Raw genomic sequence first — 57,671 nt, 5'->3', positions numbered from 1 at the left:
AAAGTGATAACTGGCTAGGTTTACCCTTTGTGCGAGTGTAACCTGTTTTGTGCTTGCTTAAGGTCTTCTTTCAGCAAGATTTCTGTACAGCGTACCGCTTCATCGATGGCACTTTCAATGGCTGCTTTTTCTTCTGCTGGTGGCTTTCCAAGAACATGGCCGGTAACGCGGCTTTTATGACCTGGATGACCAATACCTATGCGCAAACGCAAAAAATTCTTGTTGTTACCCATTTTAGCCACAATGTCACGTACGCCATTTTGACTAGAGCTTCCGCCCACTTTGTATTTTGCGATACCTGGGGGTAAATCTAATTCGTCAAACGCTACTAATATTTGTTCTGGTTCTATGCGGTAAAAATTAGCCAGTGCTGCTACAGCTTGTCCACTTTTATTCATGAACGTAGTGGGGTAGAGCAAACGGATATCTTTGCCTGCAATGGTAATGCGAGCAGTTTTACCGAAGAATTTGGTTTCTGGTTTTAGCGGGGCGTTGTAGGTGTCGGCTAGTTGGTTGAGAAACCATTCACCGGCATTGTGTCGGGTATTTTCATATTCGGGGCCTGGATTACCCAGACCCACGATAAGGCGGATATCAGCCAAGAGGATTATTCCTCAGAAGCTGCTTCTTCGCCGTCTTCTTCTGCGTCAGCCGCTTTAGGAGCAGGCTTAACAGTTACAACCGCTAGGTCGTGAGCTTCGTCGTTCTTCGCAAGTTCTACTGAAGAAACGCCAGCTGGAAGAGTTAGGTCAGAAAGGTGTAGCGTTTGACCCATTTCAACACCAGCCATGTCTACTTCGATGAACTCAGGAAGGTTCTTAGGTAGACAAGTAACTTCGATTTCAGTTACGTGATGCTCAGCAATACCGCCAGCTTTAACTGCAGCAGATTTCTCTTCATTTACGAAGTGAAGTGGTACGTTAGTGTGAACGTCTTGACCAGCGATTACACGTTGGAAGTCAATGTGTGTGATCTTTGGCTTGAACGGGTGACGTTGCATATCTTTAACTAGAACTTCAACAACTTTACCTTCAAGGTTAATCTCAAGAACGTGAGAATAAAACGCTTCAAAGTCAGCAGAGTTGTTTACTTTGTTATGATCTAGTGTGATAGAAACTGGCGCTTCTTCACCACCGTAGATGATACCAGGAAGCTTATCTTCGCGACGTAGGCGGCGGCTCGCACCTTTCCCTAGGTCTGTACGAACAGAAGCGTCTAGTTTGAAATTTGCTTCAGACATTGTCTGTCTCCAAAAATATAAGTCTAATGATGTGGACTTTTGCGACCAAAACCCACTGTAAAATGATGTGAATTGCGTTAAAAAATAACTTTTTATGCGCAATAAAACACCAGCCCAAAATTCAAGGGCGGCGAATTCTAACACCACCTACTAAAACATACAATTATAAAGGCAGATAAAATATTCAAGTAAGCAAATGTGAGCATTCGCGTTGTTCACAATATAAGCGCACTTTAGCGCGCTTATATTGTGTTTGTATTAAATAGCCTGGTGTGGAGACCAACTTGACCGTTAATTGTCTCTTTCCTAGGACCTTTATAAGGTAAACAGACCCTAGGCACATAGCAACTTTTTACACAAGCGATTATTTCGTCAGCACCACGCGGTAGTGGGCTTTGCCTTCTCTTAGCCGCGCAATTGCGTCATTTACGTCATCAAACTTGAACGTTTCGGTAACAGGTTCAATATTGTGGTGAGCTGCAAAATCTAGCATAGTTTTAATGGTCGCAGGGCTCCCCACTGGCGAGCCTGACACACTTTTCTGACCGCCAATTAAGTTAAATGCGCCAATATCAAGAGGTTCAAGCGTAGCACCTACAAAGTGAAGTCGGCCTTTAGGTGCCAGTGTAGATAGGTACAAGTTCCAGTCTAGCTTTACGTTGACGGTTGAAATAATTAAGTCAAATCGACCACGCGCTTTTTTAATTTCATCTTCATCACGGCTATTAACTGTATCTGACGCACCTAGCTCTAACGCTTCTTTCTTTTTAGAGTCGCTTGAAGTGAAAGCGACCACTTTGCATCCCCATGCATTTAAAAACTGCAAGGCGAGATGGCCTAGACCGCCAATGCCGACCACGCCCACTTCACAGGTTGGACTAATTCCAAACTGGACTAGCGGGTTGAATACGGTAATACCGCCGCAAAACAAAGGGCCTGCTTTTGTGCTGTCGATAGCTTCAGGAAGGGGAATAACGGCACGTGCTTGGGCGCGCACTTTATCTGCAAACCCACCGTGGCGACCACCAATGGTCATCGTAGCATCGGCACACAAATTATGATCGCCTTCTTCGCAGGTTCTACAGCTATTGCAATAGCCTGAATGCCAGCCCAATCCTACACGCTGACCAACTTTCAAAGATGTTACATGTTCCCCTACTTGGCTAATTGTGCCTACAACCTCATGGCCTGGAACAAAAGGGTATTCTGTCATGCCCCATTCATTATCTAGCATGCTTAGGTCGCTGTGGCAGATACCGCAGCTTTCAACGTCTATTTCAACATCATGTGACCCAAGCTTACCGGGGTCGTATTGAAACTTTTCCAGTTTTCCGCCTGCTTCTTTAGCGGCAAACGCATTTATCATCAATAATCCTCCTTCTTAGTGCTTAATTGCACTAGTAGCACGAAAGCAAAATGTTTTATTTGCTACATTCCACACCAAAATCTTGATCATTGTGTTTGTAAATTATCAATCACCTTACTGGTATCAAGTACCTTAACGTTTGTCACCTGAAGCACAGTGCCGAACTGAGTAAACGTCATCATGTCAGGTTTGGGCGTACCTTTTACTTCAACGACAAGTCCGTTCTTTTGATAAGTTTCGTCTAGGCCATGTAGCGTATAGCGGTCGCCGTTTTCAGAAATAAATGCGTAAAAACCGCCTTCGAGGTCTTTATAAATAATACTGCCCTTCATGGTCACTTCGCCTTTTGCATTATCTTCTATTGCTTCGGCTTGAGTAACAGGCTCAGCGACCAGTTCTTTTGGCATAGACTCTGTCTCAGAATGTATTTGCTTTTCTTTATCTACCATTGTGACGTCCTGACTCTCTTCTTCTGAAGAGCAAGCGATAAGTGTAAGTGCAGAAGTGAATATAAGTACTCGTTTTAGTCGATTGTTTTTCATTCTTTTATTCCTCTTTCGAATGAGTATAGGGTCATAACATTAGCGCTGAAAAAACGGTAAATCACAATTTAAAAGTGTTGCTGCCCATTAACTCTTTTCCCAAAAGCAGTCTTCCACGCCGTTTAAGTAATTTCTACAAAAAACACAGAATCGTATACATTTTTTTTACACTACAATAGAAAATCGCGCTTATTTAAGATAGAAGTAAAGTTTGCGAATTTTCTTAATGAGACAAGGATACGCTTGAAGAAAGCCGCATGTATGTACCACTATGAAAAGGCGTTCTACTAACTGATTCTAAAAATACGTTTAACTATTCCTTTAATAAGTAACTGAAATTGCGATTTTTTTTCAACTTATTGTTCGCTGCATTATTTTTCATATTTTCTCAATTAATTACACTGAGCCAAGCGGTATAACACTTTTTACTATTTTGCGGCATTTGAATTCGGGAAAGGAGTTGGCATAGACCCTGCTACATTCACGATGGTTTATGTAATGACACCGATAGGGTTACCTACGATTAATTCAAGGTCGATGTCTTACATATCAAATATACCTTTAACTAGGGTTATCCATAGCAACGTTTTTAAGGAGAGAAAATGAAGCATTTAACTAAAATTTTTGCAGTATCGAGCCTAGCACTAGCGGCAAGTGCATGCGACGTGAATAAAACTGAAGATGGCGAAATGCCTGATGTCGACGTGGAGTCTGGTGAACTACCCGAATATGAGGTAAAGAAAACCGATGACGGCAAAATGCCAGATATTGACGTTGAGGGCGGCGAATTGCCTGAGTACGACGTGGATACGGTAGATGTTGATGTAAGAACAGAAACTAAAGAAGTTGAAGTGCCTGTTGTAGACGTAGACATGCCCGAAGACGATGAAGAAGATGACATTGATAATTAATCAATGCTTTGTATAAAAGAAGCGAGTGAAACAGTGCTATCAAAAGACATTGTCTCACTCGCTTTTTAGTGCGAGTTAGTACTCAAACATTGCTGAAATAGACTCTTCGTTGCTGATGCGACGAATGGTTTCAGCAAGCATTTCAGATAAAGTAAGCTGTTTTACTTTTCCAATTTGCTTCATCTCTGCACTTAATGGGATAGAGTCGGTAACGATAATTTCGTCAATAACAGACTCTTTAAGATTATTTGCAGCGTTACCTGAAAAGATAGCGTGAGTCGCGTAAGCATAAACACGGCGCGCACCATGCGCTTTAAGCGCTTCTGCTGCTTTTGCAAGTGTACCGCCTGTGTCAATCATATCATCGACAATGATGCAGTCTCTGTCTTTCACGTCACCAATGATGTTCATTACCTGAGCCACGTTCGCTTTAGGGCGGCGCTTATCGATAATGGCAAGATCGGTGTCGTTAAGTAGTTTCGCAGTAGCACGTGCACGTACAACACCGCCAATATCAGGAGAAACGACTACAGGATCGGCAAAGTCACGTCTTACCATGTCAGCAAGAAGGATAGGAGTACCGAATGCGTTATCTACCGGAACATCAAAGAAACCTTGAATCTGTTCGGCATGTAGGTCGATAGTAAGTACGCGGTCAACACCAACGTTAGACAGGAAGTCAGCCACTACTTTCGCAGTAATTGGCACCCTAGCTGAACGAACACGACGGTCTTGACGTGCATAACCAAAGTAAGGAATTACTGCTGTAATACGACCAGCTGATGCGCGACGTAGAGCGTCGATCATCACAATAAGTTCCATAAGGTTATCGTTAGTAGGCGCACACGTAGACTGGATAATAAAAACGTCCGAGCCACGGACGTTTTCATGAATTTCTACGCTGATTTCACCGTCACTGAAACGGCCAACTTTGGCATTTCCAAGTTTGGTGTAGAGGCGATCGGCAACTTTCTGGGCAAGTTCTGGTACGGCATTACCTGCAAAGAGCTTCATATCTGGCACAAGTGGTTCCTCAGTGCGTTGATAAAAGAGGTTTGGCTGGGGTAGCAGGACTCGAACCTACGAATGGCGGGATCAAAACCCGCTGCCTTACCAACTTGGCTATACCCCAATTTTTAAGTTCTTGTCCGATGTGGCGTACACGCTATTTTTGTTGTTCTAATTTGTCTAATAGTGGTGAGCGATTCACACCTTTTGCGACAAAACTCTGCCAAGATCCAGGCATTTGAGCCCTAACTTGTTCGGCTAAAGTGTAGTCAGAAAAAGTGGCAAACACGCATGCACCTGTGCCCGTCATTCGCGACGGTGCGTAGTGTACCAACCACTGTAATAATTTTGCAACTTCGGGATAGCGATTCGCGACTAATTGTTGGCAATCATTCCAAGTTTTTTCAAATTTGTAGTCTTTCCAACGTATCGCTGGTGTATTTCTGGGCAAATCTGGCGAATTAAATACTTCGGCTGTGCTGACTTGAACGTTTGGGTTCGCCACAAGAAAATACTGTTCTTGCTGAGGTGCTGGCGTTATATCTTCTCCAACGCCTCCTGCAAATGCCGTTAGACCTCGCACAAAAATAGGTACGTCAGCGCCTAAAGCTAACCCAAGCTCGGCCAGTTCATCTTCACTTAGCCCTGTGTTCCATAAATGATTAAGCGCCACTAACGTGGTTGCTGCATTCGATGATCCCCCGCCAATGCCGCCACCCAAGGGAAGGCGCTTGTCTAATGAAATAACGGTACCTTTATTACATTTTGTTTTTGTTGCCAGCAGTCGCGCTGCTTTTACAATTAAATTGTCATCGTCTGGTACGCCATCCAGTGGGGTTTCCATGCGAATACTTGTATCGCCTGTGCTTATGTCAAAGGCGAGCGCATCGCCATAATCTAGCATTTGAAAAAGGCTTTGAAGCTGGTGATAGCCGTTGTCGTAGCGGCCAAGAATATGTAAGAAAAGATTTAGTTTGGCGGGAGAAGGCCACCAATCTTTTTGTTTAGAAACAGATGCGTTCACTACAGAGTCCAATGATAAATTTTAATTTTAAGCTGAGTTTGAGGCATTTCCGGCGTTTCGTTTTGAGTAAGCGTTATGCTGTGAGGCAACCATACAGATGTGCCATCATCTAGATCAACACTGCCGTAGTTACCGTAAGCGACTTGCCAATTGCGGCAACCTTGGCAATAGCTCTCTAGGGTATTAACCAACCCTTTTTCAGTTAGGGTGAATTTGTCACCGTCCAGCGGTAGTCCTTTTACCCAAGACAACAGTGATTCCACCGGAATTACCATTCCCGTAATCTGATAAATAAGTGGTCCCGGTAGGGCATCAACGTACGTTTCCCCATCAGCTTCTAATACTGACTGCTGCTGGGTAACATTGAGGTTCACCAGACTTACCCCTAAAAAATTGGTTAATCGAAAATCAAAATCACCGGAATCGTTTTTCCAGACTAAATTAAGGCTGGCCGCTTCCTTTCCTTGGCGAAATGCAATTTTTCCGCGTATTTGCCACTGATGTACTTCAGCAATTTTTTCAAGTTGAGCCGTGAGGTTTACCGTGTTTTCTGGGCCTTGGGGAGCGGTTGTGCATGCACTCAATACGAAGCAGAGAAACAACAGTAGGGAAATAAAGCGAATCATTAAGGCGCGTTACCTGTATAAAAATAAAACACATTTAATTGTGACATTATGGGAACACAGTTTCACCAACACTTTCAATCATTTTGGGTTTTTCGTACAATGCCGCTCCGACGTTGCCAGCACAGATTTTAATGACTTTACTCGCCCTCGGTATTAACCACAAAACAGCACCAGTAGCACTTCGTGAAAAAGTGGCCTTTACACCAGACTCTCTGGTGGAAGCGCTTGCGAGTTTAAAAAAGCTGGAAGGCGTAGATGAGTCAGTCATTGTATCGACCTGTAACCGCACCGAGCTTTACGTCAATACTCAAGACGACACAGGCCAAAAGCTTCTACAATGGTTAAGTGACTTCCATCATTTAGATGTAGAAGAAATTGCCAATAACAGCTATGTGCTCGCGCAAGATGAAGCGGTAAAGCATATAATGCGCGTAGCCAGCGGGCTTGATTCACTGATTTTAGGTGAGCCTCAAATATTAGGGCAGGTGAAGCAGGCATTTGGCGATGCGAAACACTCAGGTATGGTGAGCAGCGAATTCGATAAGCTGTTTCAACATACGTTTTCAGTGGCGAAGCGAGTTCGCAGTGAAACAGATATAGGTGCAAACGCGGTAAGCGTAGCTTATGCAGCCGTGCAGTTGGCAAAACATATCTTTGCAGAGCTACCTAAGCGTTCAGTATTGCTCGTGGGTGCGGGTGAAACGATAGAGCTCGTAGCCCAACACTTAAAAGAACAGGGCGTGAGTTGTTTGGCCGTGGCGAATAGAACCGTAGCGCGTGCTGAGGCGCTAGCCGAAACACTAGACGCGAGTGTATACACTTTGTCGCAAGTGCCAGAGCACTTAAAAGACTTTGATATCGTGATAAGCTCTACCGCTAGCCAACTGCCCTTAATTGGCAAGGGTATGGTGGAGAAAGCCCTTAAACAGCGCAAAAACATGCCGATGTTTTTGGTCGACTTGGCGGTACCACGAGATATCGAGTCAGAGGTTAACGAGCTAGGCGATGCCTATCTTTATACCGTTGATGATTTGCAGCATATTGTTCAGAAGAATTTAGAAAACCGCGAGCAAGCTGCAAAAGAAGCAGAAAAGCTCATCGACAAACAAGCTGGCGACTACATGACGTGGAAGCAGTCGCAGCAATCGATAGATTTAGTAAGACAGTATCGCCAAAAAGGCATGGCACAGCGTGACGATATTGTGGAAAAAGCCAAAGCGCAATTAGCGGAAGGTAAAAATGCCGAAACGGTATTAGAAGAAATGGCGTATAAATTAACCAATACGCTATTGCACCCAACAACCTTAGCGTTACGCGAGGCTGCCATGCACGATGACCCGGCGTTGAGCCGTTGGATGGGACAGGCATTAGATTTATCTGACGTTTCGTCAGACGATAATAAATAAGGTAATAAGAAGCATATGAAAGAGTCGGTAGTTAGGAAACTCGAACACTTAGTCGAGCGTTTCGAAGAAGTTCAGGCGTTGTTAGGCGACCCTGGAGTTATCGGCGATCAGGGTAAGTTTCGCAACTTGTCAAAAGAGTTCAGTCAGCTAGAAGATGTGGTGGCAGGCTTTAATGCTTATCAGCAAGCACAAGAAAACTTAAGCTCAGCGCAGGAAATGTTGAATGAAGACGACGCCGAAATGCGCGAGATGGCACAGGAAGAGATGAAAGAAGCCAAGGCGGAAATTGAGCGCCTTGAAACTGAACTTCAGGTGCTACTTTTGCCAAAAGACCCTAATGATGACAACAACTGCTTCTTGGAAATTCGCGCAGGTGCGGGTGGTGACGAAGCGGCGATATTTGCAGGTGACTTGTTCCGCATGTACAGCCGTTATGCCGAAAGTCGTGGCTGGCGTGTAGAGTTAGTTAACGCTAATGAAGGTGAGCACGGTGGTTATAAAGAAGTCATTGCAAATGTAAGCGGCGATGGCGTGTACGGCGTATTGAAATTCGAATCGGGCGGGCACCGTGTGCAGCGTGTGCCAGAAACCGAGTCGCAAGGCCGCATCCACACCTCGGCATGTACCGTGGCGGTATTACCAGAAATTCCAGAGTCGCAGGCAATTGAAATTAACCCTGCAGAGCTTCGCATCGATACCTTCCGAGCATCAGGCGCGGGTGGTCAGCACGTTAACAAAACTGACTCGGCTATTCGTATTACTCACTTGCCAACAGGCTTGGTAGTGGAATGTCAGGACGAGCGTTCACAGCACAAAAACCGTGCAAAAGCGATGTCGGTACTTCAAGCGCGCTTAAATCAGATTGAAGAAGAAAAGCGTGCAGCAGAAGAGGCATCTACCCGTAAGAGCCTAGTCGGTAGCGGCGACCGCTCTGAGCGAATTCGTACTTATAACTTCCCGCAGGGGCGTGTAACCGACCACCGTATCAACCTGACTATTTATCGTTTAGACGAAGTGGTGGAAGGTGACCTTAAGCAGCTTATCGACCCAATTTTGCAAGAGCATCAGGCCGATCTATTAGCTTCTCTTTCTGACGAATAGCGTTGCCTGACGAGTATTCGGTCTTGTTAAACAAACTGTTTATAGAAAAACAATGCGCATAGACAACGCTCTAGCATGGGCCGCTGAGCAATTAGAGGGTGGGGACTCACCCTCTGTTGATGCCAAAGTCATGTTGGCGAACATTCTAGGTAAGTCACAAACTTACTTATTCACATGGCCTGATAAAACCTTGGATGCCGCCCAAAAAGCGCGATTTGAAGCGGCTGTGGCCAAGCGAAAACGGGGTGAGCCTGTGGCCTATATTATCGGCAAGCGCGATTTTTGGACCCTGTCACTGTCTACCTCGCCAGATACGTTAATTCCGCGTCCTGATACCGAAGTGCTGGTTGAGCAGGTGCTTAAGTGGGCAAACCAACAATCCTCTGCATCTTTATCAATTTGTGATTTGGGAACGGGTACGGGGGCCATTGCACTGGCATTAGCAAGCGAGCTGCCAGAAGCATCCGTTATTGGTGTAGACTTTCAAGGCGGGGCGGTGAACCTTGCTACCCGCAATGCAAAAGCGAATAGCATAGCCAATGCGTTTTTTGTACAAAGCGATTGGTTTAGCGCACTGGCAGGCGAAACCTTCGACATTATTGTTTCGAACCCACCGTACATAGAAGAATCCAGTCCATACCTTAATGAAGGCGACGTGCGTTTTGAGCCCAAAACAGCATTAACCTCGGGCAGTGATGGTCTAGACGACATTAAACACATTATTAATAATGCGCCTCAATATCTCAATAAAGGTGCCTTACTCGCATTCGAACACGGGTTTGACCAAGGGAATGCGGTTAATACTTTGCTTGCAGATGCAGGGTTTGTAAACGTTACAACCGTTAAGGACTATGGCGACAACGATCGTGTTACGTTAGGACACTGGTAATAGGTTTTAATGTTAAAATTTATCTTTCCTATAGTTATCAAAAATGAATAACAAACTTGCTAATATTTTGTTTTACATTAGTATTTGGTAGGTGATTATTGCACCACAAAAAGCGCTAGATTATACCAATCTGCATAGATCATTACCCACTCAGCGAGAGTCAAAATGTTCGTAATCGCGGCGTGTTACCGCAGGTATAGTGGTTCTACATCAAGGTGACACAACAAAGAGTACGGACATTTTAAACTCGCCTTCTGAATGGGCAATTATCTATGCGGATTGGTATTGAACAATCTTTTACACTACAGGACGTACCAGATGAATGATGACTTTCTTTTCGCAGAAGACGACGATGAAAATGAAGTGGACGATCTGGGTAGCTGGAAAGTACTCATTGTTGATGATGAACCCGAAGTACACGCGGTGACCAAACTGGCGCTGAATGACTTTAGCTTAAATGGCAAAACCCTTGAGTTCGTCAGTGCCTACAGCGGCGAGGAAGCCAAGGCAATTTTCAAAGCCCATGACGATATTGCGGTTGTATTACTTGATGTTGTTATGGAGACTGATGACGCCGGTCTTAAAGTGGCCGAATATGTGCGTAACGAATTAGATAATCATTTCACGCGTATTATTTTGCGCACTGGACAACCTGGCCAAGCCCCTGAAAAAGATGTCATCATTAATTACGACATTAATGACTATAAATCGAAAACTGAGCTTACGGCACAAAAACTCTTCACCGTTATTATCGCAGCGCTTCGTTCCTACCGAGACATTATTGTTATCGAAGAAAATCGACGAGGCCTTGAAAAAATCATAGATGCGTCTGTGGATTTATTTTCTTCTCGCTCCCTTGAAAAGTTCATGCAGGGCATTATTCAACAGCTAGCATCTATTTTGGGCTGTTCAAAGGATGCTGCTTACATTACCACAGCGGTGGCAACCACATCGCGCACCATTAACACCAACAACAGCAAATTGGGTGACGACGAATTATATGTTTTTGCGGGCAATGGCGAGTACGCTAGCAAAGAAGGTGTGCCTTTAAAAGACGCAATTAGCGCACAAGAGTACGCCCTGTGCAGAAGAGCCATGCGCGACAAACAAATAGTCTATGCCGAAGATCATGTGGTCGCTTATTGTAATAGCAAGACTCACAACGGCGCGCTCCTGTATTTGTCCGGGTTGCCGAGACGGATAGGCGAGAGCGATCGTCATTTGGTCAAACGCTTTTCAGACAGCGTACAGCTTGCTTTTGATAATGTACTTAAAACCGTTGATGTAGAAGCAACGCAAAAAGAAATAATAGAACGGTTAGGCCGAGCGTTAGAGCATGAATCGAACGCATCGAATAACCTAACAAGATTGGTTGAAATGGCGCAGTTATTAGCAGATAAAGTTGGGCTTAGCGAGCAAGACGTTCACGCACTGCGCCTTGCTGTGCCGCTTCATGATATTGGGACGTCTATCGTGCCGAAGTCTATTTTGCACAAAACGACGCCGTTGACTGAAGAAGAGGTGTTTGAAATCCGTCAGCATGCTGAGTTTGGGTATCAAATTTTGCGAGATTCAACCCGCCCAACCATCCAGCTTGCTGCGATGTTAGCGAAGCAGCACCATGAGCGCTGGGATGGTAAAGGGTATCCCGATGGGCTTAAAGGCCATGAAATTGATATTAAAAGTCGTATTGCCACTTTAGTTGATGTGTTTGATGCGCTATTAAATCCACGGCCGTATAAGCCAGCGTGGACAATTGACAAGGTTGAGACCGTACTGAAAGAAGAAAGTGGCAAGCACTTTGACCCATATTTAGTCCAATGCATGCTAGATAACCTCCCATCCTTTATGGCAATTCAAGCTCAATACCCTGACACATAATGTTTCATTTTCCCGTTATTTACGCATTGCAATACGCTACAATAACATCGTTAAAACAGGCGCTACAAACAAAGCTAAGACAGGTGCACAGTGCACCTGTTTTTTGAGTTTGCCTCTCGTATTGCGAGATTGTTGCATTTTGCTGCGCAGCAAAACGCAAACACCCCTAATTAACACATGTGTTAAAGTAACGAGCAGTAGTCTCACTATCTAATAAGAACAGGAACACATTATGTACATGATGGCTAAACACCTTCACATGACCGCAGTTGGCTTGAGCATACTATTTTTTGTCTTTCGCTTTATATGGAGTCAGTTCGACGCTACAGCGCTAAGTAAAAAGTGGGTTAAAATACTTCCTCATATTATCGATACCGTGTTGTTGGCCAGTGCAATTTGGTTATGCATTATTTTGTCTCAATATCCTTTCGTAAATGCTTGGCTTACTTTTAAAGTTGTGGGCGTGGTGCTGTATATAGTGTTTGGGTTATTCGCACTGAAAAAAGCCAAGACAGCGTTGGGGAAATGGAGTTTTTTCGTGGCTGCGATTGCTGTACTTATGGCAACGGCTATGGTTGCTGTAACCAAACAACCTCTTTTTTAAGATTTAATTGGAATTAAGTAATGTCTGAATCTCAACAGGTTATAAATGTAGGTAACGTTGACGTTGCCAACCACTTACCTTTCGTTCTGTTTGGTGGAATGAACGTGCTCGAGTCTCGCGATCTCGCTATGCGTATTGCAGAGCACTATGTTGAAGTAACGCAAAAGTTAAACATCCCTTATGTTTTTAAAGCCTCGTTTGATAAAGCAAACCGTTCATCGGTTACGTCTTATCGTGGGCCTGGAATGGAAGAGGGGTTGCGTATTTTTGAGGAGATTAAGTCCACGTTCAACGTTCCACTTATTACAGATGTACACGAACCTCATCAAGCGGCTCCCGTTGCTGAAGTGGTTGATGTTATTCAGTTGCCTGCTTTCTTAGCGCGCCAAACTGACCTTGTGGTTGCAATGGCAAAAACGGGTGCCGTAATTAACGTAAAGAAACCTCAGTTCTTAGCACCACATGAAATGCGCCATATCATTGGAAAGCTAGGCGAAGCGGGTAACGATAATGTCATTCTTTGTGAGCGCGGTAGCTGCTTCGGCTATAACAATTTGGTTGTTGACATGCTTGGCATGGACGCAATGAAAGAATATGCCCCCGTAATATTTGATGCGACTCACGCACTTCAAATGCCAGGAGGACGTGCGACGTCTGCCGACGGTCGTAGAGCGCAAGCTGCACAGCTAGCAAGAAGCGGTATGGCGCTAGGTTTAGCGGGTTTGTTCATTGAGGCTCACCCTAACCCTGATGAAGCGCTTTGTGATGGGCCTTGTGCATTACCGTTGGCAAAACTAGAGCCTTATTTACAGCAGATGAAAGCGTTAGACGAGTTAGTGAAAGGTTTTGACGCGTTAGATACAAGCAATACCTAAGCAGGTGTTGATGGCGTATGCCGGTGCAAGCACCGGCATGCGTATCAGGTGTGTAAGCCGCTTATTCCGTTTCAGAAACGTTTACGCGCACGTCACCTTTTGTCATTGCTAATAAGTTCTTATGAAGTTGGACTTGAGTCTCTTCAGCTAATATTGCTTTAGAATGCTTTTTAACAACAATGTTTGCATCGTTTTCTGGCAGTACTTCTGCCATTTTTACGTTGGTCATTGCTGTGTTAATTAACGATTGTAGATTGATCTTTTCTGGTTGTGCGTTAGCATTTGCTGCAGCGCTTACAAACGCCATAACAGAAACACTAGCTAAAAGTAATTTTTTCATTTTCACACCTAATAAAAATAATTAAATAATTGTTGGTGAATGTTAATTTGCTTAACAAATATTCACCATAAAGTTATGAAATTAAATGCTCTTTTTTAATTTCGGATAAATTATAGTCAGTGGGTGTTGAAAAATAAAACGAGTAAAAGTATGGGTTCTCATTAGAAAATCTAATGAATCTGTCATGCTTCGGTCACACTGGATTCAAAACAAACTATGCATCGACGTTTACCCCCTCTCAATGCCTTGAAATCGTTTGAAGCGGCCGCTCGCCATTTGAGTTTCACTAAGGCAGCCGATGAGCTTTTTGTTACTCAAGCTGCCGTGAGTCATCAAATAAAAGCGCTTGAAGAATTTTTATCTATGAAGCTATTTCTACGAAGAAATAGAACCTTGTTGCTGACAGAGGAAGGTCAGGCCTATTTCCTAGAGTTGAAAGATATCTTTAAAAACTTACAAGACGCGACGGAAAGATTACTTGCGAAGGGTAGCAAAGGTGCCATTACAGTAGCTATGCCTCCTAGCTTTGCCAGCCAATGGCTAGTTCCTCGTATTCATAAATTTAGTTTGGCTCATCCAGATATCGACGTACGCATTAAAGCTGTAGATTTCGACGAAGGCTTTTTAGAAGACGATGTAGATGTGGCCATATACTACGGCAAAGGTCGTTGGGCTGGTCTACAAGCAGATCAATTACATCGAGAGTTTCTCACTCCGCTATGTTCGCCCATGCTTTTCCAGGGGCCAAAGCCTTTATCCAGCTTATCTGATTTAAGGCATCACGTGTTGCTTCACGATTTAAGCCGTACTGCGTGGAAAAATTGGTTAAAACACGTGGGTGTGGTTGGCGTGAACGTTAACCAAGGCCCGGTTTTCAGCCACTCTATGTTGGTATTACAGGCTGCCGCACTAGGCCAGGGTATTGCGTTGGGTAACACGGTACTTGCAAGGCCGGAAATTGAAGCGGGAAGGCTAGTTATGCCGTTCGAAGAGCGGGTAGAGAGTCGCGATGCATTTTATTTAGTGTGTGAAGAATCGCAGGCTGAACTGGGTAAGATTGCAGCATTTAGAGACTGGATCTTAGCGCTGGTTGAAGCTGAGCAAGAGGAATTGTTGTAATATGACTAAGTTGAACACCGTTGCTGAGCAGCCTGGTTTTGACATTGAATTGCATGCAGCCGATAAGCCTATAGCGTGCTTGATACTGGGCCACGGAGCCGGTGCGGGGAAGGAACATGAGTTCATGCAAGACATAACAAAGGAACTTGTTGCCAAAGGTATATCAACCGTTCTTTTTAATTTTCCTTATATGCAAACCATTAAAGCAACCGGTAAGCGAAGGCCTCCCGATAAAGCGGATAAACTCATGTCACACTTTACAGCGGTTATTGAAACTTGCAGCAAAGATAACAAAGCCTTGCATAATTTGCCTGTATTCATAGGTGGAAAGTCGATGGGCGGGCGCATGGCTACCATGGTGTATGAAGCGGTGAGCAATGTAAAAGGCGCGATAGCGCTGGGCTATCCATTTCACCCTCCAGGTAAGCCAGAAAAAACGCGAACCGAGCACCTGTTAACGGCGTCAAAGCCTTTGCTTATTATTCAGGGGGAACGAGATACCTTTGGTACGAAGAGCGAAGTAGAGGATTACATAAAGCGATGCATGTTATCTACAGATATCAAATACACCTATTTAGAAGACGGCGATCACAGTTTTAAGCCTCGAAAAGCAAGCGGTAAAACACAACAAGCACATATTGTTAAAGCTGCCACGCTTACCGCGTCTTTTATTGAAACCGTTTTACATAACTAATGGTTAATCAGAAATCAGAGCGAACGATTAATTTAATGAAAACTGAAAAACTTTGGTTAGCTACTGTTGCTAAACCGTATCTTATTATTGGGGCATTGCTCGCAGGCCTTTCTGTAGTGCTAGGCGCGTTTGGCGCACATGGTTTAAAAAGCGTGTTAACTGTACAGCAACTCAACACGTTTGAAATTGGTGTGCGTTATCAAATGTATCACGCATTAGCCTTACTGCTTTTGCCTGCGCTGTCAGGGGCTGTTTCATCGGCGTGGGCCAATCGGGTAGCGTTTTGTTTCGTTACCGGGACGGTGTTGTTTAGTGGAAGTTTATATGCGCTAGGAATAAGCGGTATAAAATGGTTTGGCCCGATAACGCCTTTAGGGGGCATGTTCTTTATTATTGGGTGGGTGTTGTTAGTGGTTGGACTGATAAAGGGTCAAAAGTTAACGCTGCAACAAAAAGAAGGTAAGGACAAAACGCACCACAGGCCGGAGGCAGGTAATGTCTAACACTAGCATTTTAGGATATTGTCGACCTGGTTATGAAAACGATACGGCTAACGAACTCACCTCGAGATACGGTGAAGCTCAGTGTTATGGCTACCCAGTATCGAAGAAGAACAGTGGCTTTGTACTTTATCACTTATACGATGCCTTACAGCTTGAGCAGACCATTACCCAGTTTGCGGTTCATGACAGTATTTTTCCTCGTCAGCTGATAGCTGTTTTTGCCACACTAACCGGTATAGAAAAAGAAGACAGAGTAGGGCAAGTGCTAGAGGCCTTGAAAGAAGTAGAAAAACCGTTTTCTATTTTTGGCGCCATTGACGTTGAATACCCGGATACCGAAGAGGGGAAAACTCTCGCAAAGTTTTGCCGTAAGTTTACCGTACCTCTTCGCCAAGCGTTAAGAAAAGCAGGGTGGCTTACGTCCAAGGAAAACCTGGGTAAACCTAAACTACATATTTTTTTTGAGTCATTTGAAATTTGTCATATTGGCTATACATTACCCAGTCATGCCAATGGCGATCATTTGGGCATTTGCCGATTAAAGTTCCCCAGTGACGCGCCGAGTCGCTCTACGCTTAAGCTTGAAGATGCACTTGTGAATATGCTTAGCGACAAACAGCAAACTAAAGTACTTCGAAGCGGTGGACGTGCAGTGGATCTCGGTGCATGCCCGGGTGGTTGGACTTATCAGCTGGTTAAGCGCGGAATGTATGTTGAAGCTATCGACAATGGACTTGTAGCCGATAGTTTAATGAGCACGGGGTTGGTTGAACATCACGCTGCAGACGGGTTTACCTATCGACCACAATTTGGTCGTGTAGATTTGCTGGTATGTGATATGATAGAGCAACCCGATAGGGTAGCAAAATTGATGGGTGATTGGTTAGTTAAGCACTGGGCAACGCATGCAATATTCAATTTAAAGTTACCTATGAAACAACGTTATGAAACTGTAGTTGAAGCCATGACGTTGCTAAGAAGCCGATTAAATGCTTTGGAAGATGCATTTGCGGTGAAGGTGAGGCATCTCTACCACGACAGAGATGAAGTTACAGTAACAATTGTTCGCACTTCAAAAGATGAGGTGTGATTTTGTTATTTTTCAAAAAAGTGTCATAACTTATTAAGTTTTTGATATTTATAGAAAAGAATTAATGGTGGTGCGGATTTTAGTAAACGAATTTAAGGTTTATGCTAAAAAAGGTGTAAATCTGGTATAGAAATCCTTTATAATCCGGCCGTTTTTTTACTCTGAACCAATGAAAGTGAACTAATGTCAGACTTATCTCATTACAGAAACATTGGTATTTTCGCCCACGTAGACGCGGGTAAAACTACCACAACAGAACGTATCTTGAAGCTTACTGGTAAAATCCATAAAACTGGTGAGGTTCACGATGGTGAATCAACAACTGACTTCATGGAGCAGGAAGCTGAGCGTGGTATTACCATCCAGTCAGCGGCAACAACCTGTTTCTGGAAAGATCATCGCATGAACATCATCGATACTCCGGGACACGTTGACTTTACAGTTGAAGTATATCGTTCACTTAAAGTACTAGACGGCGGTATCGGTGTATTCTGTGGTTCTGGCGGTGTTGAGCCTCAGTCAGAAACTAACTGGCGTTATGCTAACGAATCTGGCGTTGCACGCTGTATTTTCGTTAACAAGCTAGACCGTATGGGTGCAGACTTCTACCGTGTTGTTGGCCAAGTTAAGAAAGTACTTGCTGCTAACCCACTAGTAATGACGCTTCCAATCGGTATCGAAGACGAGTTTACAGGTGTTGTTAACCTTCTAGACATGAAAGCGTACATCTGGGACGATTCAGGTCTTCCTGAAAACTACGAAGTTGTAGACATCCCTGCAGACATGGTTGAGAAAGCGAACGAGTACCGTGAGCAACTAATCGAAACTGCTGTTGAGCAAGACGACGACCTAATGATGGCTTACATGGATGGCGAAGAGCCGTCTCTAGAAGACATCAAGCGTTGTATCCGTAAGGGTACTCGTGACCTAGCGTTCTTCCCAACTTACTGTGGTTCTGCATTTAAGAACAAAGGTATTCAGCTAGTTCTTGACGCAGTTGTTGACTTCCTACCTTCTCCAACAGAAGTAGATCCTCAGCCACTGACTGACGAAGAAACTGGTGAGCCTACTGGTGAAGTAGCAACAGTATCTGTTGATGAGCCGTTCCGTGCGCTTGCGTTCAAAATCATGGACGACCGTTTCGGTGCCCTTACGTTTATCCGTATTTACTCTGGTAAACTTAACAAAGGCGACACCATTCTTAACAGTGCAACGGGTAAGACTGAGCGTATCGGTCGTATGGTTGAGATGCACGCTGACGAACGTACTGAACTTACTTCAGCACAAGCAGGTGATATCCTTGCTGTTGTTGGTATGAAGAACGTTCAAACTGGTCACACGCTATGTGATCCGAAGAACCCTTGTACTCTAGAGCCAATGATCTTCCCTGAGCCAGTAATCTCAATTGCTGTTAAGCCAAAAGATAAAGGCGCTAACGAAAAGATGTCTATCGCTATCGGTAAGCTAGTAGCAGAAGATCCATCTTTCCAAGTTGAAACTGACGAAGATTCGGGCGAAACCATCCTTAAAGGTATGGGTGAGCTTCACCTAGATATCAAAGTAGACATCTTGAAGCGTACTTACGGCGTTGAGCTAGAAGTTGGTCAGCCTCAGGTTGCATACCGTGAAACTATCACGCTACCTGTTGAAGACAGCTACACGCACAAGAAGCAGTCTGGTGGTTCTGGTCAATTCGGTAAGATTGATTACCGCATCAAGCCAGGCGAAACTAACTCTGGCTTCAAGTTCACATCTACTGTTGTGGGCGGTAACGTACCTAAAGAATTCTTCCCTGCAATCGAAAAAGGTTTCGCAGGTATGATGGAAGTGGGTCCTCTAGCGGGTTACCCAGTACTAGACGTTGAAGTTGAACTATTCGACGGTGGTTTCCACGCAGTTGACTCATCAGCAATCGCGTTCGAAATTGCAGCGAAAGGTGCATTCCGTCAGTCAATGCCAAAAGCGGGTCCTCAAATTCTTGAGCCTGTGATGAAAGTTGACGTATTTAGCCCAGAAGACAACGTTGGTGACGTAATCGGTGACCTTAACCGTCGTCGTGGTATGATCAAAGACCAAGAAGCTGGCGCCACTGGCGTTCGCATCAAGGCTGACGTACCTCTATCTGAGATGTTTGGTTACATCGGTCACCTACGTACTATCACATCTGGTCGTGGTCAGTTCTCTATGGAATTCAGCCACTACTCAGCATGTCCTCAGAACGTAGCTGACAAAGTAATTGAAGAAGCAAAAGCGCGTAAAGCTGCTAAGTAATTAGCCTTTGCGAATGTTAGCTAGCTTGTGCTAGCTAACGCTTCAAAAAATACGAAAAAGCCGGTCGCATGACCGGCTTTTTTATGTCGAGTGTCCCGTCTTGAAATACGTTTAGTACATCTTATAGGGCAGAAATTTTCCTGACATAACTACGCTTACTCGGTCGCCTTTAGGATCGTTTTCGCGCTGTAAATCCATAGAAAAATCGATGGCACTCATTATGCCGTCGCCAAACTCTTCATGAATTAATTCTTTTAATGTAGTGCCATACACGCTCACCAATTCATACCAGCGATAAATAAGCGGGTCAGTAGGCACCTCGGTTGGCAATGAGCCCTTGTAAGGCACAATCTGAAGCCAAGCAATGGCTTCGTCGGAAAGCTCAAGTAACTCACCCACGGCTTCAGCTTGTTGCTTTGTCATGGCCATTTGTCCTAAGCAAGCAGCAGTACTCCATTCTTTTGACTGACCAACAACTTCGGCAATCTGACTCCACTTTATGCCTTTTAAAATTTTGGCTGATTGGAGCATGTCGGTAACTTGGGTTCTTGATGTAATCATTAGCATTTCCTTAAAGGGTTAATTAAACAAAATGAGCGTAGCTAGATTGCTGAGAATAAGTGCCAGTATTAGCACCTTGTAAACAAAAAGAGGGTGGCGTTTTACTAACGGCTCGTACGCCGTATGTTGTGACGGATTTGGGTAGCGAAGCGAAAAGAGAAACTCAGATAATGTCGAATAGCGTTTATCAGGGTTAACATGTAAGGCTCGTTTCAGGGCACTATCAACCCAATTTGGTATTGGCCGTTTAGGGTTTATTGCAGTTTGGTATTTTAGCTTTTTCTGCTGGGCTAACGTGCGACAGTGAGCGAGTTTTGTATGGTAGGGATAACGCCCGCACAAAAGAAAGTAGGTAAGTACGGCTAAGGAGAACAGATCAGAGCGCTCTGTGCCTACATTTCCTAAAAAGTACTCAGGTGCTGCAAATAGCGCTGCGCCAGGAATAGGTGTGTCACTATAAAGGCTTGGGGCATCGGCTAAGGCTGCCGAACCGAGGTCGATAATAGTGCAGTGGCCCTGTTCGCTAATAATAATATTGTCGGGGCGTATATCTCTGTGAAGAATTCCCTGCCGGTGCATAGCCTGTAAGCCGTTGCCCACTTGCTCGATTATATTCCTAACTTGCTCTAATGATGGTGTGGGGTTATCAACAGCCCATTGGGCTAGCGTTTGACCCTGCACATATTCACTGATGCTGTAAAAAGCGGAAGGGGAGTACGGTAAACCCAGATCAGTAAACATGGGGCTTTTAATAACATGTGCCGAATTAATCCGTCTCGAAAACCAACTTTCTATTAGGAACCCATTTAGCATCTCTGGCGATTGGGTAAAGTCTGTGGCCGGTGTCTTTACAATTACAGGGTTGTTTGTGTGCTTAGCTTTGGAAGATGAATTGGAGGCAATAAAGACATGGCTTCGGGCCGACGTATAAAGCTGTCGTTCTAGCTTTAATCCATCAACTTCATCACCCGTTGTAAGGTGTGTGGTATCGAGCTCTTCGCACACTTGTTTATCAGATTGCTTAATCGGGGGTCTAACCGCAGTTTCAGATTTCTCAGAATTGGCTATCAGCTGGACCCGCGATGATCTGTTTAGTAAAGATGAATTTGGTGTAGATAACGTTGAGACGTCAGCATTCGATGGGTGACTGTGATCGCAGAGCCCATCAGTGCCAACAACATGAATCTTTACGAGAAGTAAGGTGAGGTTGTCATCGCTTCCTTTGGTAAATGCCTCATGTACTACTAGCGCAGCTTGGTTTTCACAAAGCGTATCGGCATCATTAATTTTCTTTAGAATGGTAGGTAGCGAAACAAACTCATAAACCCCATCGCTACTTAGTGAAAACGTACTCGATGAGTTCAGGGTGAACGTCGTATGGTCGATGTTTATGTGCGCTTGAACGCCTAAGGCTTTGGTAAGGTAATTCTGTGAAGGCACGGTTTCCGATATTTGACGGTGAGGGTTCGTGAGCGAGATAGAAGACTGTAAGTTCTCCGAAACAACCTGAATTTCACAATCCCCCACATGAAAAACTTCTAAGTGATTACCCGTAACAACTGCGATTGATAACGTGCAAACATAACCTTTTTCTGGTGTATAGCAAAAAGGGCTTCGCTGCGTACGGGCATAAAGTAGCGCGTTTATTTCTTTGATAATAGTTTCAGCGCGCGTCTTAACAGGCCATTGTTCCGGCGTCATGTTGAACAGTTTAATAAACTGCCTGGTAGCAAAGTCACTAGCAATCTGACTAACCGTACTGCTGCTCACACCGTCAGCGATAACAAAAATGCTGCTTTGATTTCGTTCATCAGAAATATGAAAAGCATATGCATCTTGGTTTATCGCCTTCACGCCGGGTGTAGAAAATGCACTTATACTAAGCGTATTAGGTAGCGGATAAGTTGAAGTGTTTAGCGCGGCTCGATCATTCATGTTTAATTGCTTTTTACCTGCATATTCAATCGTGTAACCACTTCGTTACCTCTATGGAGAGGACAAAGCCATCATGACTTGCTTTATAGATATAAGTGATGATGGCTTCGAGATAACTGCCTTAGTTAAATAGGAAGCGTTTGCGATGCAGCGGCTTTATCAACAGGGATAGTACGTTTTGGTAGCGTCTTAACGTGGGTGGTGTATAGGGTCAATCCAGTAAAGGCGAGGCCACCTACGAGGTTGCCAAGTGCAGTTGGGATCTCGTTCCAGATGAAGTAGTCCATAACAGAGAAGTCACCGCCCATAATAAGACCAAATGGGAAAAGGAACATGTTGACTACCGAGTGCTCAAAGCCCATAAAGAAAAACAGCATAATAGGCATCCACATAGCCAATACTTTTCCACTTACGTGAGTTGAAATCATTGCACCGACTACGCCTAACGATACCATCCAATTACACAGCATGCCGCGAATAAAAATGGTGAACCAGCCTGCAACGCCGTGTTCTGCATAACCCAAGGTGCGGGCTTCACCAATACTGGCTACCTTAGTCGCAATGGCACCGCCATCCACGTTATACCCCATGGTAAAAATAAACGACATCATAAAGGCAACCGTTAATGCGCCACCAAAATTACCTAAAAATACCAATCCCCAATTACGTAGAATTTGCTTTGGTGTGACACCAGGTCGCTGTGCAAGCCACGCGAGAGGAGTGAGTACAAACACGCCGGTTAACAAGTCAAACCCCATAAGGTAAAGCATACAAAAGCCAACCGGGAATAATACGGCACCAAGAAGAAATACGCCGGTTTGAACGGCAATGGTAATGGCAAAAACAGCAGCCAGAGCCAGAATTGCACCTGCCATAAAAGCACGTATTAGCGTATCGCGTGTAGACATATAAATTTTAGCTTCGCCTGCATCTACCATCTTGGTTGCAAACTCAGCGGGGAGAAGATAAGCCATGGTTTCACCTCACGTTGTCGTTATTAATAAGTTGTCAGTTGTGTGTTGTGGTTCACTGTTTCAATGCGTTGTAGAAGATCAAAAAAAGGCGTCCGCAGCGCTCTCGTAAGAAAGAACTGGGGACGCCTTTGTCCGAAACTCATTCATTGTAGTAGCTAACAAATAAACCGTTGTTTACGTGTACGCCTTTGTACTTTAAAGCCCGCTGGCAACTAATACTTTTATAAGTAAGCGCCCTCGTACTTTTGTTATCCATTAATACAAAGCTAAAAAAGTGCCAATTACCAAAACCTGTATGGAAGAACTAAGAATGCTATTTAAAAACAAAGGGTTGAGTGAAACTATGATTGGGTTGATAAAAACTTTTACCGTGTCACTATCATTTAGTCTGCACTAAAAAGGGGGGAGTGTGAGTGTTTAAGGTGCAATCGCTTTTACGGGTTCCTACTTCAGTGCGTTTTTTAATATTTTTAGCTGATGCTTCATGGTTGAGTAAACTTTTGCATCATGTGTTTTGGGGGCGTATTTTTCGTGCTCAAATTGGTTACACAATAGCGTTAATGCCTTCTCAGCGTCTTCGTTTAGTAAAGGCGTTACCTCAGCCAGATAAGCAGACAAGGTTTTAACCCCTCTTTCTTTTCCGGTTTTCACCTCTACGTGCTTTATCGCGTTTAGTAAAATATTGTGCGTAGGCGATAATGTATTGCGGCTAGCTCCAGGTAAGAAATACAGAGTTAAAATAAGACCGATAAGGCCGATGGCGGAAAGAAACACGACTCGCATTTTTTGCGGCGTTAGCGAACCTAGTAATTCTTCAAGCATGTTGGTTTGCGCTGTATTGTCAAAGCCAAGTACCCATTTACTCCATGAGTAATCAAGCTGTTGAAACCAGCTGTGTAGTGTTGCAAAAATAGCAGCGTTGCTCAGGTCGCCCAAAATACTGGTTTGACGAGACTCACCAAGTTCTTCCAATGCATGTTCTAGCCCCAAGGTTAAGCGTGACGGTGCCACCATACTTGTGGGGTCGTGGCGCGTCCACACACCATCAATAAACGCTTCCACCCACGCATGAGCGTCGTACTGCCTTACTTGAAGCACATTGTCATTCAGCGCGCTTCCGCCCTGATAGCCTGTTACCATTCTTGCGGGGACTCCAGCGGCGCGAAGCACGTACACCATGGCGCCTGCGTAATGGGCACAAAAACCTGAGCGTTCTTCGAATAAAAATCGGTCTATGGGGTCGGTAGGCATGGCGTTCGGCGATAGGGTGTATTGGAAGCCTCTTTGATTGAATTCACGCATTATTGCGTTAACAATGTGCTGTGCACTCGAATACTGCTTTGTCAGAGTCTGTCCCCATGCTCTGGCTCGTGGGTTTCCATTCATGGAAACTTGTAGGTTCAATTGCGCTTCAAAATTTTCTATTGCACTCGTAATTTGAGCTGTTGAATAGTAGCGCAGATAAAACGCTTTCTTACTGGAAATTGGGTTATTCGCCTGTAATGTAAAATCAAAAAGACTTCTTACGAAAATACTGTTTTTGATGTTGTTGGGTGTCGAAGGCGCTAACGCAAATAGCCACGTTTGCTGTGTGGGCTCCACGATAAGTTCATAGTTTATCACTTCAAGTGAGTCTTCCTCGGCTAACACTGACAATGGTGACGACTTGCCCATGTAAGCTAGCTGCTGCTCTGCCTGTTTGCGTTTGTCGCTAATAGACCAGGTTTTCCCGTCAAAATGTTCTAAGGTCATAGCGCGCCAATACCTGGACGATGCATCGGGGACTTCTTCTTCGCTTTTAAATGTGGCGCTGAAAGCCAACTCAGACGAACTTGCTAGCGATGCGATATCACCTGGCGTCACTGTATCAGAAAGCCCCGTTTCAGTTGATTTAGACATGGGCATTTGCCAAAGCGGAGGAAGTTGGGGCAGCAGCAAGAACAGTAGCAGCGCGATAGGAAAAGCCTGAACGATAAGCACGGTTACGAACTTTATACTTTTTGTTTTGGGTATACCTGCGCCATGATATATGGCAGTTGCGGAAAGGAGCAGGGCCAATATTCCAGTATAGCCAATCCATGCAAACACGCTTAGTGACGAAATAAATCCACAGCCGATTAAGAATAAACAGGTACAAATAACCAAGTGAAAGTCTCGTTTTTTCTCTACCAGCATGATTTTAAGAGCACACGCGACCGTTAACAAATTGATCATGCTATCAAGCAATCCGACTGAAAAGCCAAACCACGATAATGCGAACACTGCCAATATCGCCAGTAAGTTAACCGTACGTGATGTCGGTAAACTGTTTAACGCACTAAGGCCTGCCGTCCTCACTATCACTGCGCATCCACCAAGCATGAGCACCCATGTCATAAGCGGTGTGGTAAGTGTAAAAAGAATGAAAGAGAATGCTATGCAGAGCATAAGCACAGCCACAGACTTTGGTTGGCTAAACACCCTCTTAAAAACGGTTAATCGTGAAAAACGGCTTAGTGAAATGGCGTTCATTTCATAGACCTCGTACTTTCACTCTTTATCGAGAATATTGAAGCCGTTTTATTTGATGCTGGCGACGCCTGTGATGAATGCGAATTCAAACAAGCCAGTGCACTAAGACATTCGTGCATATGCATTTCCCCATGATCAGGGGCAATGTTAAGCCCTTTGTACTGTATTCCAAAAACGCGCTCTGCGGCCGTCCAAGATATAGTCGCATAGGTTAGTGCAGAGATGGCCGTTTCAATATCAGTACTGGATGGAATTGAAATAACAACACTATCGCTTTGAAATGAAGTGAAGGATTTTGAAACCCAGTTTCCGTTTCTAGCCACATGCTTCCACGACACTCGGTTAAGGGGCTGTCCAATTTCATAATCGTTTAACGCATAGAAGTCTTCGTTACTTGTAAGATCGTTAACCTGACTGACGCTATCTGACTCATTAGAACTGGCAACCTTATCGATAGTGACCGGGCCTTCTTGAGGTTTTGCGTAGACAGTGACCTGTTGGTTAAAATCGAGATGGGTCCAGCATTTGTATAATCCCAGCGGAAAATCGCATGCAATGGTTAGTCGTCCAAGTGCAAATCGGCCCCGTACTGGTATTTGAAGAGGCACGCTGAGGGTTTGCGTTTGTTTTGTTTCCGCAACTTCATTGTCGTTTAAAGAAAAGCTGTACGTCTGCTGATCCACTGAGGTGTCTTCATTGCTAGCATGAACAGCGGTTTCCATGGAGCGCACTGTATTTAGCCACTTTATCGCTAATACACCATTGCAGGTTTTCGTCGGCCTTGCCGCGTGAGGGATAACCTGAATCTGCAATTCACCCTGTAAGTTACAGTGAAACGAACGTGGGGGAGCCGCTTTAAGCGCTAAACGCGCAAAGTTTTGATGAGTATAAAACAGCGTTAACAACATAATGCTTAAGCACAAGTAGCTAAGCAGTAACATCAAGTTGTTTTGGTAGTTAGTGCCAAGTAAAAACAAACACAGCGATAAAATAATAAAAGACCAACCGAAACCGCTGGGCAATATAAAAATACTGTTTAAGTTGAGGTGGTGTTCGTGAGACGCCGGAACTCGCCTGTCTAACCACCTCAATAGCCTACGCTGTAAGTAATTCAAAACTGAAGCTGGCATTCTAGGCACGTTTAGCGCTCCGGTAATTCATGAATGCTAGGCTGCCAGTGGGTCAATACTATCAAGTAATTTCTGGCTTAGTTTTTCACCGTCAAAAGCATGGGTTTGCTGCCTGTGTGTCAACTGGTGTGAAGACAATGTGAGCCTATGAGCGGTAATGGCCACGAATACGGCCTGCACATCTTCGGGAGTAACATACGATTTTCCGGAAACAAAGGCCCAGGCTTTAGCACCTTGGAGTATCGCTCTGCTGGCTCTTGGCGATAGCGGGTTAGGGTAATCATTACTTTCTCGACTCTCACTTACCAATCTTAGTATGTAATGAATGATGGCATCGCTGGTATGAATCGCGGCGACCTCTCGTTGCATCCCGCGCAAATTCTCCTCATTCAGTATTTGTGCAAGCGGTGCTGATGTATCCTGTTGCAACAGCATGGCTTTTTCTGCTTCCCACGCTGGATAGCCTAAAGAAATACGCATAAAGAACCGGTCGAGTTGGGACTCTGGCAAGGGGTAAGTGCCCGATTGATAGCTTGGGTTTTGTGTCGCAATAACAAAAAATGGAGAGGGCAGGGCGTGGGTAACACCATCTATACTCACTTGCCGCTCTTCCATCGCCTCTAACAGGGCGCTCTGCGTTTTGGGGCTGGCTCTGTTTAGCTCGTCCGCTAACACGACTTGGCTAAAAATAGGGCCGTGTCTAAACGAAAAGCGCTTTGCCTCGTCTTGTTCATGACTATGAAAAATGTTTACGCCTAACATATCTGATGGGAGCAAGTCAGAAGTAAATTGAATGCGAGAATATTGTAGGCCAAAAACTTGGGAAAGTGCATGGGAAAGGGTGGTTTTACCCATTCCCGGTAAGTCTTCAATTAATAAGTGGCCATTGGCAAGTAAACAGGTTATCGCGAGTTTTAACTGGTGATCTTTACCAATAATTTTATTACTAAGAGCCCGCTGTACATTAATGATATCTTGGCGCATATAATTGTCACTTAAGTTTAAGTTTACTCTGTCACACTACGTATTAAACAGTGAGAAAGCGATTAAGGCTTTTCTAAGGATGATACGCACTGTTGTCTGAGTTCATGTTCTAGTTTACATGGTTAGCGAACGGTAACGAGTGCCGACTACGCGGAGCTTCAAAGACCACTACTTCTTAATAATAGCAACGATAGTGAAAGGCTTTCTATTGAATTGCCTGTTAAATTTCATACGCAGGTATATTAGCGTTTCACTGGTTCGTCTCGCGCCTTTTTATAGGTAAATTTCAGTGCTTGAACTATGTCAATTTTGTCAAAAAGAGAATGGTTTAGACAGACATTATTCGTTACAAATGTGATGCGGTTATGGATACGGATAAAACACTTTATCGCTGAATCTGCATAGATTCCGCAAAACATCTGTTATTAAGTGCTGCGTAGTTTATCTGTGTTGTCTATAATGGTGCCTCTTAAAAAGGAAGTAGTTATGAAAAGCATTGAAATAGATGACGATTTATATGCCTTCATCGCCAGCCAAACGAAGCATATTGGTGAGAGTGCATCACAAATTTTAAGACGTTTACTTTTGCCTGAAGACGGTGCCGTGTCCCATGGTGTCCAATCTGGTGGGGTTTCATCTACATCTGTAAAAACAAGCGAACCAAAAAGTACAGACGTTGTAGAAACCGCAGATAACGCAAGTGAATCAACACCCGAAGTTGAAACTCAAGTGGCGCCTAAAGTACAAACCAAAGCGCCTACTAAAGCGACAGCCAGTTCAGCAAAAAAAGTAGCGCCAAAAGCCGTAGCGAAGAAAGCAACAGCCAAGGTGACGCCTGCGAGTGCGGCTAAAAAAGGCTCGGAAGCTACTTCTTCAACGCCGTCAAGTGAGACCCACGAGAAACGCGATATTCTTGATACGGTATCGAAAGATGCACTGGGCACATTTACCAAACGTGTTGATCAGTTTTTGTTTGTTTTAAGTGCAGCGCACAAGCTTAATGCAGAAAACTTTACTCGTGTTGAAAGTATAAAAGGTAAAAACCGTACGTACTTTGCGACAAGTAAGGCGGCATTGCTGGAAAACGGCAGCAGTACTAATCCTAAAGCTATCCCTGATAGCCCGTTCTGGGTGGTAACAAATAACAATACTGCCAAGAAAACAAATATGCTGGAACACGTTTTGCGTAACTTAGGCTATCAACCCGATGTTATTGAAACCGTGATTGCGCGTTTCTCTTCAGAAGGTAAATAGCAAGCCAAGGTATAGAACAACGAAACTTCTAAATAAGGATTTTTTCATGGCATTACATCCGCAGGCTGGACAGCATGCAGCAAAAGAGCAACTCATTAACGTACCCCAGTTAGTGAGTCAGTATTACAGCTATAAACCGGATATGAATGACCCGGGTCAAGCGGTCTCTTTTGGCACGTCAGGTCACAGAGGTACAGCTTCCAATGCTACGTTTACCGACACCCACATCAGTGCAATTTGCCAAGCATTGGTAGAGTATCGTAAACAAGAAGGTATCGACGGTCCGCTGTTCGTTGGTAAAGATACCCACGCGTTATCTGAGCCTGCCATGATTACCGCTATCGAAGTTTTGTGTGCAAACGGTGTCAATGTTGTCGTGCAGCGCGCAGACAATGAAAGCATGGGCTATACGCCGACACCTGTTATTTCACGTACTATTATTCGCTACAATCGCTCAGGTAATACCGACAAGGCAGATGGTATCGTTATTACGCCTTCTCATAACCCTCCTTCAGACGGTGGATTTAAGTACAACCCGCCTCACGGTGGGCCTGCCGATAGTGATGTAACCAAACAAATTCAAGAACGCGCAAATGAATTAATTGCCGATGGCAATAAAAGTGTTAAGCGTATCGATATTCGTCAAGCTACCGTGCGCAAATTGGTTCGTGAAGAAGACTTCATGGAACCTTATATTGAAGACCTTGCAAACGTTATCGACATGGAAGCGATTGCAAAAGCTAACTTGAAGTTAGGTACTGACCCATTAGGTGGTGCAGGCATAGGCTATTGGTCGCGAATTGCAGATAAATATGGCTTGGACATTACCGTTGTTAACGACGCGGTTGACCCACAGTTTGGTTTTATGCGCCGCGACAAAGACGGTAAGCTTCGCATGGATTGTTCGTCTGCCTATGCGATGGCAGGGCTTATCGAGCTGAAAGATAACTTTGACTTAGCTTGGGGCAATGATCCTGACTTCGATCGTCACGGTATTGTGTGCAAAAGTGCGGGCCTAATGAACCCAAACCATTATTTGGCCGTGGCTATTAACTACCTTTATACCCACCGTCCAGAGTGGCCTAGCGATTTAAATATCGGTAAAACACTGGTGTCTAGCAGCATGATTGACCGCGTAGCCAACAGCTTAGGTAAACCTTTAGCTGAAATGCCGGTAGGCTTTAAATGGTTTGTTGATGGTTTATCAAACAGCACTATTGGTTTTGCGGGTGAAGAAAGTGCTGGTGGAATTTTCCTTGAACGTAATGGAAGCACTTGGGCGACAGACAAAGACGGCTTTATTCTTTGTTTGCTGGCAGCTGAAATCCTAGCCATCACAGGCAAAGATCCTGGCGAGCACTACAAAGCGCTAACAGAAAAATTTGCAGCGCCGGTTTACAGCCGTGTTGACGTAGCAGCAACCCTTGAACAAAAGCAGAAGCTTTCGGCGATGGATGCATCTGTCGTCACTAGCGATACGTTGGCGGGCGAGCCTATCATTGCCGTTCAAACCCATGCGCCAGGTAATAACGCGGCAATTGGTGGCGTTAAAGTATCGACAGAAAATGGCTGGTTCGCAGCGCGTCCTTCTGGCACCGAACAAATTTATAAAATCTATGCGGAAAGCTTTAGCGGTGAAAGCCACTTACAGGATTTAATTGCTGAAGCCGAAGCCTTAGTCGGAAAAATAATTAAATAAGCACAAAAATAAATCACTTTAAATTTCATTTTGTAAATTTATTGTTAAAAATTGCATGGGTGCATACGAATTCATGCGATTTTTTGTTATTTTAACAAAATAATTACAACATAATCGTTTAAGCGCTGCTATATTGCTGTCATATTCTGAAGTTATTCTGTAATTAAATTACGTTTTTGGTGTGTAAACACCGCTTCTACTTAAGAGTGAGACGCAAAATGAACGCAAAAGCGACCAAGACGCAACCCTCTCCAGTGATCGATAAGGCTGCATTCAAAGCAGCGGTTATCAAACACTTGCACTGCACGCTAGGCACCGACGAAAACAAAGCAAACAATCACGCTTGGTGGAAAGCAACGTGTGCTGCAATTCAAGAACAAGTACTTGAAGGGTTGCGCAAAACCCAGAAAAGTCATTACCTGAACGACACCCGCGCCGTTCATTACTTCTCTGCTGAATTCCTAATGGGCCGTTTGCTTTCAAACAATTTACAAAACTTTGGCCTGTTCGATGTAGCGAGTGGCGCGTTGAAAGAGCTAGGTGTTGAAATTTCAGATATTCTTGAAGAAGAACCTGATATGGCGCTAGGTAATGGTGGCCTTGGCCGACTAGCGGCTTGCTTCATCGACTCACTAGCGACAATGGAATTACCTGCCATAGGTTATGGTATTCATTACGAGCACGGTTTGTTCCGCCAAGAAATTAAAAGCGGTGCGCAAATCGAGCGTCCAGACAGCTGGCGTGACTACGGTAATCCATGGGAAATATGCCGTCCAGAATCTATTCAAGAAGTCTCGCTTTACGGCTATGTAGAGACTAAATACGGCGACAACGGACGAGTGCTAAAAGAGTGGCACCCTGGCTCAATTGTTAAAGGTGTGCCGTGGGACATTCCGGTTGTAGGCTACGAAGGTAAAACCGTAAACGTATTGCGGTTGTGGCAGTCAGAAGCGTCTGACTACTTCAATTGGGACGTATTCAATGCTGGTGGTTATGTTGATGCACAGCGTGAAAATGTATCAGCTGAAACCATTTCAAAAGTACTTTATCCAAACGATGAAACCGAAGCGGGTAAAGAGCTTCGCCTTATTCAACAGTACTTCTTCTGCTCGTGCTCCCTTAAAGACATTATCCGTCGCTACAAGCGTGCCCATGGCGACGATTGGAGCCGCTTTGCCGACCAGGTTGTCATTCAGCTTAACGACACGCACCCAGCTATTTCTATACCAGAGCTAATGCGCATTCTTGTTGACCGCGCAGAGCTTGGTTGGGATGAAGCGTGGGGGATTTGTACAAAAGTATTTGCATATACCAACCACACCTTGCTGCCAGAGGCACTCGAGAAGTGGCCTGCGCGCATGATTGAAAAGATCCTTCCTCGTCATCTAGAAATCATTTATGAGATTAACCACCGCTTTATGGCTGAGGTTGATAAGAAGTGGCCTGGTGACAATGCCATGAAAGCTAAGCTTTCAATCATTGAAGAAGGTAACGAGAAGATGGTTCGTATGGGCCACCTGTCGGTAATCGGTTCATTTGCTGTTAACGGTGTGGCAGAAATGCACTCTCGTCTTGTTAAGTCGTCTCTGTTCCCAGAGTTCGATGAACTGTATCCAGGTAAGCTAACTAACGTAACCAACGGTATTACGCCACGCCGCTGGTTGAAAGCGTGTAACCCAGCGCTGTCTAAGCTAATCGATAAAAAGATTGGTGAAGACTGGCCGCGCGACTTAGACAAACTGCAGGGGTTAGCTAAATTTGCGAGCAATAAAACGTTCCAGAAGCAGTTCATGAAAGTGAAGCTTGAGAACAAAGAGTTGCTAGCAGAGGAAATTCGCAAGTCACTTGATATTGAAGTAGACGTTAACGCCATTTTCGATGTGCAGATTAAGCGTTTGCACGAGTATAAGCGTCAACACTTAGCGCTTCTGAATATTATGGCACTGTACCGTCGTATACTTGAAAACCCTGATTACGATATGCACCCGCGTGTATTTATATTTGGTGCAAAAGCAGCGCCGGGCTACAAGCTTGCGAAAGATATTATCTTCGCCATCAACAAGGTCGCCGATAAGATCAACAATGATCCGCGCGTAAATAACAAGATTAAAGTAGCATTCTTACCAAACTACCGTGTATCACTCGCTGAAAAAATGATTCCAGCGGCAGACGTATCTGAGCAAATCAGTACGGCAGGTAAAGAGGCATCAGGAACCGGTAATATGAAGCTTGCACTGAACGGTGCGGTAACTATTGGTACACTTGATGGTGCAAACGTTGAAATTGCTGAAGAAGTGGGTGATGACAACATCTTTATCTTCGGACTTACAGTAGAAGAAGTGAACGAGCTTAAAGCGAATGGCTATAACCCACATGACTACTACTATAAAGATCCAGAAATTAAAGCTGTGCTGGATTGGTTAGAAACGGATTACTTTACGCCAGGTAAACCAGGTGCATTGGTGTCAATTAAGCAAAGCTTACTTGATAACGGTGACCCGTACATGGTGCTTGCAGATTTCCGTGCTTATTCTGATGCACAAATCGCAGTGGATGCTGCATACCGCGACAAAGAGCGTTGGGCGGAAATGGCCATCATCAATACAGCGAAGATGGGTAAATTTACCTCAGATCGTTCAATTCGTGACTACGTAGAACGCGTTTGGAAACTTTCACCGTGTAAGATTGAAAGCTAATCGCAGAACCGTAAAGAAATAGCCCGGCAGTGGTACACTCGCCGGGTTTTTTATTACTCTCGAAAAGCGTCTTCTTTGTATATTAGTCGCTTCAAAATGTGGCATAGTTTGCTGTTAATACCTTAGTAATAGGTGCTATAGCTATGTTTTTGTTCAATTTTAGGCCCGTTCTGTACAAAAGTATATGACGGTATGCAAAATAATACGTTACTGTCATTGCGCCTTACGTAGCACCATGGTTTTATATATAACTAGTTGTTTTTTGTACCTCGAAGCGTGAAGCTCAAGGAAAACATCATGAGCCAACACACATCACTGGCAACCATTCCCAATCGCTATGCATTTATCGATAGCATTTCAAAGCAAGCGTCCCGTTGCGCTTCTATTTCATTGATGTTGGTCGATGTGGTGCGTTTTTCTGATGTGACAACCAGTTTGGGCATTCACATAGGCGATCGTTTTTTACTTGAAATAGCTAACCGTATTCAGCTCCTTTTTGGACCCGTAATATCAATTGGGCGTATCAGTGGTGATGTTTTCGGTATTGTTTTTCCCAATGAAAGTAACGATGTGGTTATGCGACAAATGTTCGAGCGCTTAGTCGAACATTTCAAAACACCTATGCATTACGATGGTACGGCTTTTATCGCAGACTTTAACGTAGGCGTGGTATGCAGTAGTAGGCTCGATTTTGATATTACTACCTTTGTTTCTCGTGCGGAAACAGCGTTGAAGCAGGCTAAAGAAAACAAATACGAAAACTACTTTGCGTTGACCAAATCAGACAAAACCGATACCGGCAGAAGTCTGGCGTTAAAAGCCGATTTAAAGCGTGCATTAGCGCAAAATGAACTAGAACTTTACTATCAACCTAAAGTTAACCTGACAACGTTAGAAGTTGTGGGGGCTGAGTGCTTGCTTCGCTGGAATCACCCTCTTGACGGCGTATTGTTCCCTGGTCCACTTATCGAAGCGGCTGAATCTTATAATATGATGAGTGAACTTGGCTACTGGACGCTAGAACAAGCGTTTAGGGCACTCGCTGAATTAGATGTATTGAAAGTCCCGATTGTTTTGTCTGTTAACATTTCACCGACGCAGCTTTACGACAATCAATTACTTCCTACGCTAACCATGTTAAGCCTTTCATACGCCATACCTTTGTCGTTTATTGAACTAGAGCTTACAGAAGATGTAGCTTTATCGAATTCACTTATGGTGAAAAAGCAGTTAGATGATCTGCGAAGCTTAGGAGTGTCTATTTCTGTGGATGATTTTGGTAAAGGCTATTCAAATCTTGCCTATATTCGAGATTTGGAATTGGATGCACTGAAAATAGATAAGTCCTTTGTGATGGAACTTGAGGCGCACCCTGTTAATCGCGCCATTATAGAGGCGGCGAAAGTGATAGGGCATGCTAAGGGGTGCTGTGTAGTAGCCGAGGGTATAGAAACGATAGAACAGCTTCACATTCTTCGGGAAATTGGCATTACACAAGGGCAGGGATATCTATTTTCTCGCGCCGTTCCATTTGATGATTTTGTTCAACTTACACAACAGGAGATAATTATTGGCAATTCTCCAAGACGCGTTCAGGCTTAGCTACCTCGATAAGACAACTTGTTCTGCATACACTAATTAAGCAAACCGACATTGCATTGGCTAATACGTTACAAAACGCAAGTAATAAAACCGTGAGATCACGTGATTTTGAAGGCTTGTCTGGGTACACTGGAAGTATTCGAGATTAGACAAGGTTAACAAAGCTCACACTTATGCAAGAACTTATCGAAAGCGGCCAATTTTTAACACTTTCTCGCCGTAACTCTGCATTATTTGAACGCTCTCATCAGTTTACATTAGCTAATGGTACGCTCGTCGATATTACAGCACCTGGCATTATTAGTTTCTCAGTACAGCCAGCCGTTAAATCAAATAAACGCATTGTTTTATCATGCGGTGTTCACGGTAATGAAACCGCGCCTATCGAAATCTGTGATGACTTAGTCAAAGGGATCCTTACAGGTAACGTAACGCTGGCACATGATGTTTTGTTCTTATTTGGCAATCTGCCAGCGATGGATATAGCAGAGCGTTTCGTTGAAGAGAACATGAACCGCTTGTTTAGCGGTGCACACTCGAAGGGCGAAGGTTTAGTGAACGCAGAGCGCGTTCGTGCTAAACAACTCGAAGATGCCGTGGCGTCTTTCTTTGAAGCTGGTGAGGGTACCCGATATCACTACGACCTACACACAGCAATTCGCGCCTCTAAAAATGAAAAGTTTGCGGTATATCCTTATCTTCATGACCGAATACATAGCAAAGGGCAGCTGGCGTTTCTTGCTGCTTGTGGTGTGAAAACCATACTGCTGTCGGAAAGCTCTACAACGACCTTTAGCTATTTCTCGTCATATCAATACAACGCCCACGCGTTTACGGTTGAGCTTGGCAAGGTGCGCCCATTTGGGCAGAACGATATGCGTCGATTTGAAGATGCCACACAAGCGATAACGCAGCTCATTACTCAAACCGAGTATGCGCCTACGCTCGATATGGATGACCTTGATATTTATCGGGTGAACCAAGTTATAAACCGAAATGACGAACAGTTTACGCTTCATTTTGATGATGATACGCCAAACTTCACTGACTATCCTAAAGGCACGGTATTGGCATCTGAGCCGGGTAAAGAATACGTGGCAGAGCAAGACGGTGAAGCCATTGTTTTCCCTAATGCAAATGTGGCTATAGGGCAACGCGCCTTGTTAACAGTAGTGCCTACCACGTTGGATAAACTCGATGTTTAAACTTGATAGCCGTTTACACAATGATACATTTTTTGTCTGTGATCTTTCGCTGTGTCGTGTACTGTTAATGAACGACAGTCAATTCCCGTGGCTTATTTTAGTGCCTATGAAAAGTGATATTGCGGAAATTATTGACTTGTCAGAAGAAGAACAGATTACTTTACTCAAAGAGTCTGCATTGACATCAAAGGCTATGCAGTCCTTGTTTTCACCGCTCAAGCTTAACGTGGCAGCACTAGGCAACGTGGTAAGGCAGCTTCATGTTCATCACGTCGCGCGTTTTGAAAACGATTGTGCGTGGCCGAAACCTGTATGGGGCAATCAGCCAGCAATGGCCTATAACTCCATCGACGCACAGGCACTTGTTAAGTCCATTCAGCAGTGGTTTGAAGATAACAGCTAGAGGACGTATGACCTCAATAGCGATTAATAAAGAGTTCACATTAAAAGGAGTTACGCATGATTGTTTCAACTACCCCAACGCTAGAAGGGCATAAAATTGAAGCTTATTACGGTATTGTTGTGGGCGAGGCCGTAATGGGTGCAAACGTATTTAAAGATCTTTTCGCCTCTATTCGCGACATAGTGGGTGGACGTTCTGGGTCGTATGAAGAAGAATTAACCACTGCACGTAAGCTAGCCTTTACTGAGCTTGAGCACGAAGCGAGAAGCATGGGGGCGAATGCTGTGGTTGGCATCGACTTAGACTATCAAGTCATTGGCGATAAAGGCAGTATGCTTATGGTAAGCATTAGCGGTACTGCGGTCAAAACAAGGCCTTTATAAAACGAAAAAGCACGCGCGCCTAAAAGGCATGCGATTATCTATTAAATCGAAGCGAGGTTTTTTGCCTGTTGTTTATTACTGCGGCAATACCTCGCTTTTTTTTATGTACCCTCGATAATTCTAACTAAGGAAATGTAATGCTAAGAAAATGGATGTTTGTCCTACTCGCCGCATGCTCCTGTCAGCTATTTGCGCAGGACGCACTGAAATACCAAAAGCCGTCTAAAGAAATTCTCGATTTGGTAGATGTTGCGCTAGCGCCCGCGACACTGGTAGATGATGCACAACAGAATATGGTGCTGTTGTTTCGCGACAACTATAAGTCGATAGAGGATTTATCTAAAGAAGAGCTTCGCCTAGCTGGGCTTAGAATTGACCCCGCTACTAACATTGGAAGCCGCGTAACTTACTACAACAATCTTCAGGTTCAACGGGTGGGGAGTCAAGATAGCCTTACTATTAAAGGTATGCCTGAAACGCCCCGTTTAACTAATTTTACTTGGTCTCCTAATCAGCGCTACATGGCATTTACCCATACAGCAGAGAAAGGCGTTGAGCTTTGGGTACTTGATATTGAAGCGGCAACCGCCAGAAAGCTTTTTGACAAGCCTATCAACGCGAATATGAGCGATACCCTAAACTGGAATGCGGATAGTCTTTCTCTTTTAGCTAAAGTGGTACCGAAAGACAAAAAAGCCCTAATTGATACTGATGTTGTTGTGCCAAGCGGCCCCACGATTTCAGTAAGTGACGGCAAAAAAGCTCAAAACCGCACCTACCAAGACTTACTCAAAAATAAAAATGACGAATTTAACTTTGAGCAATTGGCGCGGTCTGAAATTTATAAGGTTCCGCTAAAAGGCAAGGCTACACCTTGGCTTGCGTCAGGCATGTATGGCGATGTTAGTGTTTCTCCCGCTGGCGACTACGTGATGGTAGAGGAATATAAAGCGCCATTTTCTTACTTAGTGACCTATCAGCGCTTTGGGCACAGCATTAACTTGTACGATAAAAAGGGCAAATTAGTAAAAACGCTTGCAGATGTTCCGCTTATTGAAGACCTGCCACAGGGGTTCATGGCTGTGCGAACGGGGCCTCGTGATGTTCAATGGCGCAACGACAAACCTAACACGATAGTGTTTGCCGAAGCACTCGATGGCGGAGATCCAGAAGTCGAAGTGACCCACCGCGATAAGCTTATGCAGCTAGAAGCACCGTTTAACGGTGATGCCACACAAATTCTAAAAACAGAAGACAGGTTCTATCGTCTCATTTGGAATAACGACAGCGTCGCCATTGCCATGGATTATTGGTGGAACACGCGCAATATTAAAACGTACTTGTTTAGCCCAGACCAAAGTAAGTCTGCGCTGATTATTTCAAATCGAAGCTATCAAGATAAATACAGCGACCCAGGCAACTTCGTTACCCGTAAAAATGGGTATTTCAAAGATGTTCTAGCTGTAGAAGAAAATAGTGCATTTTTGTTAGGAGATGGATTTACGCCTGAAGGGCAGTTCCCATTCTTGGATAAGTTAGATTTAGAAACCCTTGAAACCTCTCGCGTATACGAAAGTGCGTACACGGACAAATTTGAAGACTTGCGTGATTTCAACATGAAAAACGAACGCTTGTTGGTAAGAATCGAGTCTAAGCGTGACTTCCCTAATTACTATTTCCGCAATTTAAAAAACGATACGTTGACGCAATTAACACACTTTGAAAATCCTTTTGAAAGCATTCAAAACGTTAAGAAAGAAGTCATAACGTACAAGCGTAACGATGGACTGGACTTAACGGGTACTTTGTATTTGCCAACAGACTATGACCAAGACAAGCGCTACCCTATGATCCTATGGGCTTATCCAGAAGAATTTAAGGACAAGTCAAGCGCGGGTCAAAACACGCAAAACCCAAATCGATTTATTTACCCGTGGTACGGTTCGCCTATTTATTGGGTTACAAAGGGCTACGTTGTATTGGACGATGCGTCTTTCCCTATCGTTGGGGAGGGGGATGAAGAGCCAAACGATACCTTTAGGCCGCAGCTTGTTGCTAATGCAAAAGCAGCGATTGATGCACTTGATCAAAAAGGAATTATTGATCCAGAGCGCGTTGCAGTGGGTGGGCATAGCTATGGTGCGTTTATGGTAGCAAACCTGTTGTCTCACTCTGACTTATTTGCTGCAGGAATTGCACGTTCTGGTGCCTACAACCGTACCTTAACGCCATTTGGTTTTCAGTCGGAGGAGCGTCATTATTGGGATGCTCCAGAGGTGTATTACACTATGTCGCCATTTATGCACGCTGAAAAAATGAAAACCCCGCTTTTGCTTATTCATGGTGAGGCTGATAATAATTCCGGTACATACCCAATGCAAAGTGAGCGCTATTTTAACGCCCTCAAAGGCTTAGGCGCGGTGACGCGTTTAGTTATGTTGCCTAAAGAGAGTCATGGATATCGCGCTAAAGAAAGTGTTCTACACACGCTTTGGGAGCAAGATCAGTGGCTTGAAAAGTATGTGAAAAACAAAGGCGCTACACAATCACAGTAGCGTGTTAGTCGAGTTGCTAACAAGACTAAAAAGGTGGCAAAGGCCACCTTTTTCTTTTGCTATAAAGCGCAGCTTTATTTGGCCGTTTTTTCTATTGGCTGCTCTTCAACAGCATCAGCATCAATGGCAATCGTATCTACGATCACCGCGCATGCTGCATCACCCGTAATATTAAGTGCGGTGCGGATCATGTCAAAAATTCTGTCTAGGGCAAATAGCAGTGGTAGGCCTTCAATGGGAATACCGGCAGAAAGTAGCACTGCAACGACTAAGAATGATGGCCCAGGAACGCCTGCTTGACCTACGGCGCCAAGCGTAGATGTCAGGATGATGGCGATATACGCGCCCATTGATAAATCTATACTGAAAAGCTGCGCAAAAAACACCGCCACCAAGCCATAATAAATCGCATTTCCGCTCATATTGATCGTGGCGCCTAACGGCAGTACAAATGATGCTGTTGCGTTTCTTACACCTAGCTCATTCTCTACTGTGTTCATAGTGACCGGCAGTGTAGCCATGGATGATGCGGTTGAAAGGGCGACCGCTTGAGGTTTTTTCATGGCGACAAGAAATGACTTAGCCGACATTTTAGTAAATAGCTGGATCAAAAGCGGGTAAACTACAAAACCAAACACTACTATTGCAGCAATAAATACCAAGAAGAGTTTGAATACCACCATTAGCGCGGCAAAACCAAATGTTCCTACTGCCTCTGCCATTAAACCAAATACGCCGATAGGTGCGATCTTCATTACACAGTTAATCATCCATACCATTGCATCAACAATGGTGTTAACGCCATTTAAAATGGGCTCACGGTTCTTTTTGGGTTGTTTAGAAAGGGCGAGGCCAAAGAACAAACAAAATACCAAGATCTGAAGAATATTCGCATTGGTTAACGACGCAAATACATTGGTGGGGATCATACCCGTAACGGTGGCCCAAAACGAAGGCAATTCACCTTTAGATGCGTATTCACCGGAAAACATACCTTCTACAGCAGAAACGTCGATACCCATTCCTGGCTTAAATACTTCACCCATTACGAGTGCTAATGTTACAGCAAGTCCCGACGTTAGCGCAAAGTAAGCAAGAGTAGATAACCCTACTTTGCCTGCATTAGTGCTGTTGCCAAGTCCTGCAGCTCCAGATATAAGTGCTACTGCCACAAGGGGAATAACCAGCATTTTTATTAGGTTGATAAAAATGGCGCCCAGTGGGGCGAACATTTTGGCGCTTTCACCCATAAAAGCACCAACCGCGGTACCAATAATCATTGCAATGACGACCTGTACGCCGATATTGCCCAATAAGGATTGTTTTTTAGACACGTCTAGAACCTCTTAGAGTGTGTTTAAATGTGAGAAGTGGGTAGTGAATGAGTTATTGAGAGTCCTAGCCTCAAGTGCCTGCGTCGACATCTGCATAAACAATTGGTACAAGCCTCTAATCACAAAAGCTTAACTCAAGGCTTGGATTAAAATGCTGCTCACTATCAGAGAATAGGCTTATTTCATAGGGTTGCTGCTGTCACTGTCACTTGTGCCAGCGCTTTGACTTTTATGGTTGGCATTAGTGCCAGCATTACGCTGAACTTCATTTTGGGCTATAGCAGATGAAGGAGAACTTTCGACGGTCTCGTTTAAATCGTTGTCCTTATCCTCATCAAAAGGTTTAGAAGGTGTCGGAAATTTGAACCTTGCACTGTATTTAAGCAGCGTGATATTTCCAACCACAACACCCAATACTAAAACAATGATGATAATAACCCAGGTAGTACTCATAAAAATCTCGTAGGCTAACGCCCTTTGTTCAACACGTAGCGATTATACAAGCTAGGTAGCTGCGGCAAAATACAGGTTTTACCTTCTATATCGCTTTTTTCTATGGCTTTTGTAAAGCCATCTATATGTCTGGCACGTTCAAAAGTGCACGCTGTGTCTCGAAAGCTTAAATGCCATGGCTCTACTGCGACGCCACCTGTATTAACCGAAAAAGGTCGATAAAAGCCAAACTGTTCCATATTGTCAGCTAGCCAACAGGAAAGGGCATAGCACGGTCCGTTAGAAAGATACTCGCTTTCGACAAGATTAAACTTACCACCCCAGTTATGCAGGGCAGCTCTATCGTACACATCAATATCTGTTCCCCAATGGTGGCGACTGCCGCCCGGTAGCGCAGACCATGTCAAAATAGCGTGAAGCTTTTCGTTGTCACTTAGCGCCTTGAAAGGCAGTTCATCGCCATTGGTATCAAGGAGCTGCGCTTGACCTGTCCATTTGCGATTGAAAATGGCAGTTTGCCTGCTGAAATCTCGAAAGCTACTGACCAACTGTAAGTCTATACCGTCTTTGTGCGCAGCATCTTGCATGGCAAGAAACGGTGAAATTACGTCGCGATGGAGCCTATGGCCATTGCCAGCATCAACCAGAAATTCGTTGTGCTGGCCTAACCATGCGTGTTCTGGCACTTGATTCATAACCATCAATAGCGGCTATTTAGCCAGCAAGCGTTCTAAGATACCGAAATACATATCAGCAAGCTGTTCAAGGTCAGACATTTTCACGCACTCGTCAATTTTGTGAATGGTGGCATTTACCGGTCCCAACTCAATGACTTGCGCGCCGGTTGGCGCAATAAAGCGACCATCTGATGTACCGCCAGCGGTAGACAGCACGGTAGGTGTTCCTTTAACCGCCGCTATTGCACCTTGGGTAGCGTCTAATAGGGCTCCTGTATCAGTCAAAAAGGGTTGGCCGTTAAACGTCCATTTAATCTCGTACTCCAGTTCGTGGGCTTCCAAAATTGCCGTGACTCTCTCAATGAGAATTTGGTCGGTTACTTCCGTTGAAAAACGGAAGTTGAAGCAAACGTGCATCTCGCCCGGGATCACATTGCCCGCACCTGTACCCGCGTGAATGTTTGATATTTGGAAGCTGGTGGGAGGGAAAAAGTCGTTGCCGTTATCCCAGAGAGATTTAGCTAGCTCGTCAAGGGCCGCCATTGCTCTATGTACAGGGTTTTCGGCTAGGTGAGGGTAAGCCACGTGGCCTTGAACACCTTTTACAATTAAATCACCAGTTAATGAACCTCTGCGGCCATTCTTAACAATATCGCCTACTTCCTTAGTAGAAGAGGGCTCACCAACAATACACCAATCAATTTTTTCATTGCGTGTTTCAAGTGTATCAATAACGCGTGTAGTACCGTTTATAAACGGGCCTTCTTCGTCGCTAGTAATAAGGTAGGCAATACTTCCCTTGTGATCAGGGTATTTGTTCACAAACTCGCGGGTGGCGACCAACATAGCGGCAAGGCTGCCTTTCATGTCAGCTGCCCCCCGTCCATGCAAATAGCCGTCAACTTCAGTTGCGATAAATGGTGGTGTTTTCCATGCTGACTCTGGGCCGCTAGGCACTACATCAGTATGCCCTGCGAAACAAAATACCGGCCCTTCTTTACCTCGGCGAGACCAAAGATTCGTCGTGTCTTCAAACACCATGGTTTCATTCTCAAACCCTAATGCACCTAAAAACTCGCCCATGGCTTCTTGGCAACCCGCATCTTCTGGTGTTACAGAGCGGCGGTTTATTAACTGTTTAGCAATTTCAATAACAGAGTCGTTTAACAAAATATTTCCTCATACTGCGGAGCTTTAAAGCCGATATAAAACGCGTTGTCGTGGAGAAGGATAGGGCGTTTAACCATGGCAGGATGAAGCTCAAGCAAGGCAAGGGCCTTGTCTTTATCTAGGTTCGCTTTCTCTTGCTCTTCTAGCTGGCGAAAGGTTGTGCCGCGTTTGTTTAGCATTGCTTCCCAGCCAAGCTCTGCTTCGGCGCGTGCGAGAAAGTCGTTATCAATGCCGTCTTTGCGGTAATCGTGAAATGTGAAAGCTATATCGTTGTCTGTTAACCATTTTTTTGCTTTTTTAATGGTGTCACAGTTTGAGATCCCATAAAGAATTGTGCTCATGGTAATTTATTCCGTACTACATTGTTGTTAGTAAGTGATCGACGCTGTTTGAATCAGGCCCATTAAGGGCGCTAATGTGAAAGGCTGATGAAAGTAGGAAAAATGTCATAGCCCGGAAACAGTGCGCTTCTACAATCAGTTGTTTAATGTGTTACATCATACAAGCTGTTGTTACGTTGATAAACTCACTTACGATGATTTTTGACAGTAAATCGTTTAATGCAGAAAGCCTGTTAAATGACTAGGGCTTGTTGCCTACGCTTCAAAGGTTAACAGGCCCTAGAGGTAAAGCGTTAACAACGTATCTTCACCGGCTTCCACATACTTTTGATGCGTAGGCAAGACGCCTATAAGTGCTTGTGCATTGAGTAAAGTCAGTGAACAGGTATTGCTCACACCGCGCTGTTTAAGCCATGCAGCATTCACGGTAAAAAGTACTTGTTTGGGCACAATTACATCGCCTCGTTTCAGTGAACAAACGAATTGTGCGCCATGCAGGTGACTCGTATCGCCACCATATTTAATCTTGCACTTTAGGCCAACGGACGACTGTATGTCGATAGCGTAATCTAACGGGGAAACACTGAGTACTTTGCCAGCAAAGGGTGAAACTATTGTATTTGATGTCGATCTTACAGCGGCGCCTGGCCCCATATGGCCGCTTTCGTAAAAGGGTTCATCAATGTACGAAAGCGATACCACTTGCCCAGAAAAAGGGCTTAGGGTAACAAACTGCTTGGTAAAACTATCTGGTGCGTATTGTAGTTGCTTAGCGTTCACCGGTTAAACGTCCTCGTTTACCGAGTAGCCAGCTTTTTTCAGCGCACGCACTGCATCTTTTAGTTTGTTATCTTTTACTAAAAAGAAGTCAGTGTCGAAGGTTGATACCACGAATATGGCTACTTTGGCGGATGCCAACACTTGGCCGATTTGGGCCATTATCCCCACCATCGACAAATGTAAAGGCCCCAACAATTCAAGTGCACGCCACCCTTCATCACTATCCAGTGACGGTACATCCACCGAGTTTGGCACAACAATAGATAATTCATCTTCTGTTTTGCCTAAGAAAAAAAGAGGGCTATTAACCACAGATGCGGGGATATTGCTTTCAGGATCCAAGCTGTGAATTGTAAACAAAGATTCTCTGACTAAAAGTGTTTGTTTGGGCATGAGATACCGAAAAAAAGATAACGTCGAAGATATTCACATTAAACCACTAACTGTGATTAAGTGCTACGTGTTATCCACTTAATCTGTGGATAAGTTTGTTGAGTAGTTTGGGGGTTTGGTGTAAGTGATTGTAATTAAAGGGGTAAATGAACTGTACAAACAATGTTCAGTGGATAACATTCTCGATTTCACAAGCATTTTCCACAGGCTATGTCTACAACTAAAATAAAAAATGTTTAGTTATTTTGCAACTTCTTAGCTTGACAACTATGCCTTTTTTAAAAAATTTGCACACTCTTAAAACGCTAGGTGCATATGATCAAACACGCACCGCTTTTTGTTTTTAAATTATAAGTAAATTGAAATGATCTATTAGTTAACAAAAACTCAGTAAGGTACTACTGTTAAACCCTAACGCTCTAGCAATCACATTTTCACATTTTGCTAGCGGGTTGTGGCGCTTCTCTAGTGTATACCTTACTGGCTATTTGAGTGTTAATCAGCACAAACGCACATGACGTGTACAGATGTCCTGACCAGAAAAAGTGCTAACTAAAACAACAGAGGGAAAGACGATGTCAGATTCTTCATGGTGCGATATTACGGTAAAAAACGCAGACGAACTTGTCAGTTTTTATGAAGTTGTGATGGGGTGGAAGAAAGAACCCATTGATATGGGGGGCTACAATGATTATGTCATGATGAAGGCCGACGGCACGCCTGTGGGCGGAATTTGTCATAAGCGGGGGGGTAAATGCGCACTACCCAAGTGGATGGATAAATTACTTTACTGTAGAAAATCTAGATGCCGCGTTGAAAAAAGTTACTGAAAGAGGTGGAAAACAGGCGGGTGATATACGTCATCACGGGAAAGACTGCTTCTGTGTGATTGTTGATCCAAGTGGCGCCGCCTGTGCACTGTATGAAAAAGGACAAGGCTAAGTAGTTTGTATACATTCTTACCCATTAAACTAAAAAGGCAGCGTGTTGTTTATACTCGCTGCCTGTAGCTACTGCTCTATTTAGAATAGCTTGCTCAGTGTGCCGTGGTTATTTATTTAATACACCCCGATTAACCTGATCGCGTTCAATCGATTCAAACAGTGCCTTGAAGTTACCCTCGCCAAAACCTTCGTCTTGTTTGCGTTGAATAAATTCAAAGAACACCGGGCCGAATACGGTTTCAGAGAATATTTGAAGCAGTAGGCGAGGCTCACCATTTTCCGTTGTGCCGTCCAATAGAATGCCGCGTCTTTGTAGCTCATCTACATTTTCGCCGTGCCCAGGGAGACGCTCTTCAAGCATGTCGTAGTAGGTGTTTGGTGGAGGCGTCATAAACTTCATGCCTTTTGCTTTAAGCTTATCTAAACACGCCACTAAGTCGTCACAGGCGAAGGCGATATGCTGAATACCTTCACCATTGTACTTCATTAAGAACTCTTCAATTTGGCCACCACCGCCAACCGCTTCTTCATTTAGCGGTATGCGAATTTTACCGTCTGGCGCAGTCATTGCTTTCGATAATAGGCCTGTGTATTCACCTTTTATATCAAAGTAGCGAATTTCTCTGAAGTTAAATAGCTTTTCGTAGAATCCTGCCCAGAAATTCATACGGCCGCGGTACACATTGTGGGTAAGGTGATCGAGCGTATGGAAACCACAGCCTTCAGGGTGGCGATCAACGCCTTCAATCCAATTGAAGTCAATATCGTAAATGGTGTTTTCACCTTCATAGCGGTCGATTAGGTATAGCATTGCGCCGCCAATACCTTTAATGGCAGGAAGCTTTAGCTCCATTGGGCCGGTGTAGGTATCCATAGGCTGAGCACCACGTGCAAGCACTTCTTTATACGCATGTTGTGAATCTTTAACGCGAAACGCCATTCCACAAGCCGAAGGACCGTGTTCTTCCGCGTAATAAGCAGCATGGCATTTCTTTTCGTAGTTACTCAAAAGGTTAATGTCGCCTTGACGCCATAGCTCCACGTCTTTTGATTTGTGGCGAGCAACAAGGGTAAAGCCCATAGCTTCAAAAATGGGTTCCAATATGCCCTTTTTGGGCGCAGTGAACTCTAAAAATTCAAACCCGTCTAAACCAATAGGGTTTTCAAACAAATCAGCCATAGCGTTACATCCTCAACGTAAATCACACTTTATAATTGTTATTGGATTGTAAGGCGGTAGTGAAAATTCAGGCAATAGGGGGAGAGTTCACGCATTTTGCGTATGGAAAGCAAAGCTGTAACGTTTTGTTTTCACCTGTGGCTGTGATGTTGGAACAGGGAAAATAAATTTCCCTAACCAATTGAAATTAAGCGCTATTAAGCGATGATAAAGGTTGTCAGTAGTGTTCAAAAATCAGTACAAGTACTTACTTAGGTATCAGCACGCATATTGTTACTCACTCTACGACGCTACTTTTCACCATCGAAATACTTTTTGAGGCCTTTCCAGCACGTCAAATAGTCGCGTTGACGAATATTACAGTTTAATGCAAATTCTGTCGGTGCAATGGCATAGCGCGACTCAAACATAAACGCCAGCGTGTTTTCATAGCGCTGCGGTGCTAGCTCAGCATTAGTCGCTTTCTCAAATACTTCAGCCTCCGGTCCATGGGGGGTCATGCAGTTGTGAAGGCTCATACCACCGGGCACGAAACCGTGCTCTTTGGCGTCGTACGTTCCCTCAATGAGCCCCATAAACTCGCTCATAATGTTTCTGTGGTAATACGGCGGGCGAAAGGTATTTTCAGCAACCATCCACCTTGGAGGAAAAATGACAAAGTCAACGTTTGCAGTACCTTCCAGCTCCGATGGTGAGGTAAGCACGGTAAAAATCGACGGGTCAGGGTGGTCAAAGCTTACCGTATTCATAACGTTAAAACGGGATAACTCATATTTATAAGGGGCAGAGTTACCTACCCAAGCCACTACATCAAAAGGTGAATGATCAAGCTTTGCTTCAAACAAATTTCCACAGAACTTGTTTACCACAGTGTGAGGCGTTTCATTATCTTCAAACCAGGCTGTGGGGTAGCAAAAATCACGTTGGTTCGCATAGCCATTCGCGCCTACTGGACCACGCTCTGGTAGTACAAAAGGATGACCGTAGTTTTCGCAGATATATCCTCGAATTGGCCCATCAGTAGGGTTGACTCCAAAACGCACGCCACGAGGAATAACCGCTATTTCACCCACAGCAAGGTTGAGCCTGCCAAATTCAGTGGTTAACAGCATCTCACCAAGCTGAGGGACGATAAGCATTTCTCCGTCTGATGAGTAGAACGCACGGTTTTGCATATTTACATTGGCACTGTAGCAGTGAATGCCCATACCCATTTGGGCTTTAGCATCGCCATTAGTCGCAATGGTCACAAGCGAGTCTACAAAATCAACGTTTTCATTTGGTAAGGGAACAGGATCCCACCTAAGTACATTCGGTGGGCAATGAACATCAGTCTCAGGGGCTGTTCTTATCAGGCCATTATCAATTTTTACAAAATCGCCCATCGCAATAGATGGGCGTAAACGGTAGGTCCAGCTTCGACGGTTTTCAGAGCGTGGAGCAGTAAAGGCGGTACTGCTAAATTGCTCAGCGTAAAGCTTATAATTTACTTTTTGTGGGCTGAACTGTCCTTTAGGAAGGGCACCGGGTAGCGCCTCTGTCTCGTGCTCATTATTAAAACCCGTTAAATAAGACAAATTATCCATATTCCCTCCCATTGGCGGCCATTGATGCGGCTGTCCCGTTGAATGTTAAAAAGTAGTTACAAATGAAACTATGTGATTTAGGCTAGGGGGAAATGAAATGTAAATCAATGACCATAGCCGAGTAGAGGAGATAGGACCGAAGACATTTGGTACGCTAGCTTTACACTTTTCATGATAAGCCCTCGGTGGAGTTACGCTTAGACTGTGTTTTTAAACACAGCATTTGGTTGTGAGGTTTACGTGGATTAATGTCGAATGCACTTGAACGTTCGCGTCAGTGATAGCGACATTGTAGGTAATAGCAATACTTAAGTTAAATGAAGAGCAACATAGGCTTTGGCAACGAGCACAGAAGTTAAAAGAAAAAGAGTAATAGCACTAATAAGGGCTTAAAACATGCAGCTAGAAGATATGCTTGCCTACAAGGTAGCTATGCTTGCAAGCGATTTAAGTGAATCGCTTTCACAAGAATATGCAGAATATAAACTTTCCAAACCTGAGTGGCGAATTTTAGCCACATTAGGCGGCCGTAATGAAAGCGCCCCAAAATCACTGCTAACTGCAAAGGACATCGCTACTGCAACACGACTGGATAAAGTGCAGGTTTCGCGAGCGCTAGAGCGGTTGGTTAAACGAGACGCTATTGTTAAGCGCGTGAGCAAGCGTGATAAACGGGCCACATTAATTTCATTGTCGGTGGAAGGTGAGAGAATCTACCGGGCTCTGCTGCGTAAAGTTGTGCGGTGGCAAAAAAAACGATTGGAAAATATCACTGAAGGTGAGTATCAAATATTTCTAAAAGTGATAGATGCACTAAGGCCTTAAATTTCGCGTGAAGTCTTTGCTCAGTCTGGTCTGAGCAGATGTGAGGGCAATGCCATAAAGGTTACTTTCGTGCCTTTAGCTGTTAAATTCCCACGAAGCAACCGAATGGGGAAGTTATTGTATTTATTATTCATGGCTTGTTTTCCCCTAAATATTATACAAGCGCTCTTAAGATAAGCACTTAGTAAACGCTTTTTAAAAGCGCTTATATACAGAGCATCTATTTTGCGCATAGCGAGGATATTGAGTGGTACCCCTAGACATCTACGCAGGTAAAAAAGCACGTGAATCCATAATGAAGAACGGGTTTACGCCCGAGCTATTCAGCTATTTTCTGGGAGCTTCGGGTGGCCCAAAATGGTTCTCATTGGCTGGCCTTGACCGCGTACTGTTTCCTGAATGGTTTGCCAATGTCGAGCATCAAATTCACGTTATTGGCTCTTCTGCTGGCGCGTTTCGCACCATTTGCGCAGTTCAAAACGACCCACTTGCAGCGATAAATCGTTTAGCTTCCTCTTATTCACAAACAACTTATAGTAGCGATAAGCCTACGCCTAGAGAAATAACCGCTAAAGCGGAAGACCTGCTGAAAGAAATGGTGGATGACGCAGGTAAGCAAGAAGTATTGTCTAATCCACGCTTTAAAGCACACCTGATCGTTGCTAAATGTTTGGGCGCTACCCGGTTTGAAAGTAAATTCAGGCAACTTTCGGGCTTGGCTATGAGTGCAGCGGCCAATACAGTAAACAGAAGGCATCTTTCTCGTTTGTATACGCGCTATGTGTTTTCAACGCCAGGTACGGACTTTGCGATAAAAGACCCTTATCATCTGCCTACTCAGTATCATGCATTAACACAAGGAAATATTCATACCGCGCTCCTTGCGTCGGGTTCTATTCCTGTTGTTATTGAGGGCGTACAGCAAATTGAAGGCGCGCCAGCCGGGATGTATCGAGATGGCGGTATTATCGACTACCACTTCGATTTGTCTTTCGGACCAGATGATGGCTTGGTGTTATACCCACATTTTTATGACAAACCCATCCCGGGCTGGTTCGATAAGGGCTTGAAGGGCAGGGTGCCTCATCGCTCAAGCTACGATAATGTTGTAATGCTAGTACCTTCCGCATCGTTTGTAGCGAATTTGCCTTATAGTAAAATCCCCGACAGAAAGGACTTTGAGGTGCTTGATGCCAACATGCGTATCAAGTACTGGCAAACGGTATTGAAAGAAACCGATAGATTGGGGGAATATTTTATGAGAACTGTCAACGACGGAACCTTAGTGGACGCCATCAAGCCGCTCCCATTTAAAATGATTTAAGTAAAGTGCGATTGATGAAGAAAGTAGCTAATTGCTGTTAAATTAGTCGCTTGAATCGTATTTTGATAAGTTTTGCTTGCAGCTGGCGCCAGTGCTAAGTATTATACGCGCCGTTGCTTGGCATTCGCCTACCTACCGGTGCAACAATAATTGATACGCGTCTATAGCTCAGTTGGTTAGAGCGCTACCTTGACATGGTAGAGGTCCCCTGTTCGAATCAGGGTAGACGCACCATCCTCTTACTTAATTCTATTTGTTGTTGAATCCAAGCTCTGGATACCTGTCTCTAGTCTTTACTATTCATCTTATTTAATCAGCGCAATGCACGCGTAATTTAACTTTGTATTGTCAGGTGGTCTGTGTGATTTGGACTACACTAAAAGAATGATGGCCAATTTTATATCTATGCTATCTAACTATTTAGCACTCTAGGGAATATGATGAGCTTACAGGAATACCAAGAGCCTTCGTTATTTAAACAACATGGTTCGGCTGAGAGGCGGTTCCTTCAGCTAATTAGTGCCTTACCAAAAGTGTCCGTGCAAGGTTACGATAAGCACAGAAAAGTTATCTACTGGAATAAATCAAGTGAAGACATGTATGGTTTTCGCGAGCGCGAAGCACTGGGTCAAAAACTTGAAGATCTGATCATTCCCTCGTCCATGAAAAGTGATGTGATAAACCTACATCAGCGATGGTTAGATTGCGGTGAGCCAATTCCTTCGGACGAACTCGTACTAGAGAAGAAAAGTGGTGAGCCTATTCATGTTTTCTCGTCTCACGTCATGCTAAAAGAAGGCACCGATTCGCCTGAAATGTATTGCGTGGATATTGACTTGAGTGAGCAGCACACTATTCGGCAAGAACTTGAACGAATGGCGTCCACAGATTTGTTAACTGAGCTGCCTAATAGACGCTTGCTAGAACAGTTTGTGACATCGTCTATCGAAGACGCGTCACGCGATGAATCTTGCTTCGCTTTGTTTTTCATTGACTTGGATATGTTCAAAGAAGTTAATGACACGCTTGGGCATACTCGAGGAGATGAATTACTTCGTTCTGTCTCAAAGCGTTTGTCAGACTGTCTAGGCAAACACGGCTTACTGGCTCGATTTGGTGGAGACGAATTTGTTTTTGTAGCTACCCAAGTGACTTCTGAAAATGAAAGTGCTGACATTGCTAAGAAACTAACCGAGTGTTTCAAGCAAAGTTTTACAATTAGCACTGAAAATGTGTATATCACTTCAAGCATTGGCATAAGCATGTACCCCAAAGACGGAAGTGAAATTGATGATCTTCTGAAAAACGCCGACGTCGCTATGTATCAGGCGAAAGCTGAAGGCCGAAACCGTTTCCACTTTTTCACCCGTGCGTTGAGTCAGAGAGTACAACAGCAACGAAAAATCGCAGCTTATCTGCATGAGTCTTTGGTTAATGATGAATTTGAATTATTGTACCAACCTCAAATCGACTTATTTACAGGGAAAGTGGCATCGTGTGAAGCGCTGTTAAGATGGTGTCCTGAGAATGAGGAAAGAGCTGTTCCACCTAGTGTTTTCATTCCTATTGCTGAACGTAGTGAGTTAATCGTTCACATTGGTAACTGGGTGTTGGAAAAAGCGTGTAAGCAGGCCCAGCTATGGAAAGAGCAGGGTATCAATATTCGCGTTGATATTAATGTTTCGGGGAATGAACTTGAGCAGAATGCTTATTTTGAACGATTAAGGGAATGTCGAGAGCGGCACGGTCTACTTCCTAGGGATATTGGCTTAGAGCTTACTGAAAATGTGCTCATTAAGTCTGACAGCACGATTTTAGACGATTTAAGAGCTCTACGTGATCAGGGCGTTGAAATATCTATTGATGATTTTGGTACGGGCTATTCTTCGCTAAGCTACTTAAAACATTTTCCCGTTAGTCATTTAAAAATAGATCGCTCATTTTTAAAAGGTGCACCGGAAAATGCCTACGACAGCGCGTTAATGGAGGCTATCGTAAATGTTGGTCATAAGCTTGACCTCAACATCGTCGTCGAAGGTGTTGAAACACAAAGCCAATCGAATTATTGTAAATCGCTTAACGTGGAATACGTGCAAGGCTTTCTGTATTCAAAACCCATTAGTTCTGACGCCATTGTAAGACTGCTCAGTGAAAAGTAGACGCGGTTAAAGAAGGTGTATATGAGAAGGGTTCTCACACCCCCTCCTTAATTGCTTTAGCATATAAATATGCAGTAGATTTATATGCTAAACTTCATGAAAAGTGTCAATACCGCTACTGGTCTTAAACTGATGTGCTCAGGTTTAGTACATAGTCCAAAGTGAAGGTTTGGCAAAATAATAGCCTTGTTGGTGTTCAACGTCCAATCTGCTCAATGCAACAGATTCGGCTTCGTTCTCTACCATTACTGCGATAACATGAATATCGAGCCCTTTCGCAATATTGATCAGGCTAGAGACAAATAACTGATTGTCTTTATTGGTATGGATCCCCTGAGTTAGCCTTCCTGAAAGTTTAACAAAATGAGGCTGAATTGCCCTTAAACCTGAAAGAGATGCAAAGTGATCGCCAAAGTGCTCGATGGCAATTCGACAGCCTAACTGTATAAGTTGGCGACAAAAAGTTTCTGCTGCTTCTCGATGATGAATAAGCGCGGCATCTTCGACTTCAAAAATAAGTCTTGGGCACAACGTTTCTCGGCTTCTCAGCTCTTCAATTAACCATTTTTTAAACTCATCACTGGCAATTGAGGCGTTACTAATATTAATAGCAACCTGATGAGATGTGACAGTGAGTTTTTTTAAAACAAGACTAGCCACCAATTTATCAACTTGAGGAATAAGGTCTAATCGCTCCGACGCGGGGATAAGTTGTGCCATGGGTATGATGTCATTGGTATCCTTGTCTTTAAATCGAGAGAAGGTTTCGTAATACGCTGGCGCATTTCGCTCTACATTAATGACGGGCTGTATGAGAATATCAGCATACTGTTGCGATACTATGTAAGTGAGGCGCTCACGCCATTTAGTGTTGCTATTAACCTGTGACACTTCCGAAGAAAACTGCCAACCCTTCTGCGTTTTCATCGCTGACATTAAAGCACTGTCTGCACTTTCCATGACTTGCTGTAACGTCATTTGGTTCGAAAAGCGCGCAACCCCCATCCAAACTGCCTTACTACCATCGCGGAGCGGCGTGGCGTTTGCGAATTGCTTCGACATATTTTCTAACATCAAATTGCGTTCGTCTCGACCCATAACTTCACTTATCAAGGCGAAATCTCCGCCCGATAATCTAAATACAAACCCACTTTTGCAGCTATGTTTCGCTTCATGAACAAGAAAATCTGCAATAGATTTTACATAATTGTCACCGGCTAACATGCCCAATTTAGTATTAATAGTAGTAAGTTGAGCGAGCCTGATAAGAATAAGCTCTTTTTCTTGAAAGTTAGACGTGTCAGACAACAGCGCGCGGGTGTGTCGCTCGAATGCACTACGGTTAGATAACTTCGTTAATGTGTCTTTATTGGCTTCTGTTTTAAACCGCTCAGATTGCTGAGTAATATCGTTGAATTTTGAAGCTAATGACGTGTTTAGCTTGTTTACTGTACTGGTAAGTTGACGGTAGTCTGTAGTAAACGCATTCACCTGCGACGGGGTGAAGTTGTGGCTGTTAATCTCATTGAGCTTTTTAATACTGTTAACGATGGGGCGCCTGGCGAATTTGGTTACCGTAACAATGTATAGCGCTAGAGCGAAAAATAGCCCACAAAAGATGACGGCATTTTTGATGAGAATAGCGGTGATTTCAGTGTAAATATAAGACGTGTCAGACGTAACTAACAAATAACCATCATTATTTGAAAAAGGAATTTTCTTGTTAACGGCAGGCGCGGAATCCAGCTGTAAGTACCAATTAGGAACAATAATGTTAGGCGGGCGCTCGTACTTCGCAAACACATTTCCTTCGACATCAATGACTTTTGCTGCAGATAAAAACGGCTGCAATACCATTTGACGAAGCATGGCATCAATCATTGATTGCTTCGACTGAGAAGACATGGCAGAAGTTTGTAAGACGGTTGTTTCGTAACGCAGCCGTGCTTCTTCAGCTTCTTGCTCGATTGACACTGAAGTGCGAGATTTTATTTCGCTTAGCTCAATACTCGACAACACCGTAAATGCTAAAAGCATAAGGGCAAAAACGCCCAAATTAATTTGACTAGACAGCTTCATTGCTAGCAGTTAGCTCCTTTAACTGAGAAATTTATTATTCGCCTCAACCAAATCGAGTGCTATCACTTTGATTGAGGCTTTTGTTATACCCGCCAATAGTGCCTAAGCGGCGAATAATAAATGTACTGCAAAACATAGAGTTAAGCGAGCAATTAAAAGCCCAGAATAATGAAACAAGCGCTGCTTATTAGTTACTTACCTTTCATCTAGCCACCACGTTTTATTCGGTGCTTCGCCTGCGCTTTTAACCGGAACGATTTCACCGAAAATAGGGATGCTGGTGGGAACACCCTTAGCATGGGCTAGGTCTGTAATTTTCATCAAAGGTTCATTCCAGTTATGCAGCGCTAAATCAAAGGTACTGTTGTGTACAGGCATCATGACACTAGCTTGAATATCAATATGCGCTTGCAGGCTCTGTTCAGGCAGCATGTGAATGTCAGACCACAATTCGTTGTATGCGCCGGTTTCGATCATAGACAAATCAAACGGACCGTACTTGTCGCCTATTGCTTTGAAACCCTCAAAATAGCCCGAGTCACCGCTGTAAAAGATGTTGGTATTCGCAGATTTGATAACCCAGCTAGCCCAAAGGGTCTCGTCTCTATCAAATAAACCTCGCCCTGAGAAATGCTGAGACGGAGTGGCCACTACCTCAATTCCGCTCACTTTTGTACTTTGCCACCAATTTAGCTCAACAATTTTATTTGCATCCACGCCCCAGTCACGTAAATGATTGCCTACTCTTAACGGTGTAATAAACACGTCAACTTTGTTTTTTAGTATTTCAATGCTGCCCTTATCTAAATGGTCGTAATGGTCGTGACTTATAATAACGGCATCTAATTTAGGCAAGTCGCTTAGTGAAATTGGCGCTTGGTGGAAACGCTTGGGTCCCATCCATTGGACGGGAGAAGCACGCTCACTAAAGACCGGGTCGATCAATATATAACGTTTGGCAAGTTTCAATAGGGTAGTAGAGTGGCCCAGCTTTATCACGCTGTCTTCTGCAACTGCGTCAAGCATTTGTGGTGTAACTGCCGACACGGGGATGTCAAACGTTGGCGTTGCAGCATCTCTATTGTCTCGAAAATACGCTTTGGTGACTTTCCACATGTCTCGCCACGTCGTTTTATATTCAATATGAGTATTAGTGAATTTTTCAGGTTGCGACGCGCTTGCAGCAAGGGTGTTTGAAGAACCACAGAAAGATGTCATAAATAAAACTCCAACAAGAAAGCGTGTGCGATTAAAAACGGGCATGCTCTCACCTTAAATAAAAAGTATACTGCACAGTATAGTTTACCCATAATAAACTAATTTTGTTAAAAGTAAACTGCTGGGTGTAGTTTTTGTTGCTTTGTCTGAAGTTTGGGTTGTACTGATAGATTTAACTATGAAGCACAATTACTTTGTAATACGGGATGCTAATCTGGGATGAGTCGAGCGAATGCTTTTGCAGAGCTAGGTGAATTAAAGCAACCTGTTAACACATAGCCAATGGTATTAAACTTATTGTCGAGCAGCCTTGCACTAACCCCTTTATTACTTTGTTCTTCAATTATCCAACGATTGCGGCCACTAGAAGTATGAATGGGTAGCACCATGTTTATAGGATGACAGCTGGTTTTCACAACAATGGGCATAATGGGGTAGGACAAATACTCGGGTTGCTTCCCGTTCATTTTCTCGTTGGCTAAGTTTGACGCCAGTAACTTAACTTGATTCAGTAATGGCGCGACATAGGGCAGTACTACGCCAACCCGCTCGGGCTTAACTTCAGCAATTATATGAGCGCCTGCATCGTCATGCTGTGTTGAAACTTGCGCACAGTCTCCCACGGCAAATACATCTGGTGCCGATGTTTCTAGGTTACTATTTGTTAAAATGCCTCGCTGACACGAAATGTCAGCGCGTAACGCCAACTCAATATTGGGCTTTACACCAATTGCTGATAGCACAAGGTCGCTTTTAAGTCGCTTGCCGTTAGCAAGCAACACTTCTACGCCCTGCCCATCATTTTCAACACGCGATACTGTAGTGCCAAAGTGAAATGCTGCACCTGCCTCTGCTAATGCATGAGTGAGTGAAGTAGAAGCTTCTTTGGGCAGCAGCGCGTTGAGCGCACTGGGTTGAGGGTCGACAATACTCACATGAACACCTGCCCGCAGAAGGTTATCAGCAAATTCACAGCCAATTAAGCCAGCCCCCATGATCGTAATGTGGCGGGCATGCGCGGCGTCGGTAATGAACTGACCATAATCAGTAAGGTTATTTACAACGCGAATTTTGTGACTTGCGTTACCCTCAATAGCTGGCGTCAACGCCGATGAACCTGTCGCTAGAACTAACTTGTCGTAAGGTTGCTCTCCACCGCCTTGAAGTAACACGCATTTAGCGTGCGTGTCGATATGTTCTACCAACGTATGAGTAAACAGTCTAACGCGATATTGGCGTGAAAAATCCGAGGCCGAACTTTGCGTAAGCGTAGCGACACTTTTTCGTTGTGCATAAGCATTTGATAGCTGAGGCTTGCTGTAAACCGCGCCATCATCTGCACAAATAACAATAATAGGCGTATGTTTGTCGTGTTGACGGTACGATTTTACAAAGTTAACGCCCGCCATGCCCGAACCCACAACCACGATGGGTGCATCGCTTGCGTCGTTGTGCTGAGTTCCTTGGCTGGCTAGCGGCTTTGTGCTTGCAGGACCTTCACGGTGAAAGGGTTGGAGCGATGCCTTTTGAGTGTTTATATGCTCAACATCGCTTACCTCAGCCACTTGTTTCATTTGAAAATCGCGCTTACTAATGCCACAGTCAGGGCAACACCAATCGTCGGGAATGTCTTCCCATTTAGTACCTGGAAGTAAGCCTTCTTCGGGGCAGCCTTGCTCCTCATCATATAGCCAACCACAAGCCTGACATTCCCATATTCTATATTGCGACATAGCTTCTACCTCACCAAGCCTTTTGTTTTATAGCCACTAAAGACAATTTTTATGCAAAACAGTCGTTACACTGAAAGAAGTGCATCAAGCTCT

51 protein-coding genes and 2 tRNA genes (1 of these 53 only partly in view) are annotated in these 57,671 nt (G+C 44.2%); 25 read left to right on the top strand and 28 right to left on the bottom strand.

Annotation, left to right across the window (positions count from 1 at the left end; all coding sequences use genetic code 11):
* Positions 1 to 20: 20 nt before the first annotated feature.
* From pth to V7R42_RS01915, 4 genes are all read right to left on the bottom strand, one after another.
* Positions 21 to 602, bottom strand: coding sequence for an aminoacyl-tRNA hydrolase (pth, locus tag V7R42_RS01930; RefSeq protein ID WP_334018558.1), 582 nt, complete (start codon positions 600 to 602; stop codon positions 21 to 23).
* A 5-nt stretch (positions 603 to 607) separates the two neighbouring features.
* Complete coding sequence (locus tag V7R42_RS01925) at positions 608 to 1,240, bottom strand: 50S ribosomal protein L25/general stress protein Ctc (protein WP_334018557.1); 633 nt, start codon at positions 1,238 to 1,240, stop codon at positions 608 to 610.
* A gap of 364 nt (positions 1,241 to 1,604) precedes the next feature.
* Positions 1,605 to 2,606, bottom strand: coding sequence for an NADPH-dependent aldehyde reductase Ahr (ahr, locus tag V7R42_RS01920; RefSeq protein WP_334018556.1), 1,002 nt, complete (start codon positions 2,604 to 2,606; stop codon positions 1,605 to 1,607).
* Between the two features lie 86 nt (positions 2,607 to 2,692).
* Positions 2,693 to 3,148, bottom strand: coding sequence for a ribose-phosphate pyrophosphokinase (locus tag V7R42_RS01915; protein WP_334018555.1), 456 nt, complete (start codon positions 3,146 to 3,148; stop codon positions 2,693 to 2,695).
* 602 nt (positions 3,149 to 3,750) lie between these two features.
* Here V7R42_RS01915 and V7R42_RS01910 point away from each other — a divergent pair.
* Positions 3,751 to 4,059, top strand: coding sequence for a hypothetical protein (locus V7R42_RS01910; protein ID WP_334018554.1), 309 nt, complete (start codon positions 3,751 to 3,753; stop codon positions 4,057 to 4,059).
* Between the two features lie 75 nt (positions 4,060 to 4,134).
* Here V7R42_RS01910 and V7R42_RS01905 read toward each other — a convergent pair whose 3' ends face one another.
* The 4 genes from V7R42_RS01905 to lolB all read right to left on the bottom strand — a co-directional run bounded on the left by V7R42_RS01905 (position 4,135) and on the right by lolB (position 6,717).
* The gene (locus tag V7R42_RS01905) at positions 4,135 to 5,082 is read right to left on the bottom strand and encodes a ribose-phosphate pyrophosphokinase (RefSeq protein ID WP_014949014.1); all 948 of its coding nucleotides are present in this window, start codon (positions 5,080 to 5,082) and stop codon (positions 4,135 to 4,137) included.
* A 33-nt stretch (positions 5,083 to 5,115) separates the two neighbouring features.
* Positions 5,116 to 5,191 (bottom strand) — tRNA-Gln (locus V7R42_RS01900).
* Between the two features lie 33 nt (positions 5,192 to 5,224).
* Positions 5,225 to 6,091 (bottom strand): 4-(cytidine 5'-diphospho)-2-C-methyl-D-erythritol kinase, encoded by an 867-nt coding sequence (gene ispE / locus V7R42_RS01895; RefSeq protein ID WP_334018553.1) that lies wholly within the window; start codon positions 6,089 to 6,091, stop codon positions 5,225 to 5,227.
* Positions 6,091 to 6,717, bottom strand: a complete 627-nt coding sequence (gene lolB, locus V7R42_RS01890; RefSeq protein WP_334018552.1) for a lipoprotein insertase outer membrane protein LolB — start codon at positions 6,715 to 6,717, stop codon at positions 6,091 to 6,093. The genes ispE and lolB overlap by 1 nt, the downstream gene beginning before the upstream one ends.
* A gap of 131 nt (positions 6,718 to 6,848) precedes the next feature.
* On the opposite strand from lolB, the gene hemA reads away from it, so the two are divergent.
* The 6 genes from hemA to kdsA all read left to right on the top strand — a co-directional run bounded on the left by hemA (position 6,849) and on the right by kdsA (position 13,473).
* The gene (gene hemA / locus V7R42_RS01885) at positions 6,849 to 8,123 is read left to right on the top strand and encodes a glutamyl-tRNA reductase (protein WP_334018551.1); all 1,275 of its coding nucleotides are present in this window, start codon (positions 6,849 to 6,851) and stop codon (positions 8,121 to 8,123) included.
* 15 nt (positions 8,124 to 8,138) lie between these two features.
* Positions 8,139 to 9,224 (top strand): peptide chain release factor 1, encoded by a 1,086-nt coding sequence (prfA, locus tag V7R42_RS01880; RefSeq protein ID WP_334018550.1) that lies wholly within the window; start codon positions 8,139 to 8,141, stop codon positions 9,222 to 9,224.
* A gap of 52 nt (positions 9,225 to 9,276) precedes the next feature.
* Positions 9,277 to 10,113 (top strand): peptide chain release factor N(5)-glutamine methyltransferase, encoded by an 837-nt coding sequence (gene prmC, locus V7R42_RS01875; protein WP_334018549.1) that lies wholly within the window; start codon positions 9,277 to 9,279, stop codon positions 10,111 to 10,113.
* Positions 10,114 to 10,431: 318 nt separating this feature from the next.
* Complete coding sequence (locus tag V7R42_RS01870; RefSeq protein WP_334018548.1) at positions 10,432 to 11,994, top strand: DUF3369 domain-containing protein; 1,563 nt, start codon at positions 10,432 to 10,434, stop codon at positions 11,992 to 11,994.
* 232 nt (positions 11,995 to 12,226) lie between these two features.
* Entirely contained in the window at positions 12,227 to 12,598 is a 372-nt protein-coding gene (locus tag V7R42_RS01865; RefSeq protein ID WP_334018547.1) for a SirB2 family protein, read from the top strand.
* 20 nt (positions 12,599 to 12,618) lie between these two features.
* A complete protein-coding gene (gene kdsA / locus V7R42_RS01860; RefSeq protein WP_334018546.1) occupies positions 12,619 to 13,473 on the top strand; it encodes a 3-deoxy-8-phosphooctulonate synthase in 855 nt (284 codons plus the stop codon).
* Between the two features lie 61 nt (positions 13,474 to 13,534).
* Here kdsA and V7R42_RS01855 read toward each other — a convergent pair whose 3' ends face one another.
* Entirely contained in the window at positions 13,535 to 13,813 is a 279-nt protein-coding gene (locus tag V7R42_RS01855; protein WP_334018545.1) for a hypothetical protein, read from the bottom strand.
* Between the two features lie 216 nt (positions 13,814 to 14,029).
* Between V7R42_RS01855 and V7R42_RS01850 the strand changes: the two genes are divergently transcribed.
* The 5 genes from V7R42_RS01850 (at position 14,030) to fusA (ending at position 19,490) form a co-directional block, all read left to right on the top strand.
* Positions 14,030 to 14,932: a transcriptional regulator GcvA gene (locus V7R42_RS01850; protein WP_334018544.1), complete on the top strand. Its 903-nt coding sequence runs from the start codon at positions 14,030 to 14,032 to the stop codon at positions 14,930 to 14,932.
* 1 nt (position 14,933) lies between these two features.
* On the top strand, positions 14,934 to 15,626 hold the full coding sequence (locus V7R42_RS01845) for an alpha/beta family hydrolase (protein WP_334018543.1): 693 nt from the start codon (positions 14,934 to 14,936) through the stop codon (positions 15,624 to 15,626).
* Between the two features lie 35 nt (positions 15,627 to 15,661).
* Positions 15,662 to 16,129 carry a DUF423 domain-containing protein gene (locus V7R42_RS01840; RefSeq protein ID WP_334018542.1) on the top strand — a complete coding sequence of 156 codons (468 nt, stop codon included), beginning with the start codon at positions 15,662 to 15,664 and terminating at the stop codon, positions 16,127 to 16,129.
* Positions 16,122 to 17,219 carry a 23S rRNA (cytidine(2498)-2'-O)-methyltransferase RlmM gene (gene rlmM / locus V7R42_RS01835; protein WP_334018541.1) on the top strand — a complete coding sequence of 366 codons (1,098 nt, stop codon included), beginning with the start codon at positions 16,122 to 16,124 and terminating at the stop codon, positions 17,217 to 17,219. Before V7R42_RS01840 ends, rlmM begins: the two co-directional genes overlap by 8 nt.
* A gap of 183 nt (positions 17,220 to 17,402) precedes the next feature.
* Positions 17,403 to 19,490: an elongation factor G gene (gene fusA, locus V7R42_RS01830; RefSeq protein WP_334018540.1), complete on the top strand. Its 2,088-nt coding sequence runs from the start codon at positions 17,403 to 17,405 to the stop codon at positions 19,488 to 19,490.
* A 111-nt stretch (positions 19,491 to 19,601) separates the two neighbouring features.
* Here the strand turns inward: fusA and cynS are convergent, their stop codons facing one another.
* From cynS to V7R42_RS01800, 6 genes are all read right to left on the bottom strand, one after another.
* Entirely contained in the window at positions 19,602 to 20,051 is a 450-nt protein-coding gene (gene cynS, locus V7R42_RS01825) for a cyanase (protein ID WP_334018539.1), read from the bottom strand.
* An 18-nt stretch (positions 20,052 to 20,069) separates the two neighbouring features.
* On the bottom strand, positions 20,070 to 21,986 hold the full coding sequence (locus V7R42_RS01820) for a protein kinase domain-containing protein (RefSeq protein ID WP_334018538.1): 1,917 nt from the start codon (positions 21,984 to 21,986) through the stop codon (positions 20,070 to 20,072).
* 125 nt (positions 21,987 to 22,111) lie between these two features.
* Complete coding sequence (locus V7R42_RS01815) at positions 22,112 to 22,960, bottom strand: formate/nitrite transporter family protein (protein WP_334018537.1); 849 nt, start codon at positions 22,958 to 22,960, stop codon at positions 22,112 to 22,114.
* Positions 22,961 to 23,404: 444 nt separating this feature from the next.
* A complete protein-coding gene (locus V7R42_RS01810) occupies positions 23,405 to 25,471 on the bottom strand; it encodes a transglutaminase family protein (protein ID WP_334018536.1) in 2,067 nt (688 codons plus the stop codon).
* Entirely contained in the window at positions 25,468 to 26,601 is a 1,134-nt protein-coding gene (locus V7R42_RS01805) for a DUF58 domain-containing protein (RefSeq protein ID WP_334018535.1), read from the bottom strand. The genes V7R42_RS01810 and V7R42_RS01805 overlap by 4 nt, the downstream gene beginning before the upstream one ends.
* A gap of 36 nt (positions 26,602 to 26,637) precedes the next feature.
* Positions 26,638 to 27,585, bottom strand: a complete 948-nt coding sequence (locus V7R42_RS01800) for an AAA family ATPase (RefSeq protein WP_334018534.1) — start codon at positions 27,583 to 27,585, stop codon at positions 26,638 to 26,640.
* Between the two features lie 486 nt (positions 27,586 to 28,071).
* On the opposite strand from V7R42_RS01800, the gene seqA reads away from it, so the two are divergent.
* The 8 genes from seqA to V7R42_RS01760 all read left to right on the top strand — a co-directional run bounded on the left by seqA (position 28,072) and on the right by V7R42_RS01760 (position 39,382).
* The gene (seqA, locus tag V7R42_RS01795; protein WP_334018533.1) at positions 28,072 to 28,839 is read left to right on the top strand and encodes a replication initiation negative regulator SeqA; all 768 of its coding nucleotides are present in this window, start codon (positions 28,072 to 28,074) and stop codon (positions 28,837 to 28,839) included.
* 46 nt (positions 28,840 to 28,885) lie between these two features.
* Complete coding sequence (gene pgm, locus V7R42_RS01790) at positions 28,886 to 30,538, top strand: phosphoglucomutase (alpha-D-glucose-1,6-bisphosphate-dependent) (protein ID WP_334018532.1); 1,653 nt, start codon at positions 28,886 to 28,888, stop codon at positions 30,536 to 30,538.
* A gap of 218 nt (positions 30,539 to 30,756) precedes the next feature.
* On the top strand, positions 30,757 to 33,234 hold the full coding sequence (locus V7R42_RS01785) for a glycogen/starch/alpha-glucan phosphorylase (RefSeq protein ID WP_334018531.1): 2,478 nt from the start codon (positions 30,757 to 30,759) through the stop codon (positions 33,232 to 33,234).
* A 297-nt stretch (positions 33,235 to 33,531) separates the two neighbouring features.
* A complete protein-coding gene (locus tag V7R42_RS01780; protein ID WP_334018530.1) occupies positions 33,532 to 34,836 on the top strand; it encodes a putative bifunctional diguanylate cyclase/phosphodiesterase in 1,305 nt (434 codons plus the stop codon).
* Between the two features lie 173 nt (positions 34,837 to 35,009).
* The gene (gene astE, locus V7R42_RS01775; protein WP_334018529.1) at positions 35,010 to 36,041 is read left to right on the top strand and encodes a succinylglutamate desuccinylase; all 1,032 of its coding nucleotides are present in this window, start codon (positions 35,010 to 35,012) and stop codon (positions 36,039 to 36,041) included.
* The gene (locus tag V7R42_RS01770; RefSeq protein WP_334018528.1) at positions 36,034 to 36,444 is read left to right on the top strand and encodes an HIT domain-containing protein; all 411 of its coding nucleotides are present in this window, start codon (positions 36,034 to 36,036) and stop codon (positions 36,442 to 36,444) included. The genes astE and V7R42_RS01770 overlap by 8 nt, the downstream gene beginning before the upstream one ends.
* A gap of 56 nt (positions 36,445 to 36,500) precedes the next feature.
* Positions 36,501 to 36,827: a heavy metal-binding domain-containing protein gene (locus V7R42_RS01765; protein WP_334018527.1), complete on the top strand. Its 327-nt coding sequence runs from the start codon at positions 36,501 to 36,503 to the stop codon at positions 36,825 to 36,827.
* Positions 36,828 to 36,964: 137 nt separating this feature from the next.
* On the top strand, positions 36,965 to 39,382 hold the full coding sequence (locus V7R42_RS01760; protein ID WP_334018526.1) for an alpha/beta hydrolase family protein: 2,418 nt from the start codon (positions 36,965 to 36,967) through the stop codon (positions 39,380 to 39,382).
* A gap of 74 nt (positions 39,383 to 39,456) precedes the next feature.
* Here V7R42_RS01760 and V7R42_RS01755 read toward each other — a convergent pair whose 3' ends face one another.
* The 7 genes from V7R42_RS01755 to V7R42_RS01725 form a co-directional block, all read right to left on the bottom strand.
* Positions 39,457 to 40,716 carry a dicarboxylate/amino acid:cation symporter gene (locus V7R42_RS01755; protein ID WP_334018525.1) on the bottom strand — a complete coding sequence of 420 codons (1,260 nt, stop codon included), beginning with the start codon at positions 40,714 to 40,716 and terminating at the stop codon, positions 39,457 to 39,459.
* Positions 40,717 to 40,893: 177 nt separating this feature from the next.
* Positions 40,894 to 41,169 (bottom strand): DUF2897 family protein, encoded by a 276-nt coding sequence (locus tag V7R42_RS01750; RefSeq protein ID WP_334018524.1) that lies wholly within the window; start codon positions 41,167 to 41,169, stop codon positions 40,894 to 40,896.
* A 14-nt stretch (positions 41,170 to 41,183) separates the two neighbouring features.
* The gene (locus V7R42_RS01745) at positions 41,184 to 41,870 is read right to left on the bottom strand and encodes a M15 family metallopeptidase (protein WP_334018523.1); all 687 of its coding nucleotides are present in this window, start codon (positions 41,868 to 41,870) and stop codon (positions 41,184 to 41,186) included.
* 9 nt (positions 41,871 to 41,879) lie between these two features.
* A complete protein-coding gene (gene dapE / locus V7R42_RS01740) occupies positions 41,880 to 43,016 on the bottom strand; it encodes a succinyl-diaminopimelate desuccinylase (RefSeq protein WP_334018522.1) in 1,137 nt (378 codons plus the stop codon).
* A complete protein-coding gene (locus tag V7R42_RS01735; RefSeq protein ID WP_334018521.1) occupies positions 43,010 to 43,357 on the bottom strand; it encodes an ArsC family reductase in 348 nt (115 codons plus the stop codon). Before V7R42_RS01735 ends, dapE begins: the two co-directional genes overlap by 7 nt.
* 279 nt (positions 43,358 to 43,636) lie before the next feature.
* Entirely contained in the window at positions 43,637 to 44,137 is a 501-nt protein-coding gene (locus tag V7R42_RS01730; RefSeq protein WP_334018520.1) for a PTS sugar transporter subunit IIA, read from the bottom strand.
* A gap of 3 nt (positions 44,138 to 44,140) precedes the next feature.
* Positions 44,141 to 44,530 (bottom strand): ACT domain-containing protein, encoded by a 390-nt coding sequence (locus V7R42_RS01725; RefSeq protein ID WP_334018519.1) that lies wholly within the window; start codon positions 44,528 to 44,530, stop codon positions 44,141 to 44,143.
* A 575-nt stretch (positions 44,531 to 45,105) separates the two neighbouring features.
* On the opposite strand from V7R42_RS01725, the gene V7R42_RS01720 reads away from it, so the two are divergent.
* A complete protein-coding gene (locus tag V7R42_RS01720; protein ID WP_334018518.1) occupies positions 45,106 to 45,360 on the top strand; it encodes a hypothetical protein in 255 nt (84 codons plus the stop codon).
* Positions 45,361 to 45,580: 220 nt separating this feature from the next.
* Here V7R42_RS01720 and hppD read toward each other — a convergent pair whose 3' ends face one another.
* Positions 45,581 to 46,654 (bottom strand): 4-hydroxyphenylpyruvate dioxygenase, encoded by a 1,074-nt coding sequence (hppD, locus tag V7R42_RS01715; RefSeq protein ID WP_334018517.1) that lies wholly within the window; start codon positions 46,652 to 46,654, stop codon positions 45,581 to 45,583.
* Positions 46,655 to 46,944: 290 nt separating this feature from the next.
* Positions 46,945 to 48,240, bottom strand: a complete 1,296-nt coding sequence (hmgA, locus tag V7R42_RS01710) for a homogentisate 1,2-dioxygenase (RefSeq protein WP_334018516.1) — start codon at positions 48,238 to 48,240, stop codon at positions 46,945 to 46,947.
* Positions 48,241 to 48,636: 396 nt separating this feature from the next.
* Between hmgA and V7R42_RS01705 the strand changes: the two genes are divergently transcribed.
* The 4 genes from V7R42_RS01705 to V7R42_RS01690 all read left to right on the top strand — a co-directional run bounded on the left by V7R42_RS01705 (position 48,637) and on the right by V7R42_RS01690 (position 52,548).
* Positions 48,637 to 49,065 (top strand): MarR family winged helix-turn-helix transcriptional regulator, encoded by a 429-nt coding sequence (locus tag V7R42_RS01705; RefSeq protein WP_334018515.1) that lies wholly within the window; start codon positions 48,637 to 48,639, stop codon positions 49,063 to 49,065.
* Between the two features lie 247 nt (positions 49,066 to 49,312).
* Complete coding sequence (locus tag V7R42_RS01700; protein WP_334018514.1) at positions 49,313 to 50,389, top strand: patatin-like phospholipase family protein; 1,077 nt, start codon at positions 49,313 to 49,315, stop codon at positions 50,387 to 50,389.
* A gap of 157 nt (positions 50,390 to 50,546) precedes the next feature.
* Positions 50,547 to 50,623: transfer RNA gene (locus V7R42_RS01695), tRNA-Val, on the top strand.
* A 206-nt stretch (positions 50,624 to 50,829) separates the two neighbouring features.
* Positions 50,830 to 52,548 carry a sensor domain-containing protein gene (locus tag V7R42_RS01690; RefSeq protein WP_334018513.1) on the top strand — a complete coding sequence of 573 codons (1,719 nt, stop codon included), beginning with the start codon at positions 50,830 to 50,832 and terminating at the stop codon, positions 52,546 to 52,548.
* 144 nt (positions 52,549 to 52,692) lie between these two features.
* Here V7R42_RS01690 and V7R42_RS01685 read toward each other — a convergent pair whose 3' ends face one another.
* The 4 genes from V7R42_RS01685 to V7R42_RS01670 form a co-directional block, all read right to left on the bottom strand.
* On the bottom strand, positions 52,693 to 54,627 hold the full coding sequence (locus tag V7R42_RS01685; RefSeq protein WP_334018512.1) for an EAL domain-containing protein: 1,935 nt from the start codon (positions 54,625 to 54,627) through the stop codon (positions 52,693 to 52,695).
* A 195-nt stretch (positions 54,628 to 54,822) separates the two neighbouring features.
* Positions 54,823 to 55,890, bottom strand: coding sequence for an MBL fold metallo-hydrolase (locus V7R42_RS01680; RefSeq protein ID WP_334018511.1), 1,068 nt, complete (start codon positions 55,888 to 55,890; stop codon positions 54,823 to 54,825).
* 164 nt (positions 55,891 to 56,054) lie between these two features.
* A complete protein-coding gene (locus V7R42_RS01675) occupies positions 56,055 to 57,578 on the bottom strand; it encodes an FAD-dependent oxidoreductase (RefSeq protein WP_334018510.1) in 1,524 nt (507 codons plus the stop codon).
* A gap of 65 nt (positions 57,579 to 57,643) precedes the next feature.
* Positions 57,644 to 57,671 carry the final stretch of an aromatic ring-hydroxylating oxygenase subunit alpha gene (locus V7R42_RS01670; protein WP_334018509.1) on the bottom strand. The gene runs 1,127 nt beyond the window's last position, so 28 of the gene's 1,155 nt are visible here — the last part of the coding sequence; its start codon lies beyond the right edge, outside the window — the gene reads right to left on this strand; it ends in the stop codon at positions 57,644 to 57,646.

The organism is Alteromonas sp. S015, assembly GCF_036864485.1.
GTDB lineage: Bacteria > Pseudomonadota > Gammaproteobacteria > Enterobacterales > Alteromonadaceae > Alteromonas.
This window is presented reverse-complemented; position numbering and strand designations above follow the sequence as displayed.

Coding starts and splice junctions, on each gene's coding strand:
- hppD (WP_334018517.1), bottom strand. CDS start 46,654: ATGGCTGATTTGTTTGAAAACCCTATTGGTTTAGACGGGTTTGAATTT.
- V7R42_RS01785 (WP_334018531.1), top strand. CDS start 30,757: ATGAACGCAAAAGCGACCAAGACGCAACCCTCTCCAGTGATCGATAAG.
- hmgA (WP_334018516.1), bottom strand. CDS start 48,240: ATGGATAATTTGTCTTATTTAACGGGTTTTAATAATGAGCACGAGACA.
- V7R42_RS01805 (WP_334018535.1), bottom strand. CDS start 26,601: ATGCCAGCTTCAGTTTTGAATTACTTACAGCGTAGGCTATTGAGGTGG.
- V7R42_RS01690 (WP_334018513.1), top strand. CDS start 50,830: ATGAGCTTACAGGAATACCAAGAGCCTTCGTTATTTAAACAACATGGT.
- V7R42_RS01760 (WP_334018526.1), top strand. CDS start 36,965: ATGCTAAGAAAATGGATGTTTGTCCTACTCGCCGCATGCTCCTGTCAG.
- V7R42_RS01770 (WP_334018528.1), top strand. CDS start 36,034: ATGTTTAAACTTGATAGCCGTTTACACAATGATACATTTTTTGTCTGT.
- V7R42_RS01840 (WP_334018542.1), top strand. CDS start 15,662: ATGAAAACTGAAAAACTTTGGTTAGCTACTGTTGCTAAACCGTATCTT.
- seqA (WP_334018533.1), top strand. CDS start 28,072: ATGAAAAGCATTGAAATAGATGACGATTTATATGCCTTCATCGCCAGC.
- V7R42_RS01685 (WP_334018512.1), bottom strand. CDS start 54,627: ATGAAGCTGTCTAGTCAAATTAATTTGGGCGTTTTTGCCCTTATGCTT.
- V7R42_RS01750 (WP_334018524.1), bottom strand. CDS start 41,169: ATGAGTACTACCTGGGTTATTATCATCATTGTTTTAGTATTGGGTGTT.
- V7R42_RS01800 (WP_334018534.1), bottom strand. CDS start 27,585: ATGCGCCAAGATATCATTAATGTACAGCGGGCTCTTAGTAATAAAATT.
- V7R42_RS01845 (WP_334018543.1), top strand. CDS start 14,934: ATGACTAAGTTGAACACCGTTGCTGAGCAGCCTGGTTTTGACATTGAA.
- V7R42_RS01910 (WP_334018554.1), top strand. CDS start 3,751: ATGAAGCATTTAACTAAAATTTTTGCAGTATCGAGCCTAGCACTAGCG.
- kdsA (WP_334018546.1), top strand. CDS start 12,619: ATGTCTGAATCTCAACAGGTTATAAATGTAGGTAACGTTGACGTTGCC.
- cynS (WP_334018539.1), bottom strand. CDS start 20,051: ATGATTACATCAAGAACCCAAGTTACCGACATGCTCCAATCAGCCAAA.
- V7R42_RS01865 (WP_334018547.1), top strand. CDS start 12,227: ATGTACATGATGGCTAAACACCTTCACATGACCGCAGTTGGCTTGAGC.
- V7R42_RS01815 (WP_334018537.1), bottom strand. CDS start 22,960: ATGGCTTATCTTCTCCCCGCTGAGTTTGCAACCAAGATGGTAGATGCA.
- V7R42_RS01850 (WP_334018544.1), top strand. CDS start 14,030: ATGCATCGACGTTTACCCCCTCTCAATGCCTTGAAATCGTTTGAAGCG.
- prmC (WP_334018549.1), top strand. CDS start 9,277: ATGCGCATAGACAACGCTCTAGCATGGGCCGCTGAGCAATTAGAGGGT.
- V7R42_RS01820 (WP_334018538.1), bottom strand. CDS start 21,986: ATGAATGATCGAGCCGCGCTAAACACTTCAACTTATCCGCTACCTAAT.
- hemA (WP_334018551.1), top strand. CDS start 6,849: ATGACTTTACTCGCCCTCGGTATTAACCACAAAACAGCACCAGTAGCA.
- V7R42_RS01675 (WP_334018510.1), bottom strand. CDS start 57,578: ATGTCGCAATATAGAATATGGGAATGTCAGGCTTGTGGTTGGCTATAT.
- V7R42_RS01745 (WP_334018523.1), bottom strand. CDS start 41,870: ATGGTTATGAATCAAGTGCCAGAACACGCATGGTTAGGCCAGCACAAC.
- rlmM (WP_334018541.1), top strand. CDS start 16,122: ATGTCTAACACTAGCATTTTAGGATATTGTCGACCTGGTTATGAAAAC.
- V7R42_RS01720 (WP_334018518.1), top strand. CDS start 45,106: ATGTCAGATTCTTCATGGTGCGATATTACGGTAAAAAACGCAGACGAA.
- V7R42_RS01780 (WP_334018530.1), top strand. CDS start 33,532: ATGAGCCAACACACATCACTGGCAACCATTCCCAATCGCTATGCATTT.
- V7R42_RS01870 (WP_334018548.1), top strand. CDS start 10,432: ATGAATGATGACTTTCTTTTCGCAGAAGACGACGATGAAAATGAAGTG.
- V7R42_RS01810 (WP_334018536.1), bottom strand. CDS start 25,471: ATGAACGCCATTTCACTAAGCCGTTTTTCACGATTAACCGTTTTTAAG.
- fusA (WP_334018540.1), top strand. CDS start 17,403: ATGTCAGACTTATCTCATTACAGAAACATTGGTATTTTCGCCCACGTA.
- V7R42_RS01925 (WP_334018557.1), bottom strand. CDS start 1,240: ATGTCTGAAGCAAATTTCAAACTAGACGCTTCTGTTCGTACAGACCTA.
- V7R42_RS01725 (WP_334018519.1), bottom strand. CDS start 44,530: ATGCCCAAACAAACACTTTTAGTCAGAGAATCTTTGTTTACAATTCAC.
- V7R42_RS01855 (WP_334018545.1), bottom strand. CDS start 13,813: ATGAAAAAATTACTTTTAGCTAGTGTTTCTGTTATGGCGTTTGTAAGC.
- V7R42_RS01705 (WP_334018515.1), top strand. CDS start 48,637: ATGCAGCTAGAAGATATGCTTGCCTACAAGGTAGCTATGCTTGCAAGC.
- V7R42_RS01915 (WP_334018555.1), bottom strand. CDS start 3,148: ATGAAAAACAATCGACTAAAACGAGTACTTATATTCACTTCTGCACTT.
- V7R42_RS01735 (WP_334018521.1), bottom strand. CDS start 43,357: ATGAGCACAATTCTTTATGGGATCTCAAACTGTGACACCATTAAAAAA.
- pgm (WP_334018532.1), top strand. CDS start 28,886: ATGGCATTACATCCGCAGGCTGGACAGCATGCAGCAAAAGAGCAACTC.
- V7R42_RS01680 (WP_334018511.1), bottom strand. CDS start 55,890: ATGCCCGTTTTTAATCGCACACGCTTTCTTGTTGGAGTTTTATTTATG.
- lolB (WP_334018552.1), bottom strand. CDS start 6,717: ATGATTCGCTTTATTTCCCTACTGTTGTTTCTCTGCTTCGTATTGAGT.
- astE (WP_334018529.1), top strand. CDS start 35,010: ATGCAAGAACTTATCGAAAGCGGCCAATTTTTAACACTTTCTCGCCGT.
- V7R42_RS01765 (WP_334018527.1), top strand. CDS start 36,501: ATGATTGTTTCAACTACCCCAACGCTAGAAGGGCATAAAATTGAAGCT.
- prfA (WP_334018550.1), top strand. CDS start 8,139: ATGAAAGAGTCGGTAGTTAGGAAACTCGAACACTTAGTCGAGCGTTTC.
- ahr (WP_334018556.1), bottom strand. CDS start 2,606: ATGATAAATGCGTTTGCCGCTAAAGAAGCAGGCGGAAAACTGGAAAAG.